The following is a 57,416-nucleotide window of genomic DNA, read 5'->3' on the forward strand; positions in this document are numbered from 1 at the left end:
TTATAAAATGAGCGTTTTCTTATTCAGCGCAGCTTTGTCCATTTTATTTTTACTGGGCTTTCCTACCCCGTTCCTCTACTTAGGCTTATCCGTGCTGGTTTTAGTAATTATCATACGTAAAGAAGAGGTGGACTGGGGGAGAGTCATTGATATTAATGATGCGCACGTGTGGAATATGTGGTTGGTCGGCTATTTCACTGAGGTGAATATTAAGCCACCAAAAAGATTCGGGATCACCAAGTCGATTTGGAGAAAGAAGAGAGGGCGCCATTATTCTGTACAGCATCTGTATGGACGGATATGGACCGGGTATCTTCAAAAGTCTGCAGATATAATCTGGAAAACGGTCCCGACTGTCTGTTTGATTATTCTTGTAATTCCGCTGAGGGTCGATTGGATGTTAGTGTTTACGCTTCCTATAGCAATTGTTGTTTACCATGAAGTAGCTGGGGGACTTTTTTCTGATGTGGAAAATGTTTTCCATTCCCTGCCGCTGGAGGAGGATAGCTGTAAGAACAGCTATGTGAAATGGGCGTATGTCGGGTTCCTGCCTTTGTTCATCTCCTTTGGCAGTGTCCAAATCCTTCTTGGTGAATCATTGGTGGTGATGGGAATGCAATGGATCGCCATCCTCTTGTTCGTATATGTAGACCTTCGACGGGTGATTAGCGAACGCTTGATGATGGTCCAAAAAGAAAACTTCTACCGTGAAGATTGGAGAAGAGTGGCAGGTTTGATATTCCTGGGGGCCGGTGTCTATCACCCTTTGTTCTTAATCGGAGTTCCGCTTGTTGTTTTAAAGCAGGGAAGATGGATTCGAAAAGCAATCATTTCATAAAAAAGATCCTCTGATTCATAACAGAGGATCAATCCAAGCGGTTATGCTCTGCGAACGCAATAAAAGATTTTTCATCTTCAATTAATCCGCAAGCTCCGCATTGGACTTTTACATGAGGACCTTTGTAGGACATATGAAAAGGGTCCATGTTTTCTGAGGAGTAACCCTCATCTTGTTCACCTGTTCTTGGGTTCATTTTTACAGCTTTCGCTTCCTGTTCGATCAAATTAAAACGAGAACGATTCGTTTTACAGTTGGGACATAGATAAGGCTGCATGTTTGTCCACCTCCATTTTTACGTTTCCCATGTTTTCAAGAATTATGAACAGGCCCCCTAAAAATCAGGGAATGCCCTAATATCCGTTCTGTCCTTTTGAAGGTATGATGATACTAAGATTACGTGTGATTGAGGTGGAATAGGATGAAGGAGACAATGAAAATTCCAGCGGATGAAATCATCCATATGTATGAAACGATGTTATATGATTTATCATATGATCTGCATGAAAGGTATAGTCACCTTTTAACAGGACTGCTCCATCAAATGGACCAGGAGGGAAGCTCATCAAAATCTGCGCTTTTACTAACTCACATCATTGATGATATGAGAAGTAAATCGAATGAGTCCACCCCTCTATCTCTTGCTAAAAGGGGTGTGGTTCCTGCGATAAAGCAATTTAGTAAAGAAATAGAAAATCGTTTTGGTGTAACGGTAAGACTTGTGACTGAAAGAAGCTCATTTTCTATAGATCATCGGATTTTATTCCGGTTGATTCAACAAACCATCCTTTTGATTGTTGAGAATGCAGATACAGATACGATCGACATTCATATGGAAGAGGAGTCGGTAACCTTCCAATTCCTGTCTCCCCATGACCGGATCGAAGTGGATGAAAAGGGTTTTCTGCGTCTTATACAGAAAAGAACAGGTATGGAATTAAAAATCGAACAAAGGTCAGGGCAGTGGTTCTGGATCTATTTCAAGAAGAGGGGGGAATGAGGATGATCTCCATTGTAATCGTGGATGACCATGCCGTCGTCCGTTCTGGATTACGGATGCTTTTGAATGCGGTGGATGACTTTGAAGTCGCAGGTGAAGCTTCAGAAGGGGATGAAGCTTTTGCTCAAGTAGAGGAAAAACATCCGAACGTCGTCTTGATGGATTTGTCGATGCCGCACGGAAAAGACGGTTTATCAGCGACTTCAGAAATAAAGAAACAATTCCCTGATACACATATCCTTATTTTAACGATGCATGATGATGAAGAGTATTTGTTTCGGGCGATTGAACTTGGCGCCTCCGGGTGTATTTTAAAGAATGCCCCTCATGAAGAACTCTTAAAAGCCATCCGCCAAGTAGCGGAAGGGGATGCTTACCTTTATCCATCAGCCACAAAGCGGTTGATGGAAGACTATATGAACACACTGAAAAATGGTAAAACGTCTGACTCTTACCGTTTACTGACGGACAGAGAGCGGGAAGTGTTGGCGTTAGTTGCGAAAGGGTTCGCTAATAAGGATATCGCTGAAAAGCTGGTCATCAGTGTTAAAACGGTCGAAGCTCATAAGGCGCATGTGATGGAAAAATTACAACTTAAAACCCGGCCTGAGTTGGTAGAGTATGCATGGAAGAAAGGGCTGCTTGGATATTCTCTATAAAGGGGCTGAACGTGTGAGGCGATCATTAGAAGAATTATGTGCAAAAGTTTCTGCAGATACAGATGCATCCTTAGTTGCTATTGCCGAGTTTCATTCACCTTCTAAGGGAATCAGGTGGACGTATGCTGATCGCCCGGTAAATGAACGGTATAAGCGAATGAGTGTCATGTACGGGAAAGGGGTAGCAGGCAGGGTATTACAAACAGGCACAGTTTTTAGATGTGAAAATGTTGAAGATCTGCCTCTGCCGCTCAGAGAGTATCCCATTGTATTATCTGAGAGAATTCGTGCTTTTGTAGCCATCCCGGTCATCACCCCTTCTCTTTTTGGCGCCGTTCTTTTCATCGCCTATCGTTCATCCCACCCTTTACCAGACAAGAAGTTGTGTGACCGGTCGGCATCTACTATACAAGCTTATTTTCAAGAAAGGGAGGCGGTGGAATGAAAAAAGAAACGCTCTCACCTATTCTTCCTGGCCGAAAGGAAGGATTTTTGATTGTAAGAGAAGACGGCGTTGTTACGTCTTTCAATGGTCGTTCAGAGGTTTTGTTTCAACGGAGTCAGGAGGAGGCAGTGCTGGAAGATTTGTTTCTCTACCTGTCCCTCGAGGATCTACATAGTTGTGAAAAAGGTGTTCTTCTTGAACATTACATTACCCCTAAGGGGGAGAACCCTTCACCGGTTTTCTTAGTTGTTCACGATTCGGTCGTGTCAGGTATCCGCTATTTTTATATTACAATTCAAAACCTTGCGGAAAGAAGTACCTTTGATCGTGAAAGTTATGAACCATTCAAAGAGCTGCTTGATATTAAGTATGCGTTGGACGAATCTTCCATTGTCGCTCTTACGGACAAAAGGGGAAGAATAAGGCATGTGAACAAGAAATTTTCAGAGATATCGAAGTACGATGTCGAAGAATTAATTGGGCAGGACCACCGTATTTTAAACTCCGGATATCACTCAAAGGGTTTTTTCAAAGAGCTGTGGCGTACAATCGGCACCGGCTCCGTATGGAAAGGGGAAATCCGAAACAAAGCAAAGGACGGATCCTTTTACTGGGTAGATACAACCATTGTTCCTTTTCTGGATGAAAAAGGCAAACCTTATCAATATTTGGCCATACGTAATGAAATCACGGAGCGCAAGCGTGTAGAACAAGAGCTCCAACATATGATGACAAAAATCATTGATGTGCAGGAAAATGAGCGGAAGCATGTATCGAGAGAATTGCATGATGGTATTGGCCAAGAGCTATATAGCCTGCTCATTACTGTTCAAAGGCTTGAAAAAGAATACACGCACCCATTAATTGACCAGATGAATACAGACATCAGTCAATTGATTCAAAATGTAAGGGATATGTCCTGGGAACTCAGGCCGTCCGCTTTGGATGAACTCGGGTTAATGCCGGCATTACGCTCGTTTATTAATCGACTAGAAAAATCATATGGTTTGAATGTGACATTTCAGTCAGACGTCCGCTGCCGGTTATCGCCTGATGTGGAAACAAGTATTTACCGCATCATCCAGGAAGCGCTGACTAATGTAAGGAAATACGCGGATGTAGAGGAAGCGAAGGCTTCAATCAGAGAGGAAAGAGGGGTTCTTTTTATTGAGGTATCGGATGAAGGAAACGGGTTCACGGTTGGGCGCTCCAATAAAGGTGTGGGACTGTTCAGCATGGAAGAAAGAGCTCGAGCCGTCGGAGGCTCACTCTCGATCACATCTGCCGAAAACAATGGAACTACAATCAAAGTGAAAATCCCTTTAGAAGCCTGAGAATAAACCAGGCTTCTTTTTTTATGTCTCTTTCCTTTAATGTTTTTGTATTACGGCTTATTTAAATGAGTTATTCAGCTTTATGGCAGTTTTGTGGAAGACTTAGTTTCGAGACTTTCCAGGGTTCGTTGCCCGGGTTGAGCGTCAGGGTTGGCTGGGAAGCTACTCGCTTTCCCGCGGGAGTCTCGCAGCTTCCCAACCACCCCATTCGATGTATGAGTGAAACGAACACCTTTGCCAAGTTGGAAGGTCTTCTACTATCCAACTGTTAGGGGTGTAAAGCGCTCTGGATCAAGCTTTTCCGTGCTGGGGGAGGTGTTCTATCATCCATTTCTCATAATCAAACGAGCTGACCATATAGTAGTGGTTTCGAGAACCTTCCATGGTAAAGGGGCGGAGAGGAATGGCGAGACTCCTGCGGGAAAAAAAGTGCAGGGTGAGCCCCCACAGGACGCAGTCCGAGGAGGCTCACCGCGCTCCCGCGGAAAGCGAGCTATTCCCCGTAGCCCCCTCCACCCAACAAAAGTCTCGAAACTGAGCCTTCAACTAAAGGGAGCGTTTGTTGAATTCAGTTTTAATAAGCTTAAAAAGATGGAATAGGGGATTTTGCTTTTTAAGATGAGGGGATTCCCCGATATTTTATTTCCCATCCGATCGATACAATAGAACTAGATCAAATGAAGGGAAGAGAGGGGCGGGATGGTTATGAAAAAACAGGAGGATCAAACAGATTTAAAGGGGACCCTTGTGAGTGTTCTGGCCGTTGGGGCCATCATTATAGTCATGTGGGTGAGCATCTACTTTTTATATATCCAGAGGTTATAGGAGGGGAAGGGCATGCATTTACACAAATACGAAAAGATCTGGCTTATTTTCGGAATTACGGCACTCATTATCTTTTTATCTGTCGTTGGCGTAAGCGCCTTCCATCAGGGACATACACCTTCGGGAGGTCATATGAAAATCGATCCCGATAAGGTTTCTGAAACGGCCCCTTTCGATCAGCCGGGGGTGCACGAGAAAGAAGATGGTACCTATGAAGTGGTAATGGTGGGGAAAGCTTTCGGGTACGACCCTGGAAAAATTCAAGTACCTGCAGGGAAAGAGGTCATGTTTACGGTTACAAGTTCAGATGTCGTTCACAGTTTTTCCGTCGTCGGAACAAATGTGAACATGATGGTGGTTCCGGGGGAGATCAACCATAAAAAGCATACGTTCCAAGAGCCTGGTACGTATCTGGTCATTTGTAATGAGTATTGTGGATCCGGCCACCATTTTATGAGTACAGAAATCGAGGTGGTTGAACAATGATAATGGGACAAATAGCAAAGGGAGAACGGAAACTGGCTCTTGCGAACTTAGGTTTCGCTTATGCGGCTTTCTTAATTGGGACACTTTGTGGTCTTCTTCAGGTCTTTATAAGAAATGACGCTCTAACGTTGCCTGGGTGGCTGGATTATTACCAAGTGTTAACGGCTCATGGACTATTGCTTGCTATCGTTTTCACGACATTCTTCATTTTTGCCTTTTTTCAGGCCGGGATGAGTCGATCAATTGGGTCATTCGGTCCTAAAGTCCTTTTTTGGAATTGGATTGGCTTTGTTGTAACGTCATTAGGAACCCTTCTGGTTGTCATCATGGTGATCGGAGGCCAGGCTTCAGTCCTCTATACCTTTTATGCCCCTTTACAGGCTCACGGCCTGTTTTATGTAGGCCTTGCCTTATTTGTCATCGGTACGTGGATCCAGGGGTTTGCTTTAATCGGTCACTACCGGGTATGGAGAAAACAAAATAAAGGAGAACTCAGTCCGTTATTTGCGTTTATGACGGTGGCTACGATTATTCTGTGGGTTATCGCCTGTCTTGGGGTTGTAGCATCTGTTCTCTTTCAGTTTATCCCATGGGCCTTCGGCATGGTGGACGGGATCAACGTCGAATTGAGCCGTTCCTTGTTCTGGTATTTCGGTCATCCACTCGTTTACTTCTGGTTACTTCCTGCGTATATGGCATGGTATGTAATCGTACCGAAAATTCTCGGAACGAAGGTTTTCAGTGATTCGCTTGTACGGTTATCGTTCGTTCTGTTTATTCTTTTCTCAATTCCTGTCGGTTTTCACCATCAGTTGACAGAGCCAGGGATCGCAAGTTTTTGGAAGTTTCTACAAACAGTATTGACGTTTATGGTCATCATTCCTTCTTTGATGACAGCCTTCTCTATGTTTGCCACGTTTGAGTTACGGGGCAGGGAGCTTGGAGGAAAAGGTTTGTTTGGATGGTTCCGGAAGCTACCATGGAAGGATGTTCGGTTCACCTCTATCTTTATCGCCATGGCTTTCTTTATTCCTGGTGGAGCAGGCGGAATCATTAATGCAAGCTTCCAGATGAATGAAGTGATCCACAACACACTATGGGTCGTGGGCCACTTTCATATCACGGTCGGGACACCTGTGGCCATGACCTTCTTTGGTCTGACGTTTTGGTTGATCCCGTACTTGACTGGAAGACGTTTTACGAAAGCTCTTCAAAAGCTCGCTTTTATTCAAATCATTTCATGGTCAGTGGGGATGCTTCTCATGAGTACAGCTCAGCATGTATTGGGGTTGATGGGCGCTCCGAGACGTACCGCCTATACAGGATATGCTCATGATGATGCACTTGCGTGGTTTGATGGTATTTTATCCAATCATGTGACGATGGCTGTCGGTGGATCTATTCTCTTTTTGTCGGCCTCGCTGCTAATATTCATTGTCATTCAATTGTGGTGGGTGGCACCTAAGGCTGACGCTCATCAAGCAGAATCGTTTCCTTTAGCACCCAGCGACGCTACGGCTACACCAAGATTTTTGGAAAACTGGAAGCTTTGGATCGGAATCGCTTTTGTACTCATCGCTGTTGCTTACACGATTCCTTTAGCGGATCTTATCCAACATGCACCACCGGGTTCAGGAAGATTCCAAACCTGGTAGGAGAGGGGGGATACTATGTCATTCGCATTTGCATTTACAGTCGCGTGCATCCCGTTGTTCATTATTGTTAGTACTATTCTTGTAGATTTACAAACGGAGGAATAAAAAGAGAACGTCGTGACTACTCACGGCGTTCTTTTCATTTCCCAGGAAATATGAAATTACGAAGCTACTGGGTGCCGGTCTTCTTTAATGTATCTTGCCTGAATCAGTCGTTTTCTGACGATGATGCCAATCCAGCTGGCAAGAAAAGCTTTAATGAGTCCGACAGCGATAAAAGGATAGACGCCAGCGGCAAGAGCCTGGTTCCAGGTCATATCAAGAACAAACTTTAACTGGATCGTTCCACATATTAACGTAATAATCATACCTGTCACATTCGCAACGATGGCCATAGGTAAGTTAAAGGACGTTTTCTCTAAGATATAACCGGTGAAGAATGCTGTGACAATAAAGCCGAATATGTAACCACCAGTCGGCCCAGCCAGAACTTGAGCACCGCCACTGAATCCTGCGAAAACAGGAAGTCCGACAGCCCCTAAAGCTGCATACCCAACCATCGCAACTGCACCCTGCCTGCTTCCTAGAATGGTAGCTGTGAGCCCGACAGCTAATGTTTGTCCACTGATGGGTACAACCGGAAGAGGGATTTCGATTTGAGCCATAATGGCTGTCAGTGCCGCAAACAATGCTCCGTTTACAATGAATCTCAATTTCTTACTTTCTGGTGACATATTTTACACTCCTTTGTTAACCCTTTATACATATAAGTTAACATAAAACAGGTAAGCATATTAGAAAATTCGAAACATTTTTCTTGAGAATAGGAAAAATGGGGGGAGCATAGGTATTGAGCTTCATTTTTACTTAACTATTCATTGATATAAACGGTCCAAATGTGTCAGAGTTTTTAAACTATCTCTAAGGTGGTACAAAAAAGATTTGAGATGAGGTAGAATAGGGTAATGTAAAATTAACGGAGGTTTTACAATGTTTACAAACAATAAATATATTAATAAAAAAACTGGTTTAAAACTACTAGTCTACTTATTTGTAATCGGTCTTTTTTGGTTGAAAATGAATTATATACAAACAAGCATCTTTTCACTGAATGTGGAGAATTCCAATGAAGCAAACATTCTGGCATTCAATCCACTGAGCAGTATCTTTCTCATCTTTGGACTGGGGATTTTGCTTGCCGGACGTCGGGGGATGTTCTTTTCCTATATCTTAGGCTCCATTCTTTTATACGTAAATGTTCTCTTTTATAGAGAATACAATGATTTCATTACGATCCCGATGTTAAACCAGGTAGCAAACCTCGCGGACCTCGGAGGCAGTATCACGACGATTATGAGTCCGGTCGATGCTTTGCTGTTTGTCGATGTTCTCATTGCAGCTTTTCTATTATTCTACTTGAAACCCTCACGCTTCCAGGTATTCAAGCCAAAGCGCTGGGAGGGTATCGTTCTTGCTATTGTTGCTATTCCTTTGTTCATGATTAACCTGCAGTGGGCAGAGCAGGAACGAACAGATCTCTTAGAGCGTACGTTCGATCGTAATATGCTCGTTAAGTATATTGGTGTCATCAATTACCATGTCTATGATGTGGTGTTGCAGGGTAAAACCGAGATGAAAAAGACGCTGGCGGATAGTAACGAACTTGTACCGGTCATCAACTACTTGAATGAAAATAAATCGGAGGACAGCGATCGTTTGGAAGGTGTCGCAGAAGGTAAAAACGTCATTGTACTTTCTCTTGAAAGTACACAGACCTTCGTTGTCGACAATACGTTGCACGGCGAAGAATTGACTCCTTACTTCAATGACCTGAAAGAAGAAGGAATCTACTTTGATAATTTCTATCACCAAGTGAAGCAGGGACGTACGTCAGACTCTGAGTTTTTACTTGCGAACTCCATGTATCCATTGAACCGCGGCGCGGTTTTCTTCACTCATTCATCGAATGAATATGAAGGACTTCCAGGTTTACTTGGAGAGAATGGTTATTTTACCAACTCCATGCACGCGAATGATAAGACATTCTGGAATCGTAATGTGATGTATGACTCCTTAGGCTACGATGAATATTTTTCCAAGGAAGACTATGTGGTCACCCCGGAAAAATCTCATGGCTGGGGGTATTTGGATGAATACTTCTTCGAAGATTCATTGAGCAAGATGAAAGAAATGGACAAACCTTTCTACTCGAAGTTGATTACGTTGACAAACCATTATCCATTCACTCTTCCTGAGGAACAAAAGCTCATCGAAGAAGGAGAGACGGGCAGTGGTACGTTGAACCGTTACTTCCAAACCATACGTTATCAGGATGAAGCTTTGAAGAAGTTCGTTGAAGAATTCAAGAATTCAGAGCTTTATGATGATACCATCCTCGTCATGTATGGTGACCACTTCGGAATTTCTGAAAATCACCAAAAAGCGATGGGTGAGTACCTGGATAAAGAGATTAACGACTACGAACAATTTCAGTTGCAGCGTGTTCCGATGTTGATTTACGGAAAAGGAATTGACGCTGAGAAAAACCATACGGTTGGTGGTCAAGTTGACCTACGTCCAACATTGACCAATTTGCTGGGAATTCAAGATGATAACCCTATACAATTTGGACACGACCTTCTTGATAAGGATCGCCGTCAATTGATGATCACTCGTGATGGTAACTTTGCAAGCGAAGAATATGTAGGTATTCAAGGAACTTGTTATGATCGTGAGACAGGAGAAGAGCTGGAAGCTGATCTTTGTAATGAAGGGTTTGAGAAGGCCCAGGAGGAATTGGAGATGTCTGATTCCATCATCTATGGTGACTTGCTGCGTTACCTGGATGAAACAGAGATGGTCCAAAGCGAGAGTACTGAACCAAACCAAAATAAACAAGAAAAATAAGCAAAACCCTCTCTCCTTTAAAGGAGAGAGGGTTTTCTATGTGGTGGTACCTATCATGGAGGACAGTGGACTCTAATAAGGCCCTGCTGATCTAATCCAGCTCACTTTTTTTATTCTTAGAGAAAAACGTGTAGAGAATGTAAATGACAAAGAATATGACGACGGCTAATTTCCCCGTTCTGTAACCAATATCCCCTGATATGAAGTCATAAATGAAAAAACCAATTAAAATCAACCCGGCCATGATGAAGATGAATACCTTCCATCTTGAGCTCATCTCTTCCCTTCCCTTCCCTTCCCTTCCCTTCCCTTCCCTTCCCTTCCCTCCTATCTCTTTATTCTGTACCCATCCCTCTGTAAATTAATCCATTTTATGTAAAAATAAACATTGAAAATAAAGCTTGGAGAGAGTGTGGTAATGGGAAGGATCCGGAATTCAGCATAGATAAAGAGCAGACACTTCACAGTGGTCTGCTCTTTTTGTATGCCAGTATTAAAAGATATCCAGCCAGACTTTGATTGTTGTCCCCAAGATCAATAAGGCTAGGACGGTCTGTAGGATCTTTGTATTTACTTTTTTACCAGCCATCGCTCCGAGTGGTGCAGCAATCAAACTTGCCACAACCATAATCGCTGCAGGGAAGTATTCGACCTGCCCTGTCGTCACTTTTCCGACTGTTGCTCCAATGGATGAAATCAACGTAATTGCAAGAGAAGAGGCAATGGTCATTCTTGTCGGTATCTTAAGCACGACAAGCATGATTGGTACTAACAAGAAAGCTCCTGCCGCACCGACAATTCCTGCTCCTACTCCTACGATAAGAGCTAGAATAGCAGCTAGAGATTTGTTAAAGGTGACCTCATCCAACGGCTTGTCATCAATACCTTTTTTCGGTACGAACATCATCACCGTCGCAATTAACGCAAGAATTCCGTAAACAATATTGATGCCGTCCTCAGACATGAACCTTGATCCATATCCACCTATAAAGCTGCCGATCAAAATACTGACACCCATATATATAATGAGCGTTTTGTTCAGGTATCCGCCTTTACGGTAGGCCCATACACCACCAATGGTTGCGAAAAAGACCTGCACAGCACTGATGCCGGATACTTCATGGGCAGTGAAAGCTGTAAAGCCTACAAGAGGCGGAATATAAAGAAGCATGGGATATTTGATGATGGAACCGCCGATTCCGAGCATTCCGGATATATAAGAACCTATGAAGCCGATAAGAAAGATCGTAATGATTAGTCCGAATTCCATAGTCTGTCAACCTCCTATAAAAAAGGGAACCGCTTCAGGTTCCCTTTATTCCATAATGTTTTTAATCAGGTGAATCCTGATTATTCTCCTTTTTTAATCCAGAACTTGAATACGCCATTGTCTTCTTCTGTTTGTAGAAGTTCATGGCCACCGGACTTCGCCCATGCGGTCAAGTCTGCTTTTGCTCCTTGGTCTGTTGCGTGGATTTCAAGAACTTCTCCAGCTTCGATGTCTTTCATCGCTTTCTTTGTTTTCACGATTGGCATTGGGCAAGCCAGTCCTTTTGCATCAAGTGTTTTTGTTACGTTCATAATTGAATACCTCCAAATGTTAAATGATTGATTAGGGAGAGCCCGCATTCCCCGGGCTCATGAGTTTTTATCTTACGGCACAACGGTTTGGGCCGATTTCCATTTCACGCTGTTCTTCATTGTCCGGGCTGATTTTACCCATGTTTGTTTCACGGATTTCCTGATAAGCATTCGGTTGAGGTGGCAGATTCTCTGTCACCATTTTTCTGAACTCCTCTTGATCATCGATGTTCAAGCCGTGGTTCTTTTCAAAAAGAGTACCCAGCTTTTCAGCGACGGTACCGTCTTCGTTCAACTCATCCATGATCATGAAGTGAGCAGGAAGGACGATCAGCTCGTCAGAAAGCTCTTTATATCGTGTATAAAGGGTTTCTCTCAAATCCATCACCCAATCATCGGCCTTACCAGCAAGGTCTGGACGTCCGATAGAGTCGATGAACAGGATGTCGCCTGTCATCAAGTATTGATCATCCACGACGAAAGAAGTCGATCCTTTCGTATGGCCGGGAGAATACAACGCATGAATATCGATGTTCGTATTTCCTACAGTGACATGGTCTCCATCACGAAGTGGTTGGTAATCGAATGTCACTTCACCAGCATCTTCTGGAGGCAGCCAGTACGTCGCACCTGTTTGTTCAGCGATTTTGCGTCCACCGGAAATGTGATCGGCGTGCAGGTGCGTATCGAAGACGTTAGTGATTTTCACGCCAAGTTCTTTAGCGAAATCAACATAAACATCTGTCATTCTTGTAGAGTCGATGATTGCTGCTTCCCCGTTAGATACAACCATGTAGGAAAGGCAGCCTTTACCGATACGTACGAACTGATATAGCTCGCCGCCATCTTTAAGGTCATTGACTTTGATCGGCTCCAAGTGCTCACTCCAGGCTTTCATTCCGCCTTCTACGGAGTAAACATTTTTGAATCCTTCTTCTACAAGCATTTCAGCAACCATTTGGGATGATCCGCCTTTGGCACAAACGACTGCAATCTCTTGATCTTTTGGCAGTTGATCTGCGATTTCTTCGACACCATCAAGGAGATCGAAATAAGGAACGTTCAAGTAAGAAAAGTTGTCGCCTTCGATTTTCCAGTCTTGGTACGCATCTTCTGTTCGTACATCAAGAAGGAATAGCTCTTCATTGTTCAACACTTTATTAGTGATTTCTTTTACCGTCATGTTTTTAACAGCCATCTTATTACCTCCTAGGGTATTAATTTTAGTAAAAAAATATAGAATTAAAGCTTCGTCGTTTCGCCATCCCAGCCACTCATGCCTGGAACAACATTGTAAACATTCTCAAAACCTTTTGCTGTCAGCTTTTGTGCAGCAAGATCACTACGGGTTCCGGTGCGGCAAACGATATAAACGTTTTTCGTACGATCCAGTTCGTCTGCACGCTTCTCAAGTTCACCAAGTGGAATAGATGTTGCTTCAGGGATATGCCCAAAAGCATATTCAGCAGATTCGCGCACATCTAAGACAAGGACGTCATCGTTTTTGCGAAGTGCATTCAAATCTTCATTATTTACAACATGCGGGTGTTTTTTTTCTTGCTCTTCTTCGCTGCTTGATTTGCGGACATAGTGCTTGAGCACGTCTCCCTCTTCGATCGTACCCAAGTACTGATGACCTGCACTTTTCGCCCATGCTTCAAGATCTGCTTTAGATCCTTTATCAGTGGCTTGAATTTCAAGGACCTGCCCAGCATCAATGTCCTTCATGGTTTTCTTTGTCTTCACAATTGGCATGGGACATGCTAATCCTTTGGCATCTAACGTAAGATCTGTTTTCAGTTCCATTCTTACATTCCTCCTCTACCCTTATAGGGGGATTTATTTCGTTGGACCTTCCCAGCTCATCATGCCGCCTTCCATGTTCGTCACATCGAATCCTTTATCTTCAAGAATTTGTGATGCACGGCCACTGCGGCCACCGGAACGACAAACCATGATATAAGATTTATCCTTATCCAATTCATCTGCGCGCTCTTCGACAGTCCCTAGAGCGATGTGTTTCGCACCAGGAATCATTCCTTCAGCGACTTCCTCGTCTTCACGGACATCGATAATGTTTAGTTCTTTACCTTCAGATAGTTTTTGTTCTACTTCTTTAGCAGTCATTGTTTTCATAAATGATACCTCCTAATTAGATAAACAGGTTAACATTGCCGTCTTCTGCATCTGCAAGGTAGGCAGCAACGCCTGCGTATTGAATGTCATCAAGCAATTCTTCTTTTTGCAATCCTAGTAGGTCCATCGTCATTGTACATGCGACCAAGTTGATTTCCTGTTCTTGAGCCATATCAATAAGATCAGGCAATGGCATCGCATTGTGTTTTTTCATAACGTCTTTGATCATCTTAGGACCGAATCCAGCGAAATTCATCTTGGAAATGCCCATCTTATCTGCTCCACGCGGCATCATTTTACCAAACATTTTCTCCATGAAGCCTTTTTTCACTTGAATGTTTTCATCCTTACGTAGAGCATTCAGCCCCCAGAATGTGTGGAAAATCGTAACTTCGTGATCGTAGGCGGCTGCTCCGTTTGCAATGATATAGGCAGCCATTGCTTTATCATAATCCCCGCTGAATAAAATAATATTCGTCTTTTTTGTTTCAGACATGTTTCATCCTCCTAATAGTATATAGTTATACGTGTATGGGTATATTTTATTGTAAAAAAATTTATCTGCTTTTGACAAGCAACTGAACAGCTTCGTTAATCGAAGCTTCTTTGTTTTCCTGATCGTCAGCATCCTGGATGCACTCCACAAGGTTGGAGCTTACCACGAGCCCGATCGCACGGTCAATCGCGCTTCTGGAAGCGGAAAGCTGCGTAATGACATCTTTGCAGTCTTTATTTTCTTCCATCATTTTCAAAACGCCTCGCAACTGACCTTCTAGACGTTTCACTCTGTTCTTCATTGCGTCATTGTATTCCATCGAATTGACCTCCCTTGTGAAGTTTTTTTCTGTCGCTGTTGAACAGTACATGACTAATAATATACCCCGTTAGGTATAATGTCAACACCCCGTCACGTATTTTTTGGATAAGGGGCCATACCCCGTGTAAAGCTAAGGGGGGAGGTGAAGAATATGGAGATGTGGATGGATACACTCAAAGTGATTGGAAGGATATTGACCATCTTGCCCTTACTTTTAGGGGTCGGCTTGTTCATGGGGAAACGATCGATTGGAGAATTGCCTGTCTTCGATTTTTTAGTTGTGCTTGTTTTAGGTTCTGTGGTCGGGGCAGATATTGCCGATCCAAAGATTAATCATATACATACGGTTACAGCAATTATTGCCATTGCGCTTTTACAAAAGTTCGTTGTATGGCTGAAGCTTCGGAACAGGCAAATAGGAAAGATGCTGACGTTTGAGCCGACAATTGTGGTTTTTGAAGGGGAAATGGTGGAAGAGAACATCTCCCGTATCCATTATTCTCTTGATAACATAACTCACATGCTCAGAGAACAGAAAGTATTTGCTCTGAATAGTGTCGAGCTTGGAATCATCGAACCGAATGGACAGCTATCCGTTAAACTGAAAAACGCTAATGAAGCCGTGACTCGTGCAGATATGGGTTTTTCATATAGGGGTGGGGGTTATGATATCCCTCTAATTATGGATGGTCAACTGCAACCAGACCTTTTAACTCGAACAGGGCGGGACATGGAGTGGTTACATACGAACCTGGGTACCCACAATGTATCGGATGTCTTTTATGGTGCGCTTACGAGCCAGGGGGAATTCCATTTCACATTAAAGGATAAACAGACAGAGCCTTTACCTCCCATAGAACATTGATAGATTTTGGTAAGAAGGTTAAACGGAATCCTTGTTAATTAAAATTAAGAAAGAGCCGCTATAATTAGCAGCTCTTTTAGATGGTTAAACGCTTTGATCCATGCATTTTTTCAGTCGGTCTTCAATGTCACTTGCCATCTCTTGGATATTATCATCCTCAACCATTTGAGTAAGAGAGGTAGGTTTAGGCATACCGATTTTCGTTTTGCTTCCATCTTCATAGACAACCATCTTACACGGGAGGAAATAGCCAGCCATAATGTTTTCATTTAACACGCGCTGCGCCTCTTTAGGGTTACAGACTTCCAAGATTTTAAATTCTTTTTCAAATTCCAGTCCTTTTTCATGAAGCTTATCTTTGATGTCAAAGTTCCATAACACGCCAAACTTTGCTTCTTTCAAATTAGCCTCAAGACTTTCGATCGCTTCATCCATACCTTTGTCCGTTTCTACCGTATAGTGAAACATGAAATACCTCCTTGAAAATAAGTTCTCCTTATCCATACCCATTAAGGTATGAAATTAATCATCAGATCGGAGTGCTTTTTCCTCTATGAGGAAGAGGGGGAAAACAGGTTTTTGAATTTAAAACTACTGGAGCATCCACAGGTAGTCTTTTGAATTGTGTATGGAAGTTCCTTATATTAAAATGGGTACATTAGAGAGAGGACGTGAATCACATGACAAAAGACATCAAATTGATTGCTCTGGACTTAGATGGCACCACCGTCAATCATGAAGGAAAAGTATCCGAGGCAAATAAGGAAGCTATAAAAAAAGCGAAGGAAAAAGGCATCCACGTTGTATTGAGTACAGGAAGATCTTTATCCCGATGCCGTAAAATCGCTGAAGACCTCGGTCGTTCTTCCTATATCGTTACGATTAATGGTGGAGAGATTTATGATCACGAGTTTAACCTCGTCGAACGAAATGAGCTCGAACATAAACATGTGGAGCGTCTATGGGAATTGAAGAAAGAGCATGGACTCTATTTTTGGTCCTCAACCGTGCAAGGCTTGTACAATAGCCAAAATCCATTCGACCAGGAGATTGTAGATTACGATTGGTTGAAGTTCGGCTTTGATATACAAGATGATGAAGTAAGACAAGTCATTCTCGATGAAGTCAATGCGAATGAAAACCTGGAAGTCACAAACTCCAGTCCGACTAACATAGAAATCAATCCTGTAGGTGTAAATAAAGCAGCGGCTCTCATGAAAGTCTGCCAGTGGCTTGATTTAGATATGGATCAGGTGATGGCTGTAGGCGACAGCATGAACGATATCGCAATGATTCGCGAAGCAGGTTTCGGCGTTGCGATGGGGAATGCCCAGGAGCCAGTGAAAAAAGAAGCAGACTTTGTAACAGCGTCTAATAAAGAAGACGGCGTCGCTTTTGCCATTGAAAAAGTCATAGACTAACTTAAAAGAACCAGTCCAAACCGGGCTGGTTCTTTTTTATCTACTGTTCCATTAAAGCTCCCTTTAGTGGAAGACTCGGTTTCGAGACTTTTGTTGAGTGGATGGGGGCTGCGGGGAATAGCTCGCTTTCCGCGGGAGCGCGGTGAGCCTCCTCGGACTGCGTCCTGTGGGGTCTCACCAAGCACTCTTTTCCCGCAGGAGTCTCGCCATTCCCCTCCGCCCCCTTGCCAAGGAAGATGCTCGAAACCACTACCAAAAGGTCAGCTCTTATAATTATGGGAAGTGGGTTATAGAACACCTCCATAACACTTAAAAGCTTAATCCACAGCGGTTTATACCTCTAACAGTTGGATAGTGAAAGACCCTCCAACTTGGTTCATGGGTTCGTTTCTCCCTTACACTGAAAGGGGTGGTTGGGAAGCTGCGAGACTCCCGCGGGAATGGATTGGCTGGCGAGACCCCGCAGTGCGTAGCACGAGGAGGCTTGCCGTCATCCCCGCAGGAAAGCGAGTAGCTTCCCAGCCACCCCTGGCGTACAATCCAGGTAACGAACCCTGGAAAGTCTCGAAACTGAGTCTTCAAGAAACCTGCCATTTAGTTTAATATCCAATTTTCGCATTGTGATGGATGGTTATAGTCATGGACTATGTCGAAATCCTTCTAAATACATAAAAATGTAAGCGTTTTCTGTTTGTGGCAGGAATGGGAGGAGTAAAGAGAGAATTACATCCATTAGCGAAGAATGCTCAGGGAGGAAGATTATGAAGGCATCATACATAACAGAAGAACATGAAATACTCCGTCAGTCTTTACGGAAGTTTTTAGAAAAAGAAGCTTATCCTTATTACGATGATTGGGAAAAGGCAGGGGAAGTTCCCCGGGATTTCTGGAGAAAGCTTGGAGAACAGGGATACCTATGTCCTTGGCTCGATGAGGAATATGGCGGTTTTGGAGCAGACTTCGGCTATTCAGTTGTCATCAACGAAGAGATGGAAAAGGTAGGGACGGGATTGATTGGAGTTGGTTTACACAACGATATAGTCGTTCCTTATTTGGAAGCTTATGGAACAGAAGAACAGAAGAAAAAATGGCTGCCAAAATGTACAACAGGAGAATGTATTACCGCAATCGCGATGACAGAACCGGGGGCAGGATCGGACCTTGCTTCAATAAAGACGACAGCTATAGAAGGCGACAAGGGGTTTACGATGAATGGGGAAAAAACGTTCATTACGAATGGAATTCACGCGGATTTGGTAGTGGTGGTGTGTAAAACGGATCCCCATGCATCTCCAGCGTATAAGGGGATTAGTCTGATGGTCGTTGAGAGAGGCACTTCCGGTTTTTCCCGAGGGAGGAAGCTCGACAAGATCGGCCTGAACAGCCAGGATACTTCAGAATTGATTTTTGAAGATGCAGCCGTTTCCAAGGATAACCTTCTGGGTAAAAAAGGCGAAGGTTTCTATTATTTAATGAACCAGCTGCAACAGGAGCGCTTGATCGTAGGTATTGGTGCCATTGCGGCATGTGAACGGATGCTTGAGTTGACGGTTGATTATGTGAAGGAGCGCAAAGCTTTTGGGAAGTCCATTGCCTCTTTTCAAAATACTCAATTCAAACTCGCGGAACTACAAACGGAAGTGGAAATCGGGAGGGCATTCCTGGACCGTACGATTGAGGCTCACATGAATGGTGAGGACGTTGTGAAAGAAGTGTCGATGTCCAAGTGGTGGACGACCGACCTGGTAAAAAAGGTAGCAATGGAATGTATGCACCTTCACGGTGGATATGGATATATGGAAGAGTATGAAATTGCGAGAAGGTTCCGTGATGCACCAGTCACGGCGATTTATGCGGGATCCAATGAAATTATGAAAACAATTATCGCCAAAAAGATGGGCTTAATATAGGAGGGAAATTTATGAATGAAGTAGTCATCGTAGAAGCAGTAAGAACCCCTGTGGGTAAAAGAAATGGAGGTCTCAGCGAAATTAGGCCGGATATTCTCTTAGCAGATGTACTAAAGGAACTGGTCGAACGGGCTTCCCTCGACCCTATAGAGGTGGAAGATGTTATCGCTGGCTGTGTGAGTCAGGTGGGGGAGCAGGCAGGGGATATTGCTAGGATTGCTGCCTTGACTGCTGGATTCCCAATGGAAGTGCCTGGAGTAACACTCGATCGGCAATGTGGATCGAGTCAACAGGCGATCCATTTCGCTTCACAAGCGATTGCGTGTGGGGACATGGATGTCGTCATTGCAGGCGGCGTGGAAAGCATGTCACGAGTGCCGATGTTCTCAAACATGCAAGGGACATCTTTCAACGAACGGTTGACGTCAAAGTACGAGATGATTAATCAAGGTCATTCAGCAGAAAGAATTGCAGACAAGTGGCAGTTGAGTAAGAAAGAGCTTGATGCTTATGCAGCGGAAAGTCATCGTAGGGCGCTAATGGCCATCGATGAAGGCCGGTTTGAAAAAGAAATCATGCCTGTGACCACGGCTGGTTCCAGGGTAATCAAATCAGATGAAGGGCCAAGAGCAGGTACGTCAGTTGAAACCCTCGCCACTCTGAAAACCGTTTTTCAGGAAAACGGAAAAATCACCGCAGGAAATGCGAGTCAAATTAGTGATGGAGCTGCAGCTGTGCTTTTAATGTCACGGAAGAAAGCAGAAGAACTGGGGGTGAAGCCTCGCTTTCGTATTGTCTCGAGAGCTGTCGTCGGTTCCGACCCGACATTAATGCTGACAGGTCCGGTTCCTGCTACATATAAAGCTTTACAAAAAGCCGGGCTGAGTCTTGAAGATATCGATCTTTTTGAAGTGAATGAAGCCTTTGCCCCTGTGCCTATGTTTTGGATGAAAGAGACGGGGGTGTCACATGAAAAGCTGAATGTGAATGGTGGAGCCATTGCGCTTGGTCACCCGTTAGGTGCTACCGGAGCCAAGCTTATGACCACCCTCGTTCATGAATTAGAAAGGACAGCAGGTAAGTACGGGCTGCTTGCCATCTGTGAAGGACACGGAATGGCGAACGGCACGGTAATTGAAAGGCTGGAGGGATAGCGATGGATTCTAAAAATGTGGTAGCCATTGTGACAGGCGGGGCATCAGGGCTCGGAGAAGCGACGGTAAGGAAGATTGCAAGAAATGGCGGGAAAGTGGTGATTGCAGACCAAAACACAGACAAAGGCGAGGTACTTGCAGAAGAATTAGGCTCTTCTGTATTCTTTGCCAAAGTGGATGTTACCTCCGCTGATGAAATTGAGCACATGCTCCAAGCGGCTGCCGAAATCTTTGGTCAGGTAAACACCGTCATCAACTGCGCTGGCATCGTAACAGGTGAAAAAGTGGTTGGAAGAAATGGGCCGCACCGACTGGAGTCTTTTTCTAAAATCATTGAAGTGAATCTGATTGGTACATTCAATGTTATCCGTCTGGCTGCTGAAAAAATGCAGAAAAATGAGCCAAATGAATATGGAGAACGTGGAGTCATCATTAACACCGCTTCCATTGCGGCTTATGAAGGTCAAATCGGTCAGGCGGCTTATAGTGCGTCTAAAGGTGGCGTCGCCGCGATGACGATGCCGCTCTCAAGGGAACTTGCCCGTCACGGCATCCGTGTAATGGCTATTGCACCAGGGTTGTTTGAAACTCCAATGTTTGAACAGCTCCCTGAAGAAGCGCGGAGTGCCCTGGGTAAAGCTACACCGTTCCCTTCTCGATTAGGAAAGCCTTATGAGTATGCGAAGTTAGCTTTAAGCATCTTAGATAACCCGATGCTTAATGGGGAGGTGATCCGTCTAGACGGAGCGATTCGATTACAACCCAAGTAAAGTTGACCAGGCAGGTCTGATCCCCGTACTTAGAAGGTAAGGAAAGTGCGCTTTATTTTTCACAAAGAATAATCTGGCTGAAGCACTCCAATATTTGATCGTTCAGTAAGCTCAAGGTGGATCGAGCACGTTGGCAAATAGGATTTTATTAAAAATCAAAAGGAGTCGATGAGGAATGGGACCAACACTTAGGAGTATGTTTGAGCATACGGTGGCGAAGTACGCGGGTAAAGAAGGATTGGTGGATCTACGGCTTGGTACACGCTGGACATACGGAGAATGGGACCAGGAAGTCAACCGCACTGCGAATGCGCTGAAGGCCTCAGGGGTGGAAAAAGGAGATAAAGTATCGACGGTCCTTTTTAACACAGCTGAATATGCGACGGTGCTGTTTGCCTGCATGAAGATTGGAGCGGTATTTAATCCGGTCAACTTCCGTCTCATGGAAAAAGAAATCGAGTTCATTTTAAAAGACGTTGATCCAAAGGTGGTTGTGTTTGAAAAAGCGACGGCTGCTCAAATCGCTCCAGTAGCAAAAGAGATGACAAGTATTGAGTTTTGGTCTATCGACGAAGAAAACCTGCCTTATGCGATGAACTATTATGAACGAATCGATGGGGTGACAACCGAACGACCACTGTGTGAATTGGACGAGAACGACCCTTATGCCATCATGTACACTTCTGGAACGACGGGGCTTCCGAAAGGGGTCATCCATACGCATAGAGATATGGTCGATCAAGCGCTCATCATGACCGCTTGTTTGAGACTGACAGAAGATGATCGTGGATTGACTGTCGCGCCGATTTTCCATTGTGCAGAGCTGCATTGTGCGTTCTTCCCGAGAGTGATGATTGGGGCGACAAACGTTCTGCTTCACCACTTTGATGCACCTGAAGTAATTAAAACGGTCAGGGAGGAGCAGGTAACGTCCTTCTTTGCAGCTCCAACGATGTGGAACATGATGCTGCAAGAGGAATTCACGAAAGAGGATTTCCAGACGTTGAGGCAAGGCCTCTATGGAGGAGCACCTATGGCCCCGGCTTTGACTGTGAAGCTGCATGAATCCTTAGGTGTCCAACTTCTTCAGGCCTACGGTATGACGGAGATGGGACCTGCAATTACCGCCCTTACTGAAGAAGAACAGGTCACGAAAGCAGGGTCGGCAGGCAGAGTGCTGTTGAACCATGAAGTGCGAGTGGTGAGAACGAATGAGCATGGTCCAGCCGAGCCTGAAGAGATATGTAAGCCTCACGAACTGGGGGAAATTATCGTACGGGGGCCCAGTATGATGAAGGGGTATTACAATAGGCCGGAAGCGACAGAAGAAGCCATGTACAAAGGTTGGTATCATACGGGTGACATTGGATCGTTCGATGAAGAGGGATATCTCTGGGTCAGTGACCGTGTGAAAGACATGATCATATCCGGCGGTGAAAATATCTACTCAAGAGAAGTCGAAGATGCTTTGTTCGATCATCCTGCAGTCATGGATGCAGCTGTTGTTGGTGAACCGGATGACTTGTGGGGAGAAAGGGTGGTCGCCTACATTGTCAAAAAGGACAGTGGCGTCACCGAACAAGAACTGGATGAGTTCTGTACTTCAGGAAACAGGCTTGCCCGCTACAAACGGCCGAGACGTTATGAATTTGTAGATGAACTCCCTCGTAACGCCAGCGGAAAATTACAAAAGTTCAAACTGCGTGAGCGAAGCAAAACATTATCAGAATAAAAATATTATAAAAGGCTGCCGGTGACGACCGGCAGCCTTTTATATGCATATAACTGGCTATTCAATAAAATATTCCTTCAATTTCCCGGGCAATATTCGACAAGTTATTGAAGCAATTGCTTCAATTTTTGAATGGGCTGCTGATCCCTGGCCTGTTCATACATAGAAAAAGGGCACCCATATTGAGCGATTCGGTCAGGTATTGTATGAATCGTAAACGATTCTGGTTGCAAACCTTCTGCCACCTCTACCCAATGAAGCGGGGTAGCGACAGTTGCGGCTTCAGTAGCTCTTGTTGAATACGGGGCAATGATCGTTTTGCCTTCTGCATGTTGAACATAGTCAATATACAGACGATCTCCGCGATTTTTCTTCAAGCGTTCTATTGTAAAAAGATCGGGATTTTCGTTGACAAGAAGTTTCGCCAACGTTTCGGTGATTTTCCTAGTCTCCTCATAGCTTAAGTCCCCCTCGCGAATAGGTATATGAATCTGCATGCCTTTATTTCCGGAAGTTTTGACAAAGCTTTTGACTTCAAGTTCGTCTAGAAGATGCTTTAATAATTGGGCAGCCGTAATGGCCTTACTGAAATGACTTCGATCTTTCGGATCCAAATCCAGAACTATTTCATCGGGCTTTTGACCACCAGCCTTCTCAAAGGGGATATGGTATTCCAATGCACCCTGGTTGGCAAGCCAAAGAAGAGAGTGAAGGTGGTCGCAAATGATAAACGGCTCTCCATTCTCCATCCACATTTTCAGGAAATCCGGGGCATGGTCGGGATAATGTTTTTGGTAAAAGGATTCTTCGTAAATCCCATCAGGGTAACGGATCAATGTTAACTTCTTTTCCTCTAGGAACGAGATCATGTGAGGTGCTAATTGACGGATGTAAACGAGAAAATCCTGTTTAGCAATACCCTTCCATAAAGGTTTATCCAGATTGGTCGGCTCAAAATCAGCAGGAAACAAGGAAAGATCCCACTGTTTCTTAGATTCTGTGCAATCTTCAGGAGTAAGGTCAAACCGGAATTGGTGGAAGAGGGGTTCACGAAGTTCCCCTTCCTCTGCATTTAGACAATGAACATCTACACACGTGCCGGGGTCTAAATGCCATGTGTCCTTTTTCTTTCTTCCATGTTCTTTGAAAAACGTACGGAGTGTCTCACTTTCTTCATCTGTCAGTCCATGTTTAAACTTTCCAACAGGGAGAGGGCTGTCGTCTTTATATAATCCTATATCGTAATACCCGTTCTCAGAGTCGTACTTTAGTAAAAAGCCGGAGACTGTCCTCCATTGTTTCCATTTCAGCCACTGTCTTACGCGGTCACCAGGCTGATACTTGCTCTTTTTCATTTTTGCAATGATCCCCTCAGCTAAGTGCAGCTCAGCGATGGTTAGGATGTCCTCTACTTCCTCATATACATCAATACATTTAATTTGGGGGTGCCTTAGCTTTCCGATAAGCTTCTTCAAGTTTTCTTTTCTTGTTAATAGAGGAGTAGCGCCTTTTTCAATTTTGTCAAAAGCCATGAAGGTAGCGGGCCTTCGTTTAGAAGAAGCCTTTATTTTTTCTTTACTTCGCATTCTTCCTCTTGTTTGTAAAGCTTCAAAGTTTGCCTGATAGGGAGTATTCAATAGGACCAGTTCGCCATCAAGTGTAATAGGGAGGAGGCTTTTAGGAATATCCACCTGAACAATTTCAGGAAAACGTTCGCTCATATCTTTTCCATTCCGGCTCCAAAGCTTGACCCCTTCTACGCTTGCTTCGAGAATAGCCCTGAAACCATCATACTTCACTTCATATACCCACTCATCTCCCTCCGGCAGTTCCGTCGTCCCTGTCAAAAGCATCGGCTTCATTTCCTCATCTCCTTTCTATTCAGCTTTCTTCCACAAAAGCTCCCTCTAGTTGAAGATTCAGTTTCAAGATGTTAGTGGGAGCTTAGGGGCTGCGGGAAAAGGTTCGCTTTCCATGGGGCGGGCGGTGAGCCTCCTCAGGCTAGGCCTTCCGGGGTCTCACCTGTCCCACACGTCCCATAGGAGTCTCACCGTTTCCCCGCAGCCCCATCCACTCAATAAACATCTCGAAACTGAGTCTTCAACTATGCTGCCATTTAGTTAGAATAGGTTAGGCTTTTTTATGTAGTTTATCCATAGAGGAGAAACATATTTTTCGTGGATCTCGTGAAACCTATAGGAAAAAGGAGTGATCGGGATGCACACGATGTGGAAAGGGACCATCAGCTTCGGACTTGTGAATATTCCGGTGAAACTGCATGCTGCAACAGAGAATAAGGACATCAAACTGCGCCAGCTACATGAAGAATGTAAATCACCAGTCGAATATGAGAAACGCTGCCCGGTATGTGATCGGGATATTGAGAGTGAAGAGATTGTCAAAGCTTATGAATATGCGAAGAACAAGTTTGTCGTTTTAGACAAAGAAGATCTGGAACAGTTGAAGAAAGAACAGGAAGATAAAGCGGTCGAAATCATTGATTTTGTTAAATTGGAAGAAATCGATCCGATTTATTTTGAGCGGAGTTATTTTATTTCTCCAAGCGAGGGAGGATCAAAAGCGTACAGCCTCCTTCGTCAGGCACTTGGTGATACGGAGAAGATTGGCATTGCTAAAATCATCATCCGCTCCAAGGAACAACTGGCGATTGTCCGTGTTTATGAGAATACGCTTGTCATGGAAACCATTCATTATCCTGATGAAGTCAGGTCTGTCCAGGATGTGCCGAATGTTCCTGAAGAAACAGAGTTGAGTAAGAAAGAGTTGAGTACGGCGGTGACGTTGATTGATCAATTGACGGCAGAATTCGACCCTGAGAAATATAAAGATGAATACCGAACGGCGCTGATGGAACTGATCGAAGCGAAGAAAAACAATGAAGAAGTTACAACGGCCAAAGACAAGCCGAAGCCGGATAACGTAACAAATTTAATGGATGCATTGGAAAAATCTTTGGAGAAAACAAAAGGGTCCAAGAAGAAGAAAACAACGAAGAAAAAGACGACCACATCCGGTAAGAAAAAGACGTCCTGACAGGGTTTTACCGTCTATAAAACCTCCTTCTGTAGTATAATGTAGAGGATAGGATTAAAGTTCGGAGGGATATGATGACCGTACGTTCTGAGGAAGAAGTGGAATTACTTATGCGTCCGGCCCTGGCTTCTCTTGCTGTCGAGGGAGACCGCTTGAGCAAGAAGCAGAAACTGCTTGTGAAAAAGTGCCTGACAGGGGAGATCTCTCACGAGGAATTCGTAACCCGGGCGTTGGAACTGGCTCGTCATGCCTAACACTAGGTATGGGAATGAAAAGTCGAAGTATTGTTATCCGGGGTCAAATGTATTAATCAACCATTTTGACATTAAGGATGAGAAACAACTGGCAGCCTTGGAGTCGATGTTTACGGCGCAAAGGCTTGCTGAGCTTCAATCAACCCCGATTGATGGGGATTTCGACTTGCGCCACTTACAGAAGATCCATGCGCGCCTATTTTCAGATCTTTATCCTTTTGCTGGAGAAATTCGAACAGAGAATATTACAAAGGACGGATTTTCTTTTGCTCAAGCCAGGTTCATACTCGATGCGGCAGAGCCCATATTTCAACAGATGATGAGAGAAGATTGGAAAAGTATGAACAGGGTTCTGATTGTAGATAAATTGGTCTATTACATGTCAGAAATTAATGTGCTCCATCCTTTTAGAGAAGGAAACGGGAGGAGTTTACGGGAGTTCATTCGATGCGTAGCTTTGGAAGCAGGATATCGTTTGGATTGGTCCGTAGTACCACCAGAAGCCATCTTTAAAGCGAGTGTGCAATCTGTCAAAGATGTAAGCGCTCTTGCTCAGGTTATTAGTCAATCCTTAACCAACTACCAGAAACCTTCAGCCTGAAACAGGGCTGAAGGTTTTTTTATGAAGAACGAGGAGTCCACTTGAATAAAAAAAGCACAGCCGGGCCAAAAGTTGGAACTACGATTCGAATAGGAAGTGGTCTAGGATGAGGTTTTTAGGGATAGGGGATAGTGGCTTACCTAAAACAAGTCAGATGGCTAAGTCATCTGACTTGTTTAATCTTTTATTGAGATCGCCGCGCGCCAAAGAACGGCGGCCTTTCACCAAAAGAATACGGCTTTGAACCTAACTAGTATTTTATCTCTTTAAATATAAGAGGTTGTTCCACTATAATAAAAATAACTGAAAATTCAAAACTTAGACTCATCTAAATTCTAGAAGGAGGACGTTATGATGACCAGCCTTTCCTTCAGAGAGGTATGGGAAGCGAAGAGTCGCATAGCTTCGTTTGTCCAATCCACTCCTATCCTTTATTCAGAGCCTCTTTCTGAGCGTACCGGAGCACGTGTTCACTTGAAACTTGAACATACCCACCCTACGGGGTCATTCAAGCTCAGAGGAGCAGCTAACAAAATTCTATCTCTTCCCGAGGAGGACTTAAAGAAAGGGGTAACTACCTTTTCAACGGGTAATCATGGGATCTCTGTTGCCTATATAGCAGCACAATTAGGAATTCCTTGTACAGTTTGTATTTCGAATCGTGTTCCGGAGGCTAAGGTTAACCGGTTGAAAAAGCTGCAAGCTGTGGTTGAAGTCGTCGGGCACAGTCAAGATGACGCAGAAGCAAGGTGTACGGAATTGGAAAGAGATGAAGGGATGACCGTGATCAAGCCTTTTGACGATCGGGAAATTATCGCCGGCCAGGGCACGATTGCGCTTGAGATTATGGAGCAGTGTCCGGATGTCGATGAGGTCATCATTCCCTTGTCCGGAGGAGGACTGCTGTCCGGGGTTGCTTTTGTTATGAAATCTATTGAACCTTCCATACTAGTAACGGGTGTGACGATGCAGAAGGGAGCGGTCATGCAGGAAAGCCTCGCCAAGGGGAAACCTGTCATCCTCGAGGAGTCTTATACCCTGGCTGACAGCCTGCTTGGAGGAATTGGGACAGAGAATCGTTACACTTTTCCCATGACGAAAGCTTTTATGGATAAAGGAGTGCTTGTGGAAGAGGCGCATATTGAAGAAGGGCTGATCTTCACTCTCGAACACCATAAGATGGTTGTGGAAGGAGCAGCGGCCACAGGGATTGGCCACTTGCTTCATTGTAATGCTCTACAAGGAAAAAATGTCGTAGTCGTCATGACAGGAAACAATATCGATCATGAAGCGGTTACAAATCTTTTGGCTAAATCGTAATTGGGGGAGGAGTGGAGATGGGGGTTGCGGTGAAGGAAGTCTTAAAACTTCCCGTTCTCGAAAAAGCGAAAGTGCAGACAGAGGTGTATCATCGCCAGGTAGACTGGATCTCCGTGATTGAAACACCTGTGGAAAACTTTGTAAGAAACAATGAATTTGTGTTAAGTACAGGGGTTGGGTGCGGAGAGGATGTGCTGGCACTAGAAGAATATGTGAGGGATGTCATCCGTTCGGAAGCATCTGTGCTGGCGTTTGCCACAGGGCGTCATCTTTATAAAATCCCGGATCGGGTGTTAAAACTTGCGGAGCAACATGAGTTGATTGTAATGGAAATTCCATGGGAGGTCCGTTTCGGAGATATTTTACAGGACGTTTTACGATTGATTAATGAGGAGAACCGCCAAGAGCAGCAAAGGACGGAAGAAATACGACAAGAGTTAATCAACTGTGTTCTAAACGGAAAAGGACTGCAGGAGATCACATCCATCATCTATCAGAACACAGGTATTCCAACCGCGATCAGTGATCACAACAAACAGATCCGGGCGAATCAGTATTTTGATCGTTACTACATCGATGTCCTGAATGGGCATGAGCTTTCACAGGAAGGCACCCTTGTAGAAACCGAAATGGACAGTGAGCACCCGCTCCGCCATTACATTGAAACCTATGAAATCGGTGATCAGAAATGCTACCAGCTTACCATTTTATCGAACTATAAGAAACAAGGATATATCCTCTTTAAGCCAAAGGAAGATAAGGAGTTAACCTGGGTGAACCTTCATATCCTTGAGCATGCGCTTACCGCATGTGCCTTATATTTCGTAAAAGAGAATGCCATTGAAATGACTGAAATCAGGCTTAAGGATAACTTCCTGCTGGATTTAGCCAAGCGGGAGAGGGAGATGGACAGAGCTCTTTTATCAAAAGCACAGCTGCTTGGTTATGACCTGGAGAAGCCTTATATTTGTCTTGTCGGCCACATCCGGTTCGTTCAGCCGGAGGAGGAGCGCACCTCTTTAACGATGCCTCAGGTCAAGTCGTCATCAATCAACAGTCGGAATTATTACATTCAGAAGGAAGTCACACATGCGGGAGATGCCCTGCATAGGAGGACGATGACCACTTTTGATGAAGGGGAGGTCATCGTTTATTTGGAAACAGACCGGCCGGATTACGGAGAAACCGCGAATCAGTTTCTTGACCTGATTGAGCGGAGACTTCATGAGTTGTTGAAGGGGATTACGATCAGCTGGGGGATCTCCTGCCATAAAGGGGGGTATCAGGTTTTTCATAAAAGTTATGAAGAGGCGGAAACGGCACTGAAAATCGGTCAGCAGCATGAAGAAGGGGAGCGGACGTTTTTCAGTGATACACGGATGAATCGCTTGCTCATGGCTCTTTCTCATGAAGAAGAAATCGGAGCAATTGTCTATGATACGTTAGAGAAGCTGATTGATTATGACCAGAAACGGCAGACAGAACTCATTCATACGTTTATGGTCTACAACAAATACAACAGCAATGTCAGTCAGACCGCCCGTGCCCTGAATTTGCACCGTCAATCCTTGCTGCATAGATTGAGGAACATTGAACATTTGACTGGGCTTTCCCTGCTCAATGCGGACGATCTTTTTTTGTTGGAGTTGAGCGTCAGGTTGTGGCTATTGAAAAAGGTGGATGCATAGAGCGCCTCCTTTTTACGGCGCTCTATTTTTCATCTTTGACGGTCGTTTTCCATTCGCCCTGATTGGTCCCACGTCGATCCAGCTTGACGGTCCACTGGTCGGATTCTTTATCAAAAGAAAGCAGAGAAACTATCAGCACATCGGCCTTTTCCGGTTCTTTTTCAGATAATGCTGTAGAAAGAGCTTCAGAAGCTTTTAAGTCTGCTCCCTCTACTTCACTCATTTCAAGCTCCTGGACTTTTTCAGCGGTGGCTTGTTCAGGGTAGGACTCAGCGATATCCCCGTCTACCCAGACCTCGACCTGTTTGCCGACCCATAGACCTTTAGGAGCTCCGGATACCCACATGGCCCTTCCTTCCTCCCCTGACCCATCATCCATCGGTGTGACAACCAGAATACTGTCCTCATCCTGATCCATGACAAACCCGCTCATGTCCGGGTCGGATACTTCTGCTTCCACTTCCTTCTGGTCTACTTCCTCCGTTTCTGACAGCCCACATCCACTAAGGCATAAAGAGAAAAACATGAACATACCAGGCATCCATCTCATTTTCATCATTCACACACTCCTTATCTTCTTAATGATGACGTTTGAACGGGAGCAAAAGTTTCACATGACAGAAACATCCAATTTTGTTATGATGAAAATCACCAAGCGAATAAGTTTATGAAACTACTAGGGGAGCCTGAATGGGCTGAGAGGAAAGCGAGCGAGCTTTCTGACTCTTACAAACCTGATCTGGTTAATACCAGCGGAGGGAAGTAGTCTGACGATACGTGTATCGGCTTACTGCATACCAGGCCAGGTCCTCTAAGGATCTGGCTTTTTTATTTGCCTCCATTCTTCTCCCGTTTAGAAAGGTGGTGAAATATGAAAAACACAAAGCTACTCACAACGATGGCTGTGCTTGTGGCGATCGGGACGCTCGGGGCGCAATTCCTTTGGTTCCCGGCCGGTATTGCGAAAGCTTATCCTGTCCAGCATGCGGTTAATGTGATTGCGGCGGTGGTGCTTGGCCCCGTGCCGGCGGTCATGATTGCTTTTGTTATCGGGCTTTTACGTTTCTTATTAGGGGTCGGCACCTTTCTTGCTTTTCCGGGCGGGATGTTTGGTGCATTATTGGCAGGGATTTTTTACAGGATGTTTGAAAGAAAAAGTTCTGCGGTGATTGGTGAAGTGCTCGGTACTGGAGTCATCGGAGCTTTGGCATCTGTCCCGATCGCACACGTCTTGATGGGAAGTTCAGCTGGTGTTTTTGCATTTGTTCCTTCTTTTGTCGTAAGCAGTGTCTCGGGGGCTTTCATTGCTGCCTTCATTTTATCACGAGTGAAAGTTGAAAACATGATCTTACAACCATAATACACGGAAACTGCTAGGGGCGCGAGTATTCGCTGAGATAAGGAAACATTCCTTGGTCCCTCAATACCTGATCCGGGTCATGCCGGCGGAGGGAAGTAGTAAGAATCCCCTTCTGTCCTCTAGTAGCTTCCGAGAATAATAGGAGGCTCTACCATGTCTTTTTCCAAACAATTAAGAAATGAAAATCAGGATATCTATCAAAAAATATTCACTCATCCCTTCGTCCAGGGGATCGGGAAAGGAGAGGTATCAAAAGAAGCGTTGATTCATTATATCAAGGCTGATTATGAATATCTGAATGCTTTTATGCATGTGTATGGAATCGCTATTTCCAAGTCCCCTTGTAGAGAAGACATTCAACTGTTTAATAAGCAAATCGATTTTGTGTTGAACAGCGAGATCCATCCTCATAACAATTTTTGTGAACAGATTGGCGTTTCCTATGAAGAGCTTCAAGGGTATCCGTTGCCGCCGACTGCTGATCACTATATAAAGCATATGCTATTTCATGCCCATAATGGGGGGATCGGTGAAATATTAGCGGCCTTGCTTCCATGCCCGTGGACCTATTATGAAATCGGGGTCGAGCTTAAGAACCACTACCAGCCAGGGGTTGACCATCCTTTTCTCCCTTGGATCGATTTTTATGCCGATGCAGAGGTGAACAGTCTGACGGCGGTGTTATGTGAGCGGCTTGATCAGTATGCTGCACAAGCGTCTGAACTAGAAAAACAGCGGATGAGAGAAGCTTTTCGTAAAAGCTGTCAGCTGGAATATGCTTTTTGGGATATGGCTTACACACAAGAACAATGGCCTTGTGAAAAGGAGGTTGTGAGATGAGACAAGTATCATGTGCGCTGACAATTGCAGGGACTGATCCGAGTGGTGGCGCGGGTATACAGGCAGACTTGAAGACGTTCCAGGAATTGAAGAGTTACGGGATGAGTGTTGTAACTTCAGTCGTTTCCCAAAACACGACAGGTGTGAAGGATGTTCATCACCTCCCGGAAAACTTCATTAAGAGTCAACTGGAAGCTATTTCTGAGGATATGCCTGTTCATGCACTGAAAACTGGGATGATTGCCAATAAGGGGATGATGAAAGTCATCAGTGAATGGTTGAATGAAGTGGCTGCTCCTTACATCATGGACCCTGTCATGGTTGCCCAGAGCGGGGACCCTTTGATTGAAAAAGAAGATCAACGGTATTTAAAAGAATATCTTGTACCCAGGACATCACTCGTCACTCCTAACATCCCTGAAGCTGAAGTCCTTGTCGGAGGAAAAATTAAAACAGAAGCAGATATGAAAGAAGCAGCCGAAATAATTGTGAAAGATTTAGGTGCAGGAGCGTCTCTTGTCAAAGGGGGCCATCTCGATGGAAGAGCGGTTGATTTTCTATATGATGGTGGACGTGTCTATGAATTTGAATCTGAACGGATTAATTCTTCAAATACGCATGGCACAGGGTGCACGTACTCAGCAGCCATTACGGCTTACCTGAGTCAGGGACACGCTTTGCCACAAGCTGTCAAAGAAGCCAAATACTTCGTAACAGAAGCGATTCGCCACTCCTTCGACTTAGGAAAAGGAAGCGGACCGACCAATCATTTTGCTTTACGTGAGGAGGTTTTCAACAAATGGCTGTAAGTGTTATCGAAAGAGTAAGAACACAGCGCCCACTGATTCATCACATCACGAATTCAGTGGTGATGAATTTTACAGCGAACGGTCTTTTAGCTTTTGGAGGATCGCCGATCATGGCCAATGCCACACAGGAAGTGGCGGATGTCACCCGATTGTCTCAAGGACTGTTATTGAATATAGGAACGCTTCATGAAGAACAGGTGAAAGCCATGATCCTTGCTGGGAAAGCTGCAAATCAAATCGGCATTCCTATCGTCTTCGATCCTGTCGGCGCTCCTGCTACTCGTTATCGTTCAGATGCATGTCAGAGGATCTTGCAGGAGGTGACTCCGACGGTTATTAAAGGGAATGCCGGAGAACTTGCCCATCTCATCGGTCTGAATGTGGAAACGCAAGGCGTAGACTCCACAGGAGCAGCTGATTCCGAAGCCATCGTCCGCTTAGTAGCGGAGAAATATCAGACTGGAGCCGTCTGTACAGGAGAACAGGATGTCGGATGTATCGATGGGGATGTTTTTGTCAATGAAACAGGACATCCTCTCCTTGCTCAAATTACAGGATCTGGCTGTTTGCTTGGTTCTTTGCTTACAGCAAGCTTAGCGGTAGAAGGAAGTCCTAAAGAGAAGGTGCTGGCAACATTAAGCCATTATGGACGGGCGGCGGAACAAGCAGCAGGTCAACCTGATGTCAAAGGACCAGGGACATTCATACCGCGGTTTGTCGATGCTTTAGCAAGGGGGGAGGAGGCATGAAAGCTTCTACCCTTCGAAAATACTTCGTCATGGGCAGCCAAAACTGTGCCAAAGATCCTTTGAGTATTTTGGATGAAGCGATTGAAGCTGGAATCACGTGCTTCCAATATAGAGAAAAAGGAGAAGGCGCTCTAACTGGAGAGGCGATGTACAGTCTCGGTCATAAGCTGCGTCAACGTTGTGCTGAAGCGGGTATTTTATTTATTGTTAACGATGACATCGAACTTTTTGATGTGCTTCAAGCTGATGGAATACATGTGGGGCAGAGTGATCGAAGTGTGAAAGAAATTCGTTCAAAATATCCTGATACAATCATAGGGTTATCGGTATCCGATCGGACAGAATTAGAACAGAGTCCTGTCCATCTTGTCGACTATTTAGGTGTAGGTCCGATGTACAGGACAATGACGAAGAAAGACGCTAGCCCTGTAGCAGGACCTGACTGGGTCAAGGTCGTCAAACGTGAGTATCCAAGCATACCTGTAGTCGGCATTGGAGGGATCCACCCTGAAAATGCTGGAAGAGTAATGGAAGCGGGAGCGGACGGTGTCGCTGTCATTTCAGCCATTACACACGCCCCGGACATATCGTCCGTTGTACAAGCGATATGAAGCAAAAAGGAACTCATGCCGAAGCATGAGTTCCTTTTATGCTGGGGAGTGGATGTGGAGTCCACTTGACCCCTTTACTTTTTTCACCCGGGGTTTTTGTTGATGCAACTATTAAACCTAAGACGTCTACCAATCAAATTCGTTCACAATCCATATAACAGCCCTATGGCTGAAGATATGTAGGACCTAGTACCTGAAACGACTGACTTGTTCCTGAAGATTGCCAGCTTCTTGAGCTAATGTTTCACTCGCAGATGTAATTTCCTGGATAGATGCATTTTGCTGCTCTGTCGTAGCGGCCACGTGCTGGGATTGTTCTGAAGCCTGGACAGCGAAGTTCTTAACCGCTTCAAAAGACTCTACGAGACTTTGAATATGATGAGTCATCGATTGGATGGATCCCGTGATATCGTTCATCCCTCCAGACAGATCATGGACATCTGCCGTAATCGTTTTAAACGTCTGCTCAGCTTCTCCGACCACATTCACACCGGATTTGACAGCATCATCACTTTTATTCATAAACTGAACGGCTTCCTGGGTTTTTTGTTGGATATCATATACCAGCTGCATGATGTGATTCGCCGATTGACTGGACTGCTCGGCCAGTTTCCTTACTTCTTCGGCTACTACAGCAAAACCCTTTCCATGCTCACCTGCCCGAGCTGCTTCAATGGCCGCATTCAACGCGAGCAAGTTCGTCTGTTCAGAGATATCTGTAATCAGAGATACGATTTTGCCAATTTCATTGGATTTTTTCTCGAGAACCTGAATTGTACCACTTGTGGTATTGGTATGATCGTTGATTTCATGCATTTGCTGTAGGGCAGTATGAATAAGCTTCTCTCCTGATCCGGATGTTTCTGCGGTCTGATTCGACTTCGCTGAGAGGTCGATCATTTGAGTGGAAATGATTTGAATATTTGATGATATATCATGAATCCATTCGGATGATTCATTGGCATTGTCCATCTGTCGATCAGATCCTGCCGCTACTTCTTGAATAGCTGTTGTTACTTGTTCTGCCGCAAGTGAATTTTCTTCCGCGTTGGCGTTCAATTGTTGGGAAGCAGCTGCCACTTGTTCTGAAGAAGCAGAAACAGACTGGATCAGCGCCTTCAGGTTGTTTTTCATTGTATTGAAATTTTCCACGAGCACGCCTATTTCGTCCTTGTTCGACACTTGAAGGTCGGCTGCAGTGAAATCTCCTTCAGCAATCCTTGTAGAGTGGTCAGATAACTGTTTGATCGGCTTTGTTAAGCGATTGGAGAAGAACCATATGATGATGGCACCTAAAATCAACGATACTCCAAGCGTGATTAATAATGTGTTTAAGATCTGACTGGCTCCGCTGTTGAAATCCATCATGTATGTGCCTGAGACGACAATCCAGCCCCAAGATGGCTCGTAAAGGGAGTAGGATACTTTAGGGGCAACGGTATCAGGATCCCCCGGCAACGGCCATTCAAAATAGGTGAAACCGCCTCCGTTGGTTCCATTTGCGATAAGCTCCTGTGCGACCATGACTCCATTTGAGTCTTGGGATTCCCATATATTTTCCCCTTCAAGGGAAGGGTGGGCTAATTCGGTTCCCTTTTCATCCAACACGAAAAAGTAACCGTTTTCACCAAGGTCAATAGTTGAGCTGATCGGACGAGTTCCATCTTCCTGCATGGGTCCGAGGAGTTGTTCTTTTACTGTTTCTTGTGCTTCTTCCAGGGAGAGGGTCCCTGCCTGAACCGATTGATTAGCAATTTCAATCATGTCCACCGCTTGTTCTACACTGTTTTTTAGGTTTGTCTTTCCAAGTTCATCAAGACTCCCTTTACTAGACTGGTAGCCGATCAATCCAATAATTAATGACGGGATAGCCAAAAGCAACAATCCCATAATGAATACCTTTGCCCGGATTGTCCGGTTCATTTTCCAAAAGCTTCTCATACTCCAAACCCCTTCTTCTGTGTCTTTTCTCTCTTTTCCTTAATATCGGAAGAAGGGGGGTGGATTTATATACGTGGCACAAAATTTGTAAATGTTTCGTGTAGTAAGTTTAAACCTTGCTTTGCAGACTGTCCCCAGGTTGAAGAACCGGAATTTCGATCTGAACCGTATCTGGATATTTAATGCCAGCGCCCGTATTAAGTACGACCACTTCATCCTCTGCGGAAATCCAATTTTCTGCTCTTAACTTTCTGGCAGCTGCAAATGCTGCAGCTCCTTCTGGGCAGACGAAGGCCCCTTCTTTTTGAGCGATCCTTTTTTGTTCCTCTAATAGTTCAGTGTCGCTGACGGCTACCGCACATCCTTTTGTATCATAAAGGGCGTCGAGGACGAGGAAATCTCCAATTGCTTTTGGGACATTGATGCCGAATGCAATCGTTTCAGAATCATCCCAGAATGACGATTCTTTTTGTCCTTCCTGCCATGCTTTCACAATCGGCGCACAGCCTTCGGATTGGACAGCTACCAGTCTCGGCATCCGGTCTTCGGTAATCCACTCAAGCTTTTGCAATTCTCTCAGTGCTTTATGAATGCCAATCAATCCGACACCACCACCTGTAGGATAGAGGATAATATCTGGAACGTTCCATCCTAATTGTTCGGCAATCTCAAGCCCCATCGTTTTCTTTCCTTCAATTCTGTATGGTTCTTTTAGTGTGGACACATCGTAGAGTCCTGATTTTTCTACAGCTTCCGCCACGATTTTACCTGCATCGCTGATGAGTCCGTCGACGAGAAAAAGGTTGGCCCCAGATAAGGCACATTCGTTCCGGGTAATTTTCGGTGCGTCGACGGGCATGACGATGGTTGATTCCATCGATGCTCTTGAAGCGTATAAAGACCAGGCGGCACCGGCATTGCCATTGGTCGGCATGGCAAGTTCTTTCACTCCCAGTTCTTTAGCTTTTGATACGCCGACCGCAGCTCCTCTAGCTTTGAACGATCCAGTAGGGATGATCCCTTCATCTTTCATATGCAGTTTGCGGATATTCATATCGGCCTGAAGAGTGGGGAGGGGAATCAACGGACTCATGCCTTCCCCCAAGGAAGTTTTGTATGTAGGGTCTTGGAGTGGTAATAGTTCATGGTAACGCCAAAGGTCGGGTGCTCTTTCTTGCAACTGCTCAGGAGACCACGACTCTTTCAGATTGTCTAAATCATAGCTTACGAGTAAAGGAGACCCGCATGTACAAAGATGCTGAGGTTCACTGGCTTTATAGGTTTCCTCGCATTTCGGGCAGTACAAATGGGATAAGTAACTGTATGTCATCTTCATCCTCCTTCTATCGGGTTAATCGTATCTTAACATAAGGTTGATAGAGAGGTTAACGACGACATTGTATTAAGGACATCCTCAAAACTTCATACACTTTTTACATTACAAGAAAAAAATTCTTTGAATACAATGAATGTATAGTAATTTAAATATTCAGACAAATAGCGCGGAGGGGATGAAATGGTTCTTCCTTTTGACATTTTAGAGTATCAGCAGCGTTTGCAGAAAACGAAGAAACGAATGGCTGACCAAGGAATTGACGTGCTTTTGATTACAGACCCGGCAAACATGAATTACCTTTCTGGTTATGATGCCTGGTCTTTTTATGTACACCAAATGCTTGTGGTTATCATTGATGAACCACAGCCGCTGTGGATCGGTCGTTACCAGGATGCGAATGGGGCTCGGGTGACGACGTGGATCTATGATGAGAATGTCATCGCCTATCCGGATTACTATGTCCATTCAAATGTTTATCACCCGATGGACTTTATGGCAGATATTCTGCTTCAAATCGGTCACGGAAATAGGAAAATAGGTGTTGAGAAGGATCATTACTATTTTACAGCGAAGGCTTTTGAAAGATTGGAAAGAGGACTGCCGAATGCAACCTTTCAGGATGCGACATTGCTTGTGAACAGCGTCCGTATCGTCAAGTCGGATCAGGAAATCGAGTATATGAGACGGGCAGCGCAAATTGCGGACGTAGCGATGACCAAAGGGGTGGAAAGCATTGACCCAGGCGTCAGGGAATGTGATACGGCAGCTGAGATTTACTATCACCTGGTAAGGGGGACGCCGGAGTTTGGTGGTGAATACCCAGCAATTGTTCCACTGCTACCGACCGGGGATCATACGTCCATTCCCCATTTGACCTGGTCAGACCGTCCTTTTGTCAAAGGCAATGCAGTAATCGTCGAACTGGCCGGGTGCTACAAGCGATACCATGTCCCTCTTGCCCGTACGGTTTCCATAGGAGAACCGAATGAAAAAATGAAACAAGTCGCCCCGGTCGTTTTGGAAGGGATTCAGAATGTCCTCGACTTTGCAAAGCCTGGAGTGACTTGTGGAGAATTGGAAGAAGTGTGGAGGAAGAGCATTAAGAAACATGGGTATGAAAAAGAGGCGCGCTTAGGTTATTCCGTTGGCCTCAATTACCCACCAGATTGGGGAGAGCATACAGCGAGCATTCGTAAAGGAGATTTGACTATCCTGGAACCCAATATGACGTTCCATTTGATTCCGGCGCTATGGTTCGATACGGATGGAATTGAAATCAGTGAAACCTTTAGAGTCACGGAATCTGGCAGTGAACGGTTCACCACCTATCCGCAGGAGTTAATCATTCGTGATCATATGGATTTGAGCGGTCAAATCAGCTGAAGGAGTGATGGGAAATTAGACTCTATGAACGGAAAGACATTGAAAAAGTGATTCGTCTGGATACCGAACTTATAGACAGAATCGAAACAGCCTTCACCTCACTAGTAGAAAAAGAAACAACGATGCCGCCCATCATGCGTGTGGATGTGCCGGACCATAACGGCGAAGTGGATATTAAGTCCGCCTATATTAAAGGTGAAGACAGTTTTGCTGTGAAGCTGTCTTCTGGTTTTTTTAATAACCCTGCCTTAGGAATTCCGAGTGCGAATGGGCTGATGATTCTCATCAATAGTCATACAGGAGAACCACTGGCGGTCTTGGCCGATGAAGGCTGGTTGACAGATTTGCGAACGGCAGCTGCCGGAGCTGTGGCTGCAAAATATGGAAGCAGGAAAGACAGCCGGGTTGCAGGGATCCTTGGTACAGGAGCTCAAGCTCGTCTCCAGCTCCAAGCACTTATGTTGGTTCGTCCGATTGAGCATGTGTTCGTTTATGGGAGGAGCCCTGAAAAAACTCTGCAGTATAAACAAGAAATGGAGCAGAAACTGGGGATTAATTTGATCGTTTGTGATTCAGTGGAGCAAGTGGTAGGAAAAAGCGATCTCGTGGTAACAACGACACCGTCCAAAGAACCATTGATCTATGGGGATTGGGTAAGACCGGGACTCCACATCACCGCTATGGGTTCGGATGCAGAACATAAGCGGGAACTGGATGCCACAGTTTTGGAAAGAGCGGATTGCATCGTCTGTGATGTGAAAGCTCAGTCCGCCCGTTTGGGAGAGCTGCGTATGTCACCGAATCAACTGGATCGTGCGATAGAGCTTGGGGTAGTCACAAGTGGAAAACGATCGTTCCGCCAAGCGGATGAGGACATTACGATTTGTGATCTGACAGGCACGGGGGTGCAGGATACAGCTATTGCAAGACACGTATACCATCAACTATTAGTTCGGGAGGGCGTTACGGATGAAAGACGCAAAGTTTAGTACCAAATCAATTTGGGCCGGTGAGAAAGAACAACTCGCTTTTGGAGCGACGCAAGTGCCTGTCGTTCATAGTGTTTCTTTTGGTTATGACGACATGGACGAATGGTATGAAGTAGCGGTTGGCAATAAGCCGGGTCATATTTATGGACGAAACACAAATCCGACCGTTCAGGCTTTCGAAGAAAAAATTCGCATTCTAGAAAATGCAGAAGCGGCTACAAGCTTTTCCACTGGGATGGCGGCAATCAGTAATACGCTTGGCACGTTGCTATTCCCGGGTGACCGGGTGGTAACCATTAAGGATACGTACGGAGGAACCAATAAAATCTTTACAGAATTCCTTCCCAAACAGCAAATGGAAGTCGTATTGTGTGAAACCGGAGATCATGAGGCACTGGAAGCTGAGGTAGCTAAAGGCTGCAAAGTGCTTTATTTGGAAAGCCCGACGAACCCGACGGTGAAAATTACGGATATCAGGCGGCTGGCTGCTGCCGGCAAAGCGGTAGGGGCAACGGTTGTTGTTGATAATACATTTGCTACGCCTGTGAATCAAAACCCATTGGATCTTGGAGCGGACCTTGTCATCCATAGCGCAACGAAATTTTTAGGCGGGCATGCCGATGCTTTAGGTGGGGCGTTATGTGGCAGGAAGAGCCTAGTCGACGCGGTATATCACTACAGAGAAATTAACGGAGCCACCCTCGATCCAATGGCTGCCTATTTGCTTTTAAGAGGCATGAAGACACTGAAGCTTCGTGTGGAACAGCAAAACCAAAATGCTGCAGCGATTGCGGAACATTTACAAACCTTCGAACTCGTGGAAGAAGTTTTTTATCCAGGACTGCCTTCTCACCCACATCATCAAATCGCAAAACAACAAATGAAAGGGTTTGGAGGGATGCTCAGCTTTGCTGTGAAAGGCGGAGTAACCACTGTACGGGACCTTTTACCGAAGCTGCAGTTCGCCAATCGCGCTGCCAATCTAGGGTCAGTGGAAACTGTTGTTGGACCTTCAAGAACGACAAGTCATGTGGAATGCACCCCGGCAGAGCGTGCAGCTATGGGTATTCCAGAAGGCTTGATTCGTTACTCCGCTGGCATTGAAGATATCGAAGACTTGAAAAATGACCTTTCACAGGCTTTCCAATCGTTACACACTTATGTGAAGAAGTGAGGAGGGAAGATGTGAAGACCGAAAAGTCGGATCTCACCTTGCGCTCAGACCAGATTTTTGATGATTTAGTGGGGTGGCGGAGGGACTTCCACCGCTTCCCTGAACTCAGCTTTCAAGAAAAACGAACAAGTGAAAAGTTAGAAGAAATAATAGAAAGCTTCCAGGCATTTGAAATCGAAAAGAATGTCGGAGGCTATGGGATCATTGCCTCCGTCAGCCACGGGGAGGGACCTGTTGTCGGGATTCGTGCAGATATGGACGCCCTTCCGATTACAGAAACAACGGGTGTTTCCTGGACTTCGCATAACCCTGGAGTCATGCATGCGTGCGGGCATGATGCACATATGGCTATCTTGCTCGGCATTGCAAAGTTGTTGGCGGAGGATGCAAAGGCAGGCCGTTTTCAAGGAACGGTCAAACTGATTTTTCAGCCTGCAGAAGAAAGTTGTGATGAAGCAGGGGAAACGGGAGCGATAAAAATGCTGGCTTCCGGAAAAATTCAACACATGGACGCCATTCTGTCCCTGCATATGTGCCCCTGGAGGAAATTCGGAGAGATTCAATGGAATGATGGACCAAGCATGGCGAACAATGATGAATTTCATTTGAGAATTGAGGGAAGCGGCGGCCATGCGGGATATCCGCAACACGTGAAAGACCCAATATGGATGTCGACTTATGTGTTGCAGGCGTTATACAGCATAAATGGTCGAAAAGTGAATCCCATGGACGTCGGCACCATCAGTGTTGGGCAGGTGCAGGCCGGAGAGGCCAGCAATGTTATTCCAAGCATTGTAGAGATTCAAGGAACTCTAAGATCCTATAAAGATGATGTAAGGGAAATGTTAGGCAATGAAATCCGTCAGGCGGCTAAAATCGTCTCAGCGCTCGGCGGGAAATATTCACTTCACATCCATCACGGGGAACCCTCATTGATCAACGATCCTAGAATAAACCGGATCATACACGAAGCTGCATCCGGGCTCAAAATGCATGAAGAGCCCTTTGGCATGGGGAGTGAAGACTTCAGTCATTTCACTAGAAAGATACCAGGGGCGATGTTTTTTCTCGGTTGCGGTCTGGAAAGGGAAAGGAGCCTCCATCAATCAGATTTTGATATTGATGAACGTTCAATGACGATGGGTGTGCGCGTGCTTTTGGAGAGTGCTTACTTAATACTTGACCGAGGAGGAGTCCATTGAGTATGAAAATAGCCATGATTGGATTTGGAGGCGTAGGTCAGGCGTTTGCGGAAATTGTAGAGGAAAAGCATCAGGAACTTCAGCAGAACTACGGACTTGATGTGGAAATCGTGGCCATTTCGGATGTCATGAAAGGATCCATTTTTCAACCGGATGGACTGAATATTCCAAGGGTACTGGAGTGTGTGAAACAAACGGGATCTGTAGAAACTTATCCGTCATCCAGTCAGACGGTTAAAGGGTGGAACAGTGTCGAAACAATAGAGGAATCACAGGCGGATGTCATTATTGAAGTCACTTACACCGATGTCAAAACCGGTGAACCTGCGCTTACTCACTGTCATCGTGCTTTTGAAACCGGTAAAAGTGTCATAACGACTAACAAAGGTCCTGTCGCTCTCGCCTATCAGGAATTGACCGAAAAGGCAAACGAACATGATGTGTTTTTCGGATTCGAAGGAACAGTCATGAGCGGAACACCTGCGCTAAGGCTCCCACTGGAAACTCTGGCTGGCAATGAAATCAAGGAAATCAGAGGGATATTGAATGGCACGACCAACTATATCCTTACCGCTATGGAAAGTGGAATGACATTGAATCAAGCACTTGAAAAAGCACAAGCACTCGGTTATGCCGAAGCCGATCCGACGAGTGACATTGAAGCCTACGATGTCAGGTATAAAGCGGCTATATTATCGAACCATGTGTATGGGGTTCATCTGGACCCGGATGACATTTTCTGTGCCGGGATTACCGGTTTAACAGTAGAAGATATCAAAGAAGCGGAAAAGGCCGGTGAAAAATGGAAGCTGCTTGCCCGTATCTCTCAGAATAACGGATCGGTGAAGGCGATTGTACGACCGGAACGTGTGAAAAAGGATGATCTCCTAGCTCGTGTGAATGGTGCAACCAATGCAATTGTTTATGAATGTGATCTTTCCGGTCCCATCATGCTCACAGGTGCAGGAGCAGGGTTGAAGGAAACAGGGTTTTCGTTGTTAATCGATCTGATTCATTGCCACAAACAGAAGCAGGCAGCCAAAATCGGAGGAGGGAGTCACTCATGACCACGAAGGTTAAAAGCTATAAAATGCTGATCGGGGGAGAATGGCGGGAAGGGTTACACAGTTTTGAAGTAAGCAACCCGCAGAACAATGAAGTGCTGGCCACGGTCCCCTCTGCCACGAAAGAGGACATGATCGAAGCTATTGAAACCGCAGACCGCACTTTTCGAATGAGAGACCCCATCCCTACCCATGAACGCATCCATATACTTAACAAAGTATCTGAGTTTATGGAGAGGGATCATGAAGCGTTTGCAGCAACCATCGCACGTGAAGGCAGTAAAACAATTACCGAAGCACGTTCAGAGGTCTCACGAGCTATTCAAACCATTCGGATCAGTGCCGAGGAAGCGAGACGTTTGAAAGGAGAGACCATCAATTTCGATCAAAATCCAGGCAGTGAAAAAAGAGTCGGGTATTATCAACGTTTTCCTTTAGGTGTTGTAGGAGCCATCACTCCTTTTAATGATCCACTCAATTTAGTTGCACATAAAATAGGTCCAGCTATTGCTGCAGGGAACGCGATCGTCGTCAAACCAGCCTCAGCTACGCCTTTAAGTGCGTTGAAGTTAGCGGAATCCTTCGTAGAAGCTGGATTACCTGAAGGTTATCTATCCGTGGTTACCGGGTCAGGAAAAGAAGTCGGAGATTCACTGGTTACTCACCCGGTCGTCAAAATGGTTTCTTTTACGGGAGGCTCTGATGCCGGAGAAGCTATCACGAGAAAAGCAGGAACCAAGAAAATAAGCATGGAACTAGGATCAAACTCACCAGTCATCGTCCTTAATGATGCAGACCTTTCCAAGGCTGTTCATGCGTGCTGTTCGGGTGCTTTTTCAGCGGCAGGGCAGAATTGCATCGGTGTTCAAAGAATCTTTGTGGGAAGAGAACTTTATGCAAGTTTCCTCGATGGACTTGTGGAAGCCGCTGAAGCCCTGAAGGTCGGCGATAAAATGGATGAAAGAACAGATATAGGTCCGATGATTAATGAAAAAGAAGCGGTCCGTGTATCCGAATGGGTCGAAGAAGCATTAGCAAAGGGAGCACAAATAGAAACAGGCGGGGTCCGTGACGGAGCATATTATTCTCCAACGATTCTTAGCCATGTTCCGTCAGAAGCGAAAGTGATGTCAGAAGAAATTTTCGGCCCTGTGGTGATTGTAAACCCTGTCGCTGATTTAGAGGAAGCCATTGATCAATCCAATGCTGTTAATTATGGTCTCCATGCAGGAATTTTTACAAACGATATCAATCAGGCTTTTAAAGCCATAAGAAAAATGGATGTAGGTGGAATTATGATCAATGACAGCAGCGATTATCGAATTGATGAAATGCCGTTTGGAGGTACGAAGGGATCCGGTATCGGACGAGAGGGCGTACGTTTCAGCATAGAATCCATGACTGAACAAAAAGTCGTATGCTTCCATCTTGATGATTAGAAAAGCCGCTTGAGACCATCCATTTGTGTTTGTCATTCATCTGGTAGGGGAATGCCTTCACAAAGGAGGTAATGGAATGGCACAATTTTATGTGAATCAGAACCAGCAGACTGGTGGCGAACATGAAGTGCATGTTGAAGGTTGTGATTTTATGCCTTTTGAGCAGAATTTATTGGAATTAGGCGGCCATGACGATTGCGCAAACGCACTTGAGGTTGCCAAAAATACTTACGACGAAGTCAATGGCTGCAAACATTGCTGCCCCGACTGTCACACCAAATAACCTTCTCAAAACCTGAACGGTCCTTAAAGGAACCTTCAGGTTTTTTATTTATTTCACTATATGGCAGGATTGTGGAAGACTCGATTTCGATATGTTTGTGTGGATTTAGGGGCTCCGGGAAAAGGTTCGCTTTCCGTGGGCGAGTGATGAGCCTCCTCGAGCTAACGCTCTGCGGGGTCTCATCTACCACGCACTTCCCACAGGAGTCTCACCGTTTCCCTCCGCCCCGTTGCCATATGAGGTTCTCGAAATCCCTCTTATATTACCCTGCCTAAAACTGTTATAAATCCTGCTTAAACCGCATTGATATAGGATTCTTAACCATAAAAGCTCCTATTGCTGGAAGGTAGTTTCGAGAATTTCTTCCAGCAAGTGGGCAGAGGGGAATGGCGAGACTCCTACCTTAAGTGTGCAGGCGCCTCGATCAGAGGCGAGGGAAGTCTCACTAGCCGCTAGGCGCCGGAACCGGATATCTACGAGGAAAAAAGTGCATGGTGAGACCCAACAGGACGTAGTCCGAGGAGGCTCACCGCGCTCCCGCGGAAAGCGAGTCATCCCCCGGAGCCCCTAGAATGACACGAACATCTCGAAACTGAGTCTTCCACAAACGGGAGCTTATGTGAAATAAAGAGGGATTGGTGTGGTGAACTGGTACTTCTTCTCAGGGATATTGTTTGCTTTGATGCAAATAGTAAACGTGAAGATTAATCCTGAGGAGGATGCATGATGAAGAAAAAATGGTTTATTCTATTCGCAGCGCTCATGATGATTGCCATGTTAGCTGCTTGTAATACATCGGAAGAACGTGCGCGTGAAAGTCAGCGTAACAACTTGAATCAAGTCAGTTTTGGTCCAGAAGACCAAGGAATGCAAGGGAACGGAAATCAACCGGGAGAAATGGAACCAGGGGCATATGGTCAAAACCGCTTTGATGCCAACATTCCTTTTGAAGGCATGAACCCAAGTGGAACAAACAGATCCATTCAAGGTCCATACTTTTTTGACCATGATGGCCGGTACACTCAAGATCCACAAGGTGGAGACCAGGCGCAACGACAAAACCCTGATCAAGCTGAGCAAAATCGTGATAATACTGCACGAGAGAGCGATGAGGCAACGGGTGACTTTCAACAACAGGTCATTGATTTGACGAACAAAGCTCGTGAGAAAAATGGCCTGAAACCCCTTAAAAATAGCAATGAAGTTGAAGAAGTAGCTCAAACGAAATCTGAAGATATGGCGAAGAACGATTATTTTTCCCATACTTCTCCAACTTACGGAAGTCCTTTTGATATGCTGAGGGAATTTGGAGTGGATTACTCCACAGCAGCTGAGAACATTGCTGCAGGCCAGCAGTCTCCGCAATCGGTTGTCGATGGCTGGTTGAACAGTTCAGGTCACCGTAAAAACATTATGAATAAGAATGTGACGCACATTGGTGTCGGATATGCGAAAGACGGCAACTACTGGGTACAAATGTTTATAGCAAAATAAGTAGATGTGACGCTTGGTGATCATCAGGCGTCATGTTTTACATATAAATCAAGGCAGGGGTAGAGAATGAAGAATATTTGGATCCTGGTCATGGTGTTCGCTGTCATTCTGGCACCTTCGGACCTAGCAGCTTTTAAAGAAAAGAGATTGGTCGCCATCGGAGATTCCATTCCATTTGGTTACAACTTAGATGAAGATAATAGTAATCCTCCAAAAGAGTCGTTTCCATCTCTAATTGGAGTGAAAAAGGATATAGAAGTGACCAATTTGAGCATTCCCGGCCTGACATCTGCTGAATTGTTAACAGCTGTGCAATCCAATGATACCTTCAGAAAAAGTATTAAGAACGCCGATTATGTCATTGTGTATATCGGTGGCAACGATTTATTGAATGTCGTCAAAAAGAATGGGGGGCTGGATGGTTTGAAAATGGAGGAGGCTGCCCCGGTTATTCGAGATCTCATTTATAATGTCTATTCGACCATTCTTGAGATTGACGAATTAACGAGCGGGAAGGTCCTCGTCTACAACATCTACAATCCTTATCCAGCTGCCGGTGATCAGTTGAACACGCCGCTCGCTTATATTAACCAACAGTACGCTTCCTTAATCAAGCTGCTGAAACACTTTGCTTCCGTTACACTTATCGATGCCTATAAAGCCTATCATGGTCACCCTGAGTACATCATCAAGGGGGATGTCCATCCAACGGCAAAAGGTCAGCAGGTACTGGCTAAAATTGCCTTGAAACACATGGATTAAGACAGTGCTGGGTGTGGGTGTTTCTAACCGATTTCATGTATAATGAGAATAGGTTATTTGGAGGTGTCTTACATGGTTAAGTTTGGAATTATAGGAACCAATACCATTACAGAAAAATTCATAGAAGCAGCGAAACAGCATGACCATTTCACATTACAGGCCGTATATTCTCGTACAGAAGACAAAGCAGCCGCTTTTGCATCCAAACACGGTGCACGGGAGACTTACACAGATATAGAAAAGATGGCCTCAAGTTCAAATGTGGATGCGATTTATATTGCGAGCCCGAATGCCTTTCATGCGGAGCAGGCGAAGACGATCATGAGGAAAGGAACGCACATCTTATGTGAAAAACCGATGGCTTCTAATCAACAGGAAATTGCTTCGATGATTGAAGTAGCCAAAGAAGAAGGCGTTGTGTTAATGGAAGCAGTGAAGTCTACACTCATGCCAGGTTTTTTAAGCATACAGGAACATCTACATAAAATCGGCAAAGTGAGACGTTTTGTAGGAAACTTCAGTAAGTATTCCTCTCGTTATGATGCATACAAAAGAGGTGAGGTTTTGAATGCCTTTAAACCTGAACTGTCGAACGGTTCCTTGATGGATCTTGGTATTTATGGAATTTATCCGATGGTCGCTCTTTTTGGTGCGCCCAATCATGTCCAGGCTAGTGCCGTGTTTTTGGATTCTGGTGTTGATGGTCAAGGAAGTGTGGTAGCAGCGTATGATGACATGGAGGGAGTGGTGGTGCACTCCAAAATCGTGGATTCTCATGCTCCTTCTGAAATTCAAGGGGAAAAAGGTACGATGCTCATTCCCAATATTTCGGAGCCGAAAGATATAAAAATCATGTATAGAGATGGATCCATAGAAGAGCTTATTTTCGAAGATGAGTTTTCACCTATGTATTATGAAGCGGCTGAATTTATTAGTCTGGTGGAGAAGGGAAAAAGTCGGTCGGAGAATAATTCGTTGGAGCATACGCTGATAACAGCGAAAGTCATGGAGGAAGCCCGGAGGCAAATCGGCCTGGTTTATCCTAATGACCGCTCTTAGGGTCCTGCGGAAAGAGGCACTCACCGGCATACGTGCCTCTTTTTTTTATTGTTCTTTTAATTGATTCGTTACGTCAGGTAGACTTTCTTGCTGGTCCGCCCTCCGCTTATGGTGGATGCCCCATTCGTTCATCTTCTCCAGGAAAGAGGCTGTTGTCCGCCCATAAGGCGTCACACGATACTCTACTCTGGGAGGCACGGTTTCATAATCGATACGTTCGACCAAACCATCATGGATGAGCTTCTTTAACTCTCTGGCAAGAATTCGGGAAGAGATGTTTCCATCAAGGGACCGCCGCAGTGCATTAAAACGCAGATGATTTTCGTGGATGAGTTTCCAAAGAATTAACCCTTTCCACTTTCCGCATACCACTTCAAGAGTAACATCAAGGCCGATCCCATCTTCCTTCATCTGTTTTCACCTCACGTTATTTTTTTGTTGTTTGTCCTTGTTTCTGCATGGCTTTTTCGTAGCCTTCCAATATCCCCTGGGCATACACTTTGTTCAATACAGTCATGGTCTGAGGGATGACGTTTTCTTCTTCCGATTCCGAGACTTGATTTAACAAGTCCACGAGTTCTAACAATTCTTCAGAAACGGGGAAAATCGGTTTTATGTTGTCCATAAATGGATCACCTTCCTGTGTGTTCGGGAAAATACGATTACTATAATTCTATTTGCTTTTTATACGGGTAACAAGTACTTACATAAATGTGCGTGTACATTGCCTATTATGACTTAAACGATTGTGAATAATCAACATGTAAGTCCGTGTTTTTGGCTCAGTGGCGCACATCAGGAGAAGGGTTAGTATTATACAAAAGTTATACTGAAATAGCTGGACTTGTTATTTTTGTATAACTAAATCGTTCCAGAGTCTCAAACTATGCAAGAACATCACATTTTAATCAATGAAAGACATTCCGGATCTGTATAACAGGTCTATAGATTTGATCCACGTTTGGAGGATTTTGTATGCGTGCAATTTTTTCTTATACCTTTCCTTATAAAAGGTCTGCATCAATCGCCCTTCTTCTTATGTTCATAGAATTATTGGTTGAACTGGCTCAGCCCATACTCATGGCTAAAATCATAGATGATGGAATCATAGCCGAAGACTTTAACGCCGTTTTAATATGGGGCTGCGTGCTTTTGGGTTTATCATTGGTCGCCTTTACCGCCGGTGTGACCAACTCTTTCTTTGCTGCCGACCTGAGTCAGGGGGTCGGTTATGATTTGAGAAACGATCTATTTGCTAAAGTCCAGGAGTTTTCAGCCCGTCATTTCCAAAACGTTACGACTCCGAGCCTGGTCACAAGAATCACCAATGATGTGATCCAGATTCAAAATTTACTGTTCATGTTTGTGAGGATTGGGCTCAGGGCTCCGCTTTTCATCATTTTTGCTTTAGTAATGGCCTTTACAATTGACGTGGAACTTGCACTCTTTCTACTGAGTAGTGTACCTGTGTTTTTATTGTTTTTATTCTTCCTTCTTACAAAAGGAATCAAGTGGTTTAAGAAAGTTCAGCAGAGACTCGATGGGCTCAATACGATCATTCGGGAAAATATCGCTGGAATTCGCTTGATTAAAGGTTTCAATAGAAAAGAACAGGAAGAGAAAAGATTTCAACAGGCGAATGAATCGTTGGTTCTTCAGAATAAAAAAGCATTATGGCTCATGGAAGTGGCTATGCCTGTGGTCATGCTTGGAATGAATATCGTCATCCTGGTCCTCCTTTTTGCTGGCTCACAAATACTGAGGAATGCAGGCTTGGAGGCGGGTGAACTGGTCGCTATCATTAACTACGCGACAAGAATACTGTTTACTTTTTCTATTTTCACATTTTTGATCATGGTCATCTCACGGGGGCAGGCCTCGGCTGAGAGAATCACAGACGTGCTGCATCAACATACAGATGAGGATACATCAGGCGAAGACAAAGAGTTGGAGGGCGCGGTGCGCTTCCGCAATGTCTCTCTTCAAAGAGGTGGTTACACTGTGCTTAGAGATCTGAACTTCCATGCCATGCCGGGAACCACTGTCGGCATTATCGGAGAAACGGGTGCCGGAAAAACATCTTTGCTTCATTTAATACCCCGATTGTATGAAAAAAATGCAGGCCAACTCTTTTTGGATGGAGTGGATATCGAAAATCTCCATGTGAAAAAGATAAGAAAACAAATCAGTCTCGTCCCCCAAGAAGTTCATTTGTTTTCAGGGACGGTAAAGGAAAATATTGCCTGGGGAAAAGGGGATGCGACATACGCAGAGGTTGTGAAAGCGGCTAGGCAGGCGCAGATTCATGATTTCATCGCCGCCTTACCAAACGGTTATGAGACACAAATCGGACAAAAAGGGGTCGTCTTCTCTGGGGGACAGAAGCAGCGTCTCTCGATCGCACGAGCCCTTGTGCGCCAACCACGGATTTTGATCTTGGACGATAGTACGAGTGCGCTGGATGCTCATACCGAAAAAAGGCTTTTACGCAGTTTGGACGACCAGCCATGTACCGTGTTTCTTGTAGCTCAAAAAGTCAGTTCAATCCAAAAAGCAGACCTCATTCTAATCCTTCACCAAGGGGAAATCATCGCCCAGGGTACGCATGACGAACTGCTTCAGCAAAGTGAATATTACGCTGAAATCCATCAATCCCAACAAGAGGGGGTTACGTCATGAGTAGACATTCTAAACCCAAAATGGGCCATCCTCACGGGCTTGGTTCAAAACCTCCGAAAGTTGAAAACCTCAGGGGGACACTTCGTAGAATCTGGCTTTACATGGCGGAGGAAAGAGTAAGGTTTATTATTGTATTGGCTGCGATCCTGGTCAGTTCCTCTTTGTCTTTACTGGGTCCTTATCTTCTGGGACTTACGGTTGACATGGTCATAGAAAGTCCTGAATCAGATACCCTTCTTATCATGCTGGGGAGCTTGTTGATTGTCTACTTGTTTCATTCTCTTTTCCTCTGGCTGCAAAACTATTGGATGATCGGAATTGCTCAAAACGCGGTCCAGTCAATGAGGTCGCAGCTTTTTTCGCATGTTCAGCTGCTCCCTGTTCTTTTCTTTCAAAAAATGCAGCAGGGGGAGTTGATGAGCAGGCTTACGAACGATATTGAAAACGTAAGTCGGACCTTGAATACAGCAATCGTTCAATTCTTCACGAGTTTATTGACGATTATCGGTACATTGATCATCATGCTTTGGTTAAGTCCTATGCTTACACTGCTGACCTTGACCATCATTCCTGTTATGTACTTTGGGATGAAATGGATTACAAACCGAACGGGTCCCTATTTTAAAAAGCAACAAAAGGACCTTGGTGAAGTAAATGGCTATGTAGAGGAAATGTTCTCCGGACAGTCCATCATCAAAATGTTTTCCAAAGAAGAAGATGTCATTAGTGAGTTCGGAGAAAAAAATAAAGCATTACGAACTTCTGGATACTACGCACAAGTGTACACAGGTTTTATTCCAAAGCTGATGAACATGTTGAATAATGTAAGTTTTGCGATCATCGTCGGAGCAGGCGGGATTCTTGCTCTCAATGGCTCGATATCAATAGGGATCATCGTCACGTTTACCACTTATTCCCGCCAATTCACACGCCCGTTAAACGATCTTGCCAACCAGTTCAATATGATTTTATCAGCCGTAGCCGGGGCAGACAGAGTATTTCAGGTCCTTGATGAAAAAGAAGAGAGGCTGGACGAAGACAAGGCACAGGACGTTTCAGAGATCCGGGGCAATATCCGATTTGAGCATGTCGATTTTTCTTATGAAGGAGATCAGCAGACGCTTTCGGATATCACTTTTGAAGCAAGAGCTGGACAAACGGTAGCACTCGTAGGCCCTACAGGTGCAGGGAAAACGACAATCATTTCTTTGCTGTCACGATTCTACGACCCGGACTCAGGTAAGATCCTGCTGGATGGCGTTGACCTGAAAAGCGTGAAAAGAGACAGTCTGAGGAGCAGGATGGGGGTAGTCCTGCAGGATGCCACTATGTTTCATACGACCATAAGGGAAAACATCCGTTACGGTCGACTGGATGCTACAGATGCTGAGGTTGAACAGGCTGCCAAGTCTGCTATGGCCCATGAATTCATAACTCAGCTGCCAGACGGATACGATACGACCCTTGATTCAGATGGGAAAGGGGTAAGTCATGGACAAAGACAGTTGCTTTCCATTGCTCGAGCCATGATTGCAGATCCCTCCTTGTTGATATTAGATGAAGCGACAAGCAGCATCGATACAGTTACAGAAATGAAGATTAATGCCGGACTCACCAATTTAATGAAAGGACGGACGAGTTTTGTCATTGCCCACCGTCTGCATACCATACGCTCAGCTGATGTTATTCTCGTACTCAAGAGTGGAAAGGTCGTTGAAAAAGGAGATCATCGGACACTTATGGCGCATGGCGGGGAATATGCAGCTCTCATTCGAGCTCAAACATCGGATAAGAATCAAAGAGGGTACGGTTAAGTCTCACACCTTCGCCCATCCAGTCGCATAAGATGAGGAAAAGGGAGGGGTGACCATGTCACTAAATCAACCGTATCCTTACTGGACCGATCTGCCTTATGCGGGCGAAAGCCACCCACCATTAACGAACGAAGGGGTGGAGTTTGAAGCCGGGAAATGGAAGACCTATTTTATTGAACACAGCCGCAGGTACGGGTTTAAAACGTTGGATGGGACTCCGATACGGTTAGCTATCAAAGATCCAGAAACCATTGACTGGCATAGGGAACTGAAGGTCGTCAAAGAAACTTTAGCTCATTTGACAGCGGATCAAAGGAAGATAGCTGTGTACTGGGGAGAGGGGGCAGCATCAAAACAATGGCTCCCTATCGTTGACCGTCTGATTGATACTTATGGTGTAGAAGCCCCAAGAGCCGCTCGCATTTTAGGGGCTGTTTTCAGCGGGATGAATGATGCCTTCGTTGTGTGCTGGTCATTGAAATACCGCTGGCTGGTACCGCGTCCCAACCAGTTGGATCCTCAATTACGGACTGTTATCTGTACACCGAAACATCCTTCTTATCCATCCGGCCACGCAACGATTTCCGGGGCTGCAGAAGTTATCCTCAGTTATTTCTTTCCTGCAGAAAGAAGAAAACTACGGGGACTGGCTGAAGAAAATGCTCGCTCAAGGCTATACGCCGGCGTACACTACCCTGTGGACAATGACGAGGGGTTGCGCCTGGGCAGGCAAGTCGGCCGTATCGTTATAGAAGAGTTGAAGAAAGATTATGTCGAAGACCAGCCGCTTGACCGTCCGTTTACAGAATATCGAAATGCAGATATCCACCCTTCCGACTATAGGCAGGCTATCCCTTTTAAATTTGACCAAAAATGTGGTTCCTTGCTACTTGACTCAACGAACCCTGAAGAATCTTCGTCTTATACGGAATGGATCGACCCGAAAATATTCTATTGACCAAAAGAACCACGCCTCAGGTGTGGTTCTTTTATTCTGTATAATGGCAGGATTGTGGAAGACTCAGTTTCGAGACTTTCCGGGGATCGTTGCCCGAGTTGAGCGTCAGGGGGTGGTTGGGAAGCTACTCGCTTTCCTGTGGGGGAGTGCCGAGCTTCCTCGGGCTACCGCCCTGCGGGATCTCGCCGATCTCCTTTCTCCCACGGGAGTCTCGCAGCTTCCCAACCACCCCTTTCGATGTAAGAGAGAAACGAACCCCTGTACAAAGTTGGATGGTCTTCCACCGTCCAACTGTTAGAGGTATAAAGCGCTCTGGATCAAGCTTATAAGTGCTATGGAGATATTCTATAATCCCCTTCCCATAATCATACGAGCTGACTTTTTAATAGTGGTTTTGAGAATCTTTCATGGCAAAGGGGCGGAGGGGAATGGCGAGACTCCTGCGGGAAAAAGTGCATGGTGAGACCCCACAGGACGTAGTCCGAAGAGGCTCACCGCGCTCCCGAGGAAAGCGAGTCATTCCCCGCAGCCCCCATACACTCAACAAAAATCTCGAAACTGAGTCTTCCACAAACGAGAGCTTTTCTTTAAAAAGTAGACAAGTTTTCGGTGTCCCTTTGCATATAAATGAACTAACGAAAGATAGGAGGGGTATGGCATGGATGCGTGGATTTTGTCTGCACGAAAAGTCGGCCTGCTTTTAGGTGCCATTATTATCGCTTTTGCTGCTTACTTTATTGGGAGCTTTTTCTGGAAAGGAGCCATCTCGACATCCACAGAGCCTGTGAATGGAGAACCCAGGGTCATCAACCTGGTGACAGGTGAATTTAAGGCGGAGACGGCTGATGGGAAAGAAATTGAAGCTTATCGTTGGGACCCGGGGACGATCTTTGTGGAAAAAGATGAACCTTTTAAACTGAGTATTTATGGAGTGAATGGAAAAGAACATCCTTTTTACATTGAAGGCACGGATGTCAAAGGCGTGGTTGAGCAAGGCAAAGAGACGGTGGTAGATCTTCAATTTAAAAAAGAAGGCATTTATCGTCTGATCTGCACAACTCATTCTGAAATCGCTTCGGATGGTCCAATGATCGCATATATCGTTGTTGATTAAATAGCACAGAGGGACGAGCTTATCGTTCCTCTTTTTTGAGCCTCGTTATAAAAAGGGGGGAGGATTTGGTTGGGTTAATTGCAAGCTCTATTCTGCTAGGACTATCCATAGCAGCACCTGTCGGGCCGATCAATATAGAAATCATGAGAAGAGGTCTTACCTATGGGTTTTGGTCTGCTTTTTGTGTAGGACTTGGAGGAATGTCTTCCGATTTGTTGCTCATGGCGGCTATGTTTTTTGGAATGGGTATATTTTTAACGTGGACATGGGTGCAGGTTGCTTTAATGCTCATTGGCTGTATCGTCTTGGTTCATGCAGGTTGGACGAGCCTTTCCGCTAGAGAAGAATGGAGGGTGGAGGAAGACTATGAACGTCGCCATAAAGGCCAAGCTTTACTCTCCTATGTTAGAGGAGTAATTATTGCAGGAACGAATCCAATGAATCTTTTGTTTTGGATCAGTATCTATGGATCCGTGTTGAGTGGTGCTCTACAGGAAGAAAACATGTTTCGATCGTTTATCATCAGTTCCATGGTTTTTCTTGGAATTGGTTTGTGGAATGCCAATTTAGCATTTTTTGTTCATTTTGGGAGGTACCTCGTAAATTCTTCACTATTGAAATGGGTCCAGGGGATAGCGAGCCTGATTCTTATCTATTACGGCCTCAAATTCGGCTGGATTGGAGTAAATGTCCTTTTTAAAAGCTTATCAACGTAATAGACACAATACCCACACCTAAATAATTAAACAAAATGGCAGGATTGTGGAAGACTCAGTTACGAGATGTTTCGGGGGTCGGTGCTTGGTATGAGCGTCAGGGTTGGCTGGGAAGCTACTCGCTTTCCTGTGGGGGAGTGGTGAGCTTCCTCGGACTACGTCCTGCGGGATCTCACCTATCTCCTTTCTCCCACGGGAGTCTCGCAGCTTCCCAGCCAACCCATATGATTAAAGTGAGAACCGAAACTCTTTGCCGAGTATGAGTGTCTTTTACAAATCCTGAATCTATATTAACAAAGAGCTCTATAACAGCCTTTATCATTCAGAATAGTGGTTGGAAAGTGCATATTGATTCACTTTCCCTAGGAGTGAAAGCTTCCTTTTCCGGAAGTGGTTTCGAGATACTTATATGGCAAAGGGGCGGAGGGGGATGGCGAGACTCCTGCGGGAAAAAAAGTGCAGGGTGAGACCCCACAGGACGTAGTCCGAGGAGGCTCACCGCGCTCCCGCGGAAAGCGAGTCATCCCCCGCAGCCCCAATCCACTGCACAATCGTCTCGAAACTGAGTCTTCAACTAAAGGGAGCTTTTGTGAAAAAGGATAAATGTAAGGTTGAAAAAGGAGTCCCTGCTAGTTAGGGACTCCTTTTTTAGTAGTGAATGTAAATTGGCGATGGTCGCTTGAGTCATATATTAATAAAATCACAGGATATTAATCAAAGACCTAAGATGCATTCGACTCTTTTATAATTCTATTGATTTCATTCTTGTAAAGGTCGGAGCGTCCCCCGAAGATGGCTTGGATATTGTGGTCCACTTTAACAACCCCTGCGGCTCCAAGTTCCTTTAAGCGGTCTTCATTAATTTGACCTACTTCAGAAACTTCCACACGCAATCTTGTAAAGCAAGCGTCGACGTGCTTCAAGTTTGATTCTCCACCAAGAGCTTCCATGATGGCAGCAGCTGTCTCTTTCGTTTGACTACCTTTGCCGCCTTTCTTTTGTTCGTTGAAGTCTTTACGTGTGTAAAGCTTGTTCTCTTGTCCTCCACGACCTGGTGTAGCGAGGTCCCATTTTTTGATAGCAAAGGAGAAAGAGAAATAATAGATGACGAAGAATACAGCACCTGCGACTAGGTTTATCCACCAGTTTCCGGTACCCGGAAGTGCATTGACGAGGATAAAGTCGATTAATCCAGAACCGCCTGCCCAGCCGAGGTGAACATCAAGCATGTACATCACGGCAAACGAGATCCCGGCAAGAAATGCATGAAAGACGAACAGCAATGGCGCAACGAATAAGAATGTGAATTCGATCGGCTCTGTGATTCCTGTCAAAAAGGCAGTACCTGCAGCAGCAATGAGCATCCCTTTCACGACAGGCTGATTCTTCTTATCTGCTCGGCGGTACATCGCGAGCGCAGCTCCTAATAGTCCGAACATGATGACAGGGAATTTACCTGCCATGAAGCGGCCGGCTGTAACTTCGACCCCTTCCGCAATCTGTGCAAGGAAGATGTACTGGTCACCGGACACGGCACTGCCAGCTACTTCTGTCGTCCCGCCTAGAGATGTCCATAGGAAGGGAGCATACCAGATATGGTGCAGGCCTGTTGGGATCAATGCACGTTCTAAGAAACCGTATAGCCCGATGTATAAGGGGTTTGTCGCGCCGTTGGCGATGACGTTGGCAACAGCGTTAATGCCCCCTTGAATCGGTGGCCATACAACCATCATTGCCAAAGCAAGGAAAATAGACGAGAAGACCATGGCGATTCCAACAGAACGGTCACCGGCAAAAAAACCGAGCACTTCTGGAGGATCAAACTCATGGAATTTGTTATAAATCCAAACAGCTAAGAGACCGACGACAATTCCGCCGAGGACACCGGTTTCCAGTGTCGGGATACCGAGTGCCATGCCATATTCTCCACTTTCACTGACCATTTCAGGTGTGATACCTAAGGCGAAGGAGATGGTTTTGTTCATAATGATATAACCGAGCAGGGCAGCTAAGGCAGCAATTCCCGAGCCCCCTGTTAAGCCGATGGCAACACCGATAGCGAATATGACAGCAAGGTTGTTAAAGATACTGATTCCGATATCTGACATACCGTTACCAATCAGTTGAATGATGTCATTCTGTAGAAAAGTGAGTGAATCAGCGAGTGGTCCTGTCAACGCAGCTCCGA

At 45.1% G+C, this 57,416-nt stretch carries 58 protein-coding genes and 2 riboswitches (2 of these 60 only partly in view); of the genes, 40 read left to right on the forward strand and 18 right to left on the reverse strand.

The window, feature by feature from the left end:
• On the forward strand, positions 1-838 hold the 3' portion of the coding sequence (locus J0K78_RS09565; RefSeq protein WP_206946471.1) for a hypothetical protein. 524 nt of this gene lie to the left of the window's left edge; 838 of the gene's 1,362 nt are visible here — the last part of the coding sequence; its start codon lies beyond the left edge, outside the window; the stop codon is at positions 836-838.
• Between the two features lie 28 nt (positions 839-866).
• On the opposite strand, the gene J0K78_RS09570 is transcribed toward J0K78_RS09565, so the two are convergent.
• Positions 867-1,115, reverse strand: coding sequence for a DNA alkylation repair protein (locus tag J0K78_RS09570; RefSeq protein ID WP_206946473.1), 249 nt, complete (start codon positions 1,113-1,115; stop codon positions 867-869).
• Between the two features lie 144 nt (positions 1,116-1,259).
• Here J0K78_RS09570 and J0K78_RS09575 point away from each other — a divergent pair, with 144 nt between their 5' ends.
• From J0K78_RS09575 to J0K78_RS09605, 7 genes are all read left to right on the forward strand, one after another.
• Positions 1,260-1,838 carry a hypothetical protein gene (locus tag J0K78_RS09575; RefSeq protein ID WP_206946475.1) on the forward strand — a complete coding sequence of 193 codons (579 nt, stop codon included), beginning with the start codon at positions 1,260-1,262 and terminating at the stop codon, positions 1,836-1,838.
• A 2-nt stretch (positions 1,839-1,840) separates the two neighbouring features.
• Positions 1,841-2,497: a response regulator transcription factor gene (locus J0K78_RS09580; protein WP_160910639.1), complete on the forward strand. Its 657-nt coding sequence runs from the start codon at positions 1,841-1,843 to the stop codon at positions 2,495-2,497.
• A 13-nt stretch (positions 2,498-2,510) separates the two neighbouring features.
• On the forward strand, positions 2,511-2,942 hold the full coding sequence (locus J0K78_RS09585; RefSeq protein WP_160910640.1) for a GAF domain-containing protein: 432 nt from the start codon (positions 2,511-2,513) through the stop codon (positions 2,940-2,942).
• On the forward strand, positions 2,939-4,276 hold the full coding sequence (locus tag J0K78_RS09590) for a PAS domain-containing sensor histidine kinase (RefSeq protein WP_206946477.1): 1,338 nt from the start codon (positions 2,939-2,941) through the stop codon (positions 4,274-4,276). The genes J0K78_RS09585 and J0K78_RS09590 overlap by 4 nt, the downstream gene beginning before the upstream one ends.
• Positions 4,277-4,981: 705 nt before the next feature.
• Positions 4,982-5,101 (forward strand): cytochrome C oxidase subunit II, encoded by a 120-nt coding sequence (locus tag J0K78_RS09595; protein ID WP_206946479.1) that lies wholly within the window; start codon positions 4,982-4,984, stop codon positions 5,099-5,101.
• Positions 5,102-5,113: 12 nt separating this feature from the next.
• Positions 5,114-5,587 (forward strand): cytochrome c oxidase subunit II, encoded by a 474-nt coding sequence (locus J0K78_RS09600; protein ID WP_160910643.1) that lies wholly within the window; start codon positions 5,114-5,116, stop codon positions 5,585-5,587.
• Positions 5,584-7,242 (forward strand): b(o/a)3-type cytochrome-c oxidase subunit 1, encoded by a 1,659-nt coding sequence (locus J0K78_RS09605; protein ID WP_206946481.1) that lies wholly within the window; start codon positions 5,584-5,586, stop codon positions 7,240-7,242. Before J0K78_RS09600 ends, J0K78_RS09605 begins: the two co-directional genes overlap by 4 nt.
• Before the next feature lie 161 nt (positions 7,243-7,403).
• Here J0K78_RS09605 and J0K78_RS09610 read toward each other — a convergent pair whose 3' ends face one another.
• Positions 7,404-7,976 carry a biotin transporter BioY gene (locus J0K78_RS09610; RefSeq protein ID WP_206946483.1) on the reverse strand — a complete coding sequence of 191 codons (573 nt, stop codon included), beginning with the start codon at positions 7,974-7,976 and terminating at the stop codon, positions 7,404-7,406.
• 256 nt (positions 7,977-8,232) lie between these two features.
• Here J0K78_RS09610 and J0K78_RS09615 point away from each other — a divergent pair, with 256 nt between their 5' ends.
• The gene (locus J0K78_RS09615) at positions 8,233-10,149 is read left to right on the forward strand and encodes an LTA synthase family protein (RefSeq protein ID WP_206946485.1); all 1,917 of its coding nucleotides are present in this window, start codon (positions 8,233-8,235) and stop codon (positions 10,147-10,149) included.
• A gap of 91 nt (positions 10,150-10,240) precedes the next feature.
• Here J0K78_RS09615 and J0K78_RS09620 read toward each other — a convergent pair whose 3' ends face one another.
• The 8 genes from J0K78_RS09620 to J0K78_RS09655 form a co-directional block, all read right to left on the reverse strand.
• Complete coding sequence (locus J0K78_RS09620; RefSeq protein WP_206946487.1) at positions 10,241-10,426, reverse strand: hypothetical protein; 186 nt, start codon at positions 10,424-10,426, stop codon at positions 10,241-10,243.
• Between the two features lie 216 nt (positions 10,427-10,642).
• Positions 10,643-11,419, reverse strand: coding sequence for a sulfite exporter TauE/SafE family protein (locus J0K78_RS09625; protein ID WP_206946488.1), 777 nt, complete (start codon positions 11,417-11,419; stop codon positions 10,643-10,645).
• An 80-nt stretch (positions 11,420-11,499) separates the two neighbouring features.
• On the reverse strand, positions 11,500-11,730 hold the full coding sequence (locus J0K78_RS09630) for a sulfurtransferase TusA family protein (protein ID WP_160910648.1): 231 nt from the start codon (positions 11,728-11,730) through the stop codon (positions 11,500-11,502).
• A 67-nt stretch (positions 11,731-11,797) separates the two neighbouring features.
• Positions 11,798-12,928, reverse strand: a complete 1,131-nt coding sequence (locus J0K78_RS09635) for an MBL fold metallo-hydrolase (protein ID WP_206946490.1) — start codon at positions 12,926-12,928, stop codon at positions 11,798-11,800.
• Between the two features lie 44 nt (positions 12,929-12,972).
• Positions 12,973-13,536 carry a sulfurtransferase TusA family protein gene (locus J0K78_RS09640; RefSeq protein ID WP_206946492.1) on the reverse strand — a complete coding sequence of 188 codons (564 nt, stop codon included), beginning with the start codon at positions 13,534-13,536 and terminating at the stop codon, positions 12,973-12,975.
• Positions 13,537-13,569: 33 nt separating this feature from the next.
• Positions 13,570-13,866, reverse strand: a complete 297-nt coding sequence (locus J0K78_RS09645) for a rhodanese-like domain-containing protein (RefSeq protein ID WP_206946494.1) — start codon at positions 13,864-13,866, stop codon at positions 13,570-13,572.
• Positions 13,867-13,882: 16 nt separating this feature from the next.
• A complete protein-coding gene (locus J0K78_RS09650) occupies positions 13,883-14,362 on the reverse strand; it encodes a DsrE/DsrF/DrsH-like family protein (protein WP_146814832.1) in 480 nt (159 codons plus the stop codon).
• Between the two features lie 61 nt (positions 14,363-14,423).
• Entirely contained in the window at positions 14,424-14,681 is a 258-nt protein-coding gene (locus J0K78_RS09655; protein ID WP_160910653.1) for a metal-sensitive transcriptional regulator, read from the reverse strand.
• Positions 14,682-14,834: 153 nt separating this feature from the next.
• Here J0K78_RS09655 and J0K78_RS09660 point away from each other — a divergent pair, with 153 nt between their 5' ends.
• On the forward strand, positions 14,835-15,548 hold the full coding sequence (locus tag J0K78_RS09660; RefSeq protein WP_242517806.1) for a DUF421 domain-containing protein: 714 nt from the start codon (positions 14,835-14,837) through the stop codon (positions 15,546-15,548).
• An 84-nt stretch (positions 15,549-15,632) separates the two neighbouring features.
• Here the strand turns inward: J0K78_RS09660 and J0K78_RS09665 are convergent, their stop codons facing one another.
• Positions 15,633-16,016, reverse strand: a complete 384-nt coding sequence (locus J0K78_RS09665) for a DUF302 domain-containing protein (RefSeq protein WP_206946496.1) — start codon at positions 16,014-16,016, stop codon at positions 15,633-15,635.
• A gap of 212 nt (positions 16,017-16,228) precedes the next feature.
• Between J0K78_RS09665 and J0K78_RS09670 the strand changes: the two genes are divergently transcribed.
• From J0K78_RS09670 to menE, 5 genes are all read left to right on the forward strand, one after another.
• Positions 16,229-16,969, forward strand: coding sequence for a Cof-type HAD-IIB family hydrolase (locus J0K78_RS09670; RefSeq protein ID WP_206946498.1), 741 nt, complete (start codon positions 16,229-16,231; stop codon positions 16,967-16,969).
• Between the two features lie 761 nt (positions 16,970-17,730).
• Positions 17,731-18,879 carry an acyl-CoA dehydrogenase family protein gene (locus J0K78_RS09675; protein ID WP_206946500.1) on the forward strand — a complete coding sequence of 383 codons (1,149 nt, stop codon included), beginning with the start codon at positions 17,731-17,733 and terminating at the stop codon, positions 18,877-18,879.
• An 11-nt stretch (positions 18,880-18,890) separates the two neighbouring features.
• Positions 18,891-20,033, forward strand: coding sequence for a thiolase family protein (locus tag J0K78_RS09680; RefSeq protein ID WP_206946502.1), 1,143 nt, complete (start codon positions 18,891-18,893; stop codon positions 20,031-20,033).
• Between the two features lie 2 nt (positions 20,034-20,035).
• Entirely contained in the window at positions 20,036-20,803 is a 768-nt protein-coding gene (locus tag J0K78_RS09685) for a 3-hydroxyacyl-CoA dehydrogenase (RefSeq protein ID WP_206946504.1), read from the forward strand.
• A 175-nt stretch (positions 20,804-20,978) separates the two neighbouring features.
• Positions 20,979-22,535, forward strand: a complete 1,557-nt coding sequence (menE, locus tag J0K78_RS09690) for an o-succinylbenzoate--CoA ligase (RefSeq protein ID WP_206946506.1) — start codon at positions 20,979-20,981, stop codon at positions 22,533-22,535.
• A gap of 104 nt (positions 22,536-22,639) precedes the next feature.
• Here the strand turns inward: menE and ligD are convergent, their stop codons facing one another.
• Positions 22,640-24,397 carry a DNA ligase D gene (gene ligD / locus J0K78_RS09695; protein WP_206946508.1) on the reverse strand — a complete coding sequence of 586 codons (1,758 nt, stop codon included), beginning with the start codon at positions 24,395-24,397 and terminating at the stop codon, positions 22,640-22,642.
• 355 nt (positions 24,398-24,752) lie between these two features.
• Between ligD and ku the strand changes: the two genes are divergently transcribed.
• The 5 genes from ku (at position 24,753) to J0K78_RS09720 (ending at position 29,452) form a co-directional block, all read left to right on the forward strand.
• The gene (gene ku, locus J0K78_RS09700; RefSeq protein ID WP_206946509.1) at positions 24,753-25,589 is read left to right on the forward strand and encodes a non-homologous end joining protein Ku; all 837 of its coding nucleotides are present in this window, start codon (positions 24,753-24,755) and stop codon (positions 25,587-25,589) included.
• 74 nt (positions 25,590-25,663) lie between these two features.
• Entirely contained in the window at positions 25,664-25,843 is a 180-nt protein-coding gene (locus J0K78_RS09705; protein WP_089654689.1) for a hypothetical protein, read from the forward strand.
• Entirely contained in the window at positions 25,836-26,444 is a 609-nt protein-coding gene (locus J0K78_RS09710; protein ID WP_206946511.1) for a Fic/DOC family protein, read from the forward strand. The genes J0K78_RS09705 and J0K78_RS09710 overlap by 8 nt, the downstream gene beginning before the upstream one ends.
• 354 nt (positions 26,445-26,798) lie before the next feature.
• Complete coding sequence (locus J0K78_RS09715) at positions 26,799-27,764, forward strand: threonine/serine dehydratase (protein WP_242517807.1); 966 nt, start codon at positions 26,799-26,801, stop codon at positions 27,762-27,764.
• 17 nt (positions 27,765-27,781) lie between these two features.
• Positions 27,782-29,452 carry a PucR family transcriptional regulator gene (locus J0K78_RS09720; RefSeq protein WP_206946515.1) on the forward strand — a complete coding sequence of 557 codons (1,671 nt, stop codon included), beginning with the start codon at positions 27,782-27,784 and terminating at the stop codon, positions 29,450-29,452.
• 22 nt (positions 29,453-29,474) lie between these two features.
• On the opposite strand, the gene J0K78_RS09725 is transcribed toward J0K78_RS09720, so the two are convergent.
• The gene (locus J0K78_RS09725) at positions 29,475-30,011 is read right to left on the reverse strand and encodes a DUF3221 domain-containing protein (RefSeq protein ID WP_206946517.1); all 537 of its coding nucleotides are present in this window, start codon (positions 30,009-30,011) and stop codon (positions 29,475-29,477) included.
• Positions 30,012-30,120: 109 nt separating this feature from the next.
• A riboswitch (TPP riboswitch) is annotated at positions 30,121-30,230 on the forward strand.
• A 93-nt stretch (positions 30,231-30,323) separates the two neighbouring features.
• Between J0K78_RS09725 and thiW the strand changes: the two genes are divergently transcribed.
• The 5 genes from thiW to thiE all read left to right on the forward strand — a co-directional run bounded on the left by thiW (position 30,324) and on the right by thiE (position 33,821).
• Positions 30,324-30,812: an energy coupling factor transporter S component ThiW gene (thiW, locus tag J0K78_RS09730; RefSeq protein WP_206946519.1), complete on the forward strand. Its 489-nt coding sequence runs from the start codon at positions 30,324-30,326 to the stop codon at positions 30,810-30,812.
• A 5-nt stretch (positions 30,813-30,817) separates the two neighbouring features.
• Positions 30,818-30,923, forward strand: a riboswitch (TPP riboswitch).
• 42 nt (positions 30,924-30,965) lie between these two features.
• On the forward strand, positions 30,966-31,652 hold the full coding sequence (gene tenA / locus J0K78_RS09735; RefSeq protein ID WP_206946520.1) for a thiaminase II: 687 nt from the start codon (positions 30,966-30,968) through the stop codon (positions 31,650-31,652).
• On the forward strand, positions 31,649-32,461 hold the full coding sequence (gene thiD / locus J0K78_RS09740; protein ID WP_206946521.1) for a bifunctional hydroxymethylpyrimidine kinase/phosphomethylpyrimidine kinase: 813 nt from the start codon (positions 31,649-31,651) through the stop codon (positions 32,459-32,461). The genes tenA and thiD overlap by 4 nt, the downstream gene beginning before the upstream one ends.
• On the forward strand, positions 32,452-33,210 hold the full coding sequence (gene thiM / locus J0K78_RS09745; protein ID WP_206946522.1) for a hydroxyethylthiazole kinase: 759 nt from the start codon (positions 32,452-32,454) through the stop codon (positions 33,208-33,210). The genes thiD and thiM overlap by 10 nt, the downstream gene beginning before the upstream one ends.
• Positions 33,207-33,821, forward strand: coding sequence for a thiamine phosphate synthase (gene thiE, locus J0K78_RS09750; protein ID WP_206946523.1), 615 nt, complete (start codon positions 33,207-33,209; stop codon positions 33,819-33,821). The genes thiM and thiE overlap by 4 nt, the downstream gene beginning before the upstream one ends.
• Positions 33,822-34,007: 186 nt before the next feature.
• Here the strand turns inward: thiE and J0K78_RS09755 are convergent, their stop codons facing one another.
• Together J0K78_RS09755 and J0K78_RS09760 are read right to left on the reverse strand one after the other, a co-directional pair.
• Positions 34,008-35,762, reverse strand: a complete 1,755-nt coding sequence (locus tag J0K78_RS09755) for a methyl-accepting chemotaxis protein (protein ID WP_206946524.1) — start codon at positions 35,760-35,762, stop codon at positions 34,008-34,010.
• A gap of 109 nt (positions 35,763-35,871) precedes the next feature.
• A complete protein-coding gene (locus tag J0K78_RS09760; protein ID WP_206946525.1) occupies positions 35,872-37,092 on the reverse strand; it encodes a threonine synthase in 1,221 nt (406 codons plus the stop codon).
• Positions 37,093-37,278: 186 nt separating this feature from the next.
• On the opposite strand from J0K78_RS09760, the gene J0K78_RS09765 reads away from it, so the two are divergent.
• From J0K78_RS09765 to J0K78_RS09810, 10 genes are all read left to right on the forward strand, one after another.
• Positions 37,279-38,481 (forward strand): M24 family metallopeptidase, encoded by a 1,203-nt coding sequence (locus J0K78_RS09765; protein WP_206946526.1) that lies wholly within the window; start codon positions 37,279-37,281, stop codon positions 38,479-38,481.
• Between the two features lie 14 nt (positions 38,482-38,495).
• Complete coding sequence (locus tag J0K78_RS09770; protein ID WP_206946724.1) at positions 38,496-39,470, forward strand: cyclodeaminase; 975 nt, start codon at positions 38,496-38,498, stop codon at positions 39,468-39,470.
• Positions 39,451-40,644 carry a cystathionine gamma-synthase family protein gene (locus J0K78_RS09775; protein WP_206946527.1) on the forward strand — a complete coding sequence of 398 codons (1,194 nt, stop codon included), beginning with the start codon at positions 39,451-39,453 and terminating at the stop codon, positions 40,642-40,644. The genes J0K78_RS09770 and J0K78_RS09775 overlap by 20 nt, the downstream gene beginning before the upstream one ends.
• A gap of 11 nt (positions 40,645-40,655) precedes the next feature.
• On the forward strand, positions 40,656-41,846 hold the full coding sequence (locus tag J0K78_RS09780) for a M20 metallopeptidase family protein (protein WP_206946529.1): 1,191 nt from the start codon (positions 40,656-40,658) through the stop codon (positions 41,844-41,846).
• On the forward strand, positions 41,843-42,913 hold the full coding sequence (locus tag J0K78_RS09785) for a homoserine dehydrogenase (RefSeq protein WP_206946531.1): 1,071 nt from the start codon (positions 41,843-41,845) through the stop codon (positions 42,911-42,913). Before J0K78_RS09780 ends, J0K78_RS09785 begins: the two co-directional genes overlap by 4 nt.
• Positions 42,910-44,349: an aldehyde dehydrogenase family protein gene (locus J0K78_RS09790; RefSeq protein WP_206946533.1), complete on the forward strand. Its 1,440-nt coding sequence runs from the start codon at positions 42,910-42,912 to the stop codon at positions 44,347-44,349. The genes J0K78_RS09785 and J0K78_RS09790 overlap by 4 nt, the downstream gene beginning before the upstream one ends.
• 76 nt (positions 44,350-44,425) lie before the next feature.
• Positions 44,426-44,632, forward strand: a complete 207-nt coding sequence (locus J0K78_RS09795; protein ID WP_206946535.1) for a hypothetical protein — start codon at positions 44,426-44,428, stop codon at positions 44,630-44,632.
• A 726-nt stretch (positions 44,633-45,358) separates the two neighbouring features.
• The gene (locus J0K78_RS09800; RefSeq protein ID WP_370551106.1) at positions 45,359-46,126 is read left to right on the forward strand and encodes a CAP domain-containing protein; all 768 of its coding nucleotides are present in this window, start codon (positions 45,359-45,361) and stop codon (positions 46,124-46,126) included.
• Between the two features lie 66 nt (positions 46,127-46,192).
• Positions 46,193-46,888 (forward strand): SGNH/GDSL hydrolase family protein, encoded by a 696-nt coding sequence (locus tag J0K78_RS09805; RefSeq protein WP_206946539.1) that lies wholly within the window; start codon positions 46,193-46,195, stop codon positions 46,886-46,888.
• Positions 46,889-46,960: 72 nt separating this feature from the next.
• Positions 46,961-47,947 carry a Gfo/Idh/MocA family protein gene (locus tag J0K78_RS09810; protein ID WP_206946541.1) on the forward strand — a complete coding sequence of 329 codons (987 nt, stop codon included), beginning with the start codon at positions 46,961-46,963 and terminating at the stop codon, positions 47,945-47,947.
• A gap of 45 nt (positions 47,948-47,992) precedes the next feature.
• Here J0K78_RS09810 and J0K78_RS09815 read toward each other — a convergent pair whose 3' ends face one another.
• Both J0K78_RS09815 and J0K78_RS09820 read right to left on the reverse strand, forming a co-directional pair.
• Positions 47,993-48,358: a winged helix-turn-helix transcriptional regulator gene (locus J0K78_RS09815; RefSeq protein ID WP_160910682.1), complete on the reverse strand. Its 366-nt coding sequence runs from the start codon at positions 48,356-48,358 to the stop codon at positions 47,993-47,995.
• 16 nt (positions 48,359-48,374) lie between these two features.
• Positions 48,375-48,572, reverse strand: a complete 198-nt coding sequence (locus J0K78_RS09820; RefSeq protein ID WP_206946543.1) for a hypothetical protein — start codon at positions 48,570-48,572, stop codon at positions 48,375-48,377.
• A 350-nt stretch (positions 48,573-48,922) separates the two neighbouring features.
• On the opposite strand from J0K78_RS09820, the gene J0K78_RS09825 reads away from it, so the two are divergent.
• The 5 genes from J0K78_RS09825 (at position 48,923) to J0K78_RS09845 (ending at position 55,228) form a co-directional block, all read left to right on the forward strand.
• On the forward strand, positions 48,923-50,626 hold the full coding sequence (locus J0K78_RS09825; protein WP_206946545.1) for an ABC transporter ATP-binding protein: 1,704 nt from the start codon (positions 48,923-48,925) through the stop codon (positions 50,624-50,626).
• Complete coding sequence (locus J0K78_RS09830; protein ID WP_242517808.1) at positions 50,623-52,440, forward strand: ABC transporter ATP-binding protein; 1,818 nt, start codon at positions 50,623-50,625, stop codon at positions 52,438-52,440. The genes J0K78_RS09825 and J0K78_RS09830 overlap by 4 nt, the downstream gene beginning before the upstream one ends.
• 55 nt (positions 52,441-52,495) lie before the next feature.
• Entirely contained in the window at positions 52,496-53,398 is a 903-nt protein-coding gene (locus tag J0K78_RS09835) for a vanadium-dependent haloperoxidase (protein ID WP_206946547.1), read from the forward strand.
• Positions 53,399-54,056: 658 nt separating this feature from the next.
• A complete protein-coding gene (locus J0K78_RS09840) occupies positions 54,057-54,512 on the forward strand; it encodes a cupredoxin domain-containing protein (protein ID WP_160910686.1) in 456 nt (151 codons plus the stop codon).
• Positions 54,513-54,577: 65 nt separating this feature from the next.
• The gene (locus J0K78_RS09845) at positions 54,578-55,228 is read left to right on the forward strand and encodes a LysE family translocator (RefSeq protein ID WP_206946549.1); all 651 of its coding nucleotides are present in this window, start codon (positions 54,578-54,580) and stop codon (positions 55,226-55,228) included.
• 722 nt (positions 55,229-55,950) lie between these two features.
• On the opposite strand, the gene J0K78_RS09850 is transcribed toward J0K78_RS09845, so the two are convergent.
• Positions 55,951-57,416, reverse strand: partial view of a PTS transporter subunit EIIC gene (locus J0K78_RS09850; RefSeq protein WP_206946550.1) — the 3' portion only. It continues 91 nt past the right edge of the window; the window shows 1,466 of its 1,557 coding nt (coding positions 92-1,557); the start codon falls outside the window, past its right edge; the stop codon is at positions 55,951-55,953.

Origin of the sequence: Halobacillus sp. GSS1 (genome assembly GCF_017307035.1) — a bacterium.
Taxonomy (GTDB): domain Bacteria; phylum Bacillota; class Bacilli; order Bacillales; family Halobacillaceae; genus Halobacillus; species Halobacillus litoralis.

Excerpts from the sequence above, each read along its gene's own strand:
- J0K78_RS09680 (WP_206946502.1), top strand. The coding sequence starts at position 18,891 with ATGAATGAAGTAGTCATCGTAGAAGCAGTAAGAACCCCTGTGGGTAAA.
- thiM (WP_206946522.1), top strand. The coding sequence starts at position 32,452 with ATGGCTGTAAGTGTTATCGAAAGAGTAAGAACACAGCGCCCACTGATT.
- J0K78_RS09715 (WP_242517807.1), top strand. The coding sequence starts at position 26,799 with ATGACCAGCCTTTCCTTCAGAGAGGTATGGGAAGCGAAGAGTCGCATA.
- J0K78_RS09620 (WP_206946487.1), bottom strand. The coding sequence starts at position 10,426 with ATGAGCTCAAGATGGAAGGTATTCATCTTCATCATGGCCGGGTTGATT.
- J0K78_RS09595 (WP_206946479.1), top strand. The coding sequence starts at position 4,982 with ATGAAAAAACAGGAGGATCAAACAGATTTAAAGGGGACCCTTGTGAGT.
- J0K78_RS09570 (WP_206946473.1), bottom strand. The coding sequence starts at position 1,115 with ATGCAGCCTTATCTATGTCCCAACTGTAAAACGAATCGTTCTCGTTTT.
- J0K78_RS09805 (WP_206946539.1), top strand. The coding sequence starts at position 46,193 with ATGAAGAATATTTGGATCCTGGTCATGGTGTTCGCTGTCATTCTGGCA.
- J0K78_RS09790 (WP_206946533.1), top strand. The coding sequence starts at position 42,910 with ATGACCACGAAGGTTAAAAGCTATAAAATGCTGATCGGGGGAGAATGG.
- J0K78_RS09800 (WP_370551106.1), top strand. The coding sequence starts at position 45,359 with ATGAAGAAAAAATGGTTTATTCTATTCGCAGCGCTCATGATGATTGCC.
- J0K78_RS09615 (WP_206946485.1), top strand. The coding sequence starts at position 8,233 with ATGTTTACAAACAATAAATATATTAATAAAAAAACTGGTTTAAAACTA.
- J0K78_RS09580 (WP_160910639.1), top strand. The coding sequence starts at position 1,841 with ATGATCTCCATTGTAATCGTGGATGACCATGCCGTCGTCCGTTCTGGA.
- J0K78_RS09650 (WP_146814832.1), bottom strand. The coding sequence starts at position 14,362 with ATGTCTGAAACAAAAAAGACGAATATTATTTTATTCAGCGGGGATTAT.
- thiE (WP_206946523.1), top strand. The coding sequence starts at position 33,207 with ATGAAAGCTTCTACCCTTCGAAAATACTTCGTCATGGGCAGCCAAAAC.
- J0K78_RS09640 (WP_206946492.1), bottom strand. The coding sequence starts at position 13,536 with ATGGAACTGAAAACAGATCTTACGTTAGATGCCAAAGGATTAGCATGT.
- J0K78_RS09710 (WP_206946511.1), top strand. The coding sequence starts at position 25,836 with ATGCCTAACACTAGGTATGGGAATGAAAAGTCGAAGTATTGTTATCCG.
- J0K78_RS09645 (WP_206946494.1), bottom strand. The coding sequence starts at position 13,866 with ATGAAAACAATGACTGCTAAAGAAGTAGAACAAAAACTATCTGAAGGT.
- J0K78_RS09795 (WP_206946535.1), top strand. The coding sequence starts at position 44,426 with ATGGCACAATTTTATGTGAATCAGAACCAGCAGACTGGTGGCGAACAT.
- J0K78_RS09820 (WP_206946543.1), bottom strand. The coding sequence starts at position 48,572 with ATGGACAACATAAAACCGATTTTCCCCGTTTCTGAAGAATTGTTAGAA.
- J0K78_RS09635 (WP_206946490.1), bottom strand. The coding sequence starts at position 12,928 with ATGGCTGTTAAAAACATGACGGTAAAAGAAATCACTAATAAAGTGTTG.
- J0K78_RS09675 (WP_206946500.1), top strand. The coding sequence starts at position 17,731 with ATGAAGGCATCATACATAACAGAAGAACATGAAATACTCCGTCAGTCT.
- J0K78_RS09760 (WP_206946525.1), bottom strand. The coding sequence starts at position 37,092 with ATGACATACAGTTACTTATCCCATTTGTACTGCCCGAAATGCGAGGAA.
- J0K78_RS09685 (WP_206946504.1), top strand. The coding sequence starts at position 20,036 with ATGGATTCTAAAAATGTGGTAGCCATTGTGACAGGCGGGGCATCAGGG.
- J0K78_RS09625 (WP_206946488.1), bottom strand. The coding sequence starts at position 11,419 with ATGGAATTCGGACTAATCATTACGATCTTTCTTATCGGCTTCATAGGT.
- J0K78_RS09725 (WP_206946517.1), bottom strand. The coding sequence starts at position 30,011 with ATGATGAAAATGAGATGGATGCCTGGTATGTTCATGTTTTTCTCTTTA.
- J0K78_RS09830 (WP_242517808.1), top strand. The coding sequence starts at position 50,623 with ATGAGTAGACATTCTAAACCCAAAATGGGCCATCCTCACGGGCTTGGT.
- J0K78_RS09575 (WP_206946475.1), top strand. The coding sequence starts at position 1,260 with ATGAAGGAGACAATGAAAATTCCAGCGGATGAAATCATCCATATGTAT.
- J0K78_RS09600 (WP_160910643.1), top strand. The coding sequence starts at position 5,114 with ATGCATTTACACAAATACGAAAAGATCTGGCTTATTTTCGGAATTACG.
- thiW (WP_206946519.1), top strand. The coding sequence starts at position 30,324 with ATGAAAAACACAAAGCTACTCACAACGATGGCTGTGCTTGTGGCGATC.
- J0K78_RS09705 (WP_089654689.1), top strand. The coding sequence starts at position 25,664 with ATGACCGTACGTTCTGAGGAAGAAGTGGAATTACTTATGCGTCCGGCC.
- J0K78_RS09720 (WP_206946515.1), top strand. The coding sequence starts at position 27,782 with ATGGGGGTTGCGGTGAAGGAAGTCTTAAAACTTCCCGTTCTCGAAAAA.
- J0K78_RS09755 (WP_206946524.1), bottom strand. The coding sequence starts at position 35,762 with ATGAGAAGCTTTTGGAAAATGAACCGGACAATCCGGGCAAAGGTATTC.
- J0K78_RS09810 (WP_206946541.1), top strand. The coding sequence starts at position 46,961 with ATGGTTAAGTTTGGAATTATAGGAACCAATACCATTACAGAAAAATTC.
- ku (WP_206946509.1), top strand. The coding sequence starts at position 24,753 with ATGCACACGATGTGGAAAGGGACCATCAGCTTCGGACTTGTGAATATT.
- J0K78_RS09590 (WP_206946477.1), top strand. The coding sequence starts at position 2,939 with ATGAAAAAAGAAACGCTCTCACCTATTCTTCCTGGCCGAAAGGAAGGA.
- J0K78_RS09630 (WP_160910648.1), bottom strand. The coding sequence starts at position 11,730 with ATGAACGTAACAAAAACACTTGATGCAAAAGGACTGGCTTGCCCAATG.
- J0K78_RS09775 (WP_206946527.1), top strand. The coding sequence starts at position 39,451 with ATGAAAGACGCAAAGTTTAGTACCAAATCAATTTGGGCCGGTGAGAAA.
- ligD (WP_206946508.1), bottom strand. The coding sequence starts at position 24,397 with ATGAAGCCGATGCTTTTGACAGGGACGACGGAACTGCCGGAGGGAGAT.
- J0K78_RS09840 (WP_160910686.1), top strand. The coding sequence starts at position 54,057 with ATGGATGCGTGGATTTTGTCTGCACGAAAAGTCGGCCTGCTTTTAGGT.
- tenA (WP_206946520.1), top strand. The coding sequence starts at position 30,966 with ATGTCTTTTTCCAAACAATTAAGAAATGAAAATCAGGATATCTATCAA.
- J0K78_RS09835 (WP_206946547.1), top strand. The coding sequence starts at position 52,496 with ATGTCACTAAATCAACCGTATCCTTACTGGACCGATCTGCCTTATGCG.
- menE (WP_206946506.1), top strand. The coding sequence starts at position 20,979 with ATGGGACCAACACTTAGGAGTATGTTTGAGCATACGGTGGCGAAGTAC.
- J0K78_RS09825 (WP_206946545.1), top strand. The coding sequence starts at position 48,923 with ATGCGTGCAATTTTTTCTTATACCTTTCCTTATAAAAGGTCTGCATCA.
- J0K78_RS09605 (WP_206946481.1), top strand. The coding sequence starts at position 5,584 with ATGATAATGGGACAAATAGCAAAGGGAGAACGGAAACTGGCTCTTGCG.
- J0K78_RS09670 (WP_206946498.1), top strand. The coding sequence starts at position 16,229 with ATGACAAAAGACATCAAATTGATTGCTCTGGACTTAGATGGCACCACC.
- thiD (WP_206946521.1), top strand. The coding sequence starts at position 31,649 with ATGAGACAAGTATCATGTGCGCTGACAATTGCAGGGACTGATCCGAGT.
- J0K78_RS09610 (WP_206946483.1), bottom strand. The coding sequence starts at position 7,976 with ATGTCACCAGAAAGTAAGAAATTGAGATTCATTGTAAACGGAGCATTG.
- J0K78_RS09655 (WP_160910653.1), bottom strand. The coding sequence starts at position 14,681 with ATGGAATACAATGACGCAATGAAGAACAGAGTGAAACGTCTAGAAGGT.
- J0K78_RS09660 (WP_242517806.1), top strand. The coding sequence starts at position 14,835 with ATGGAGATGTGGATGGATACACTCAAAGTGATTGGAAGGATATTGACC.
- J0K78_RS09765 (WP_206946526.1), top strand. The coding sequence starts at position 37,279 with ATGGTTCTTCCTTTTGACATTTTAGAGTATCAGCAGCGTTTGCAGAAA.
- J0K78_RS09815 (WP_160910682.1), bottom strand. The coding sequence starts at position 48,358 with ATGAAGGAAGATGGGATCGGCCTTGATGTTACTCTTGAAGTGGTATGC.
- J0K78_RS09665 (WP_206946496.1), bottom strand. The coding sequence starts at position 16,016 with ATGTTTCACTATACGGTAGAAACGGACAAAGGTATGGATGAAGCGATC.